The organism is Rhizobium sp. CF080 (assembly GCF_000282095.2).
Classification (GTDB): Bacteria; Pseudomonadota; Alphaproteobacteria; order Rhizobiales; family Rhizobiaceae; genus Neorhizobium.
In genome coordinates this window covers 170,770-228,440 of record NZ_AKKC02000002.1, presented here as the reverse complement: position 1 = coordinate 228,440, position 57,671 = coordinate 170,770, and the positions used below count along the sequence as shown (strand labels likewise).

The 57,671-nt window shown below is 61.4% G+C and carries 50 protein-coding genes, 2 tRNA genes and 1 riboswitch (1 of these 53 running past the window's edge); of the genes, 32 read left to right on the top strand and 20 right to left on the bottom strand.

All coding sequences use genetic code 11. The annotated features are described in order from the left end of the window. Window positions 1-37 precede the first annotated feature (37 nt). A complete protein-coding gene (locus PMI07_RS02260; RefSeq protein ID WP_007755306.1) occupies window positions 38-292 on the top strand; it encodes a DUF6074 family protein in 255 nt (84 codons plus the stop codon). Between the two features lie 62 nt (window positions 293-354). Here the strand turns inward: PMI07_RS02260 and PMI07_RS02255 are convergent. Both PMI07_RS02255 and PMI07_RS02250 read right to left on the bottom strand, forming a co-directional pair. Then, a tRNA-Thr gene (locus PMI07_RS02255) sits at window positions 355-430 on the bottom strand. Between the two features lie 129 nt (window positions 431-559). After that, entirely contained in the window at window positions 560-1,516 is a 957-nt protein-coding gene (locus PMI07_RS02250; RefSeq protein WP_007755309.1) for a nitronate monooxygenase family protein, read from the bottom strand. A gap of 248 nt (window positions 1,517-1,764) precedes the next feature. Here PMI07_RS02250 and PMI07_RS02245 point away from each other — a divergent pair, with 248 nt between their 5' ends. Continuing rightward, entirely contained in the window at window positions 1,765-3,000 is a 1,236-nt protein-coding gene (locus tag PMI07_RS02245) for a hypothetical protein (protein WP_024163497.1), read from the top strand. A gap of 3 nt (window positions 3,001-3,003) precedes the next feature. Here the strand turns inward: PMI07_RS02245 and ppk2 are convergent, their stop codons facing one another. Then, window positions 3,004-3,885, bottom strand: a complete 882-nt coding sequence (ppk2, locus tag PMI07_RS02240) for a polyphosphate kinase 2 (protein ID WP_007758758.1) — start codon at window positions 3,883-3,885, stop codon at window positions 3,004-3,006. A gap of 216 nt (window positions 3,886-4,101) precedes the next feature. Between ppk2 and phoR the strand changes: the two genes are divergently transcribed. The 7 genes from phoR to phoB all read left to right on the top strand — a co-directional run bounded on the left by phoR (window position 4,102) and on the right by phoB (window position 11,869). Then, window positions 4,102-5,349, top strand: coding sequence for a phosphate regulon sensor histidine kinase PhoR (gene phoR, locus PMI07_RS02235; protein WP_037085390.1), 1,248 nt, complete (start codon window positions 4,102-4,104; stop codon window positions 5,347-5,349). 194 nt (window positions 5,350-5,543) lie between these two features. After that, a complete protein-coding gene (locus PMI07_RS02230; RefSeq protein WP_007764315.1) occupies window positions 5,544-6,578 on the top strand; it encodes a substrate-binding domain-containing protein in 1,035 nt (344 codons plus the stop codon). Window positions 6,579-6,764: 186 nt separating this feature from the next. Beyond that, entirely contained in the window at window positions 6,765-8,249 is a 1,485-nt protein-coding gene (pstC, locus tag PMI07_RS02225; RefSeq protein ID WP_007764318.1) for a phosphate ABC transporter permease subunit PstC, read from the top strand. Then, entirely contained in the window at window positions 8,246-9,565 is a 1,320-nt protein-coding gene (gene pstA, locus PMI07_RS02220) for a phosphate ABC transporter permease PstA (RefSeq protein ID WP_007764320.1), read from the top strand. Before pstC ends, pstA begins: the two co-directional genes overlap by 4 nt. Window positions 9,566-9,578: 13 nt before the next feature. After that, a complete protein-coding gene (pstB, locus tag PMI07_RS02215) occupies window positions 9,579-10,394 on the top strand; it encodes a phosphate ABC transporter ATP-binding protein PstB (protein ID WP_007764322.1) in 816 nt (271 codons plus the stop codon). A 45-nt stretch (window positions 10,395-10,439) separates the two neighbouring features. Beyond that, window positions 10,440-11,153, top strand: coding sequence for a phosphate signaling complex protein PhoU (gene phoU / locus PMI07_RS02210; protein WP_007764324.1), 714 nt, complete (start codon window positions 10,440-10,442; stop codon window positions 11,151-11,153). Window positions 11,154-11,185: 32 nt separating this feature from the next. Further along, window positions 11,186-11,869, top strand: coding sequence for a phosphate regulon transcriptional regulator PhoB (gene phoB, locus PMI07_RS02205; RefSeq protein ID WP_024163495.1), 684 nt, complete (start codon window positions 11,186-11,188; stop codon window positions 11,867-11,869). A 10-nt stretch (window positions 11,870-11,879) separates the two neighbouring features. On the opposite strand, the gene PMI07_RS02200 is transcribed toward phoB, so the two are convergent. Together PMI07_RS02200 and PMI07_RS02195 are read right to left on the bottom strand one after the other, a co-directional pair. After that, on the bottom strand, window positions 11,880-12,317 hold the full coding sequence (locus tag PMI07_RS02200) for a PACE efflux transporter (RefSeq protein ID WP_007772234.1): 438 nt from the start codon (window positions 12,315-12,317) through the stop codon (window positions 11,880-11,882). 189 nt (window positions 12,318-12,506) lie between these two features. After that, the gene (locus PMI07_RS02195) at window positions 12,507-13,043 is read right to left on the bottom strand and encodes a GcrA family cell cycle regulator (protein ID WP_007772232.1); all 537 of its coding nucleotides are present in this window, start codon (window positions 13,041-13,043) and stop codon (window positions 12,507-12,509) included. A 405-nt stretch (window positions 13,044-13,448) separates the two neighbouring features. Here PMI07_RS02195 and PMI07_RS02190 point away from each other — a divergent pair, with 405 nt between their 5' ends. The 3 genes from PMI07_RS02190 (at window position 13,449) to PMI07_RS02180 (ending at window position 16,824) form a co-directional block, all read left to right on the top strand. Continuing rightward, a complete protein-coding gene (locus tag PMI07_RS02190) occupies window positions 13,449-14,645 on the top strand; it encodes an aspartate aminotransferase family protein (protein WP_007772230.1) in 1,197 nt (398 codons plus the stop codon). A gap of 54 nt (window positions 14,646-14,699) precedes the next feature. Continuing rightward, entirely contained in the window at window positions 14,700-15,617 is a 918-nt protein-coding gene (argF, locus tag PMI07_RS02185; protein WP_007772228.1) for an ornithine carbamoyltransferase, read from the top strand. Between the two features lie 217 nt (window positions 15,618-15,834). Continuing rightward, entirely contained in the window at window positions 15,835-16,824 is a 990-nt protein-coding gene (locus tag PMI07_RS02180; RefSeq protein ID WP_024163494.1) for an Hsp33 family molecular chaperone, read from the top strand. 38 nt (window positions 16,825-16,862) lie between these two features. Here PMI07_RS02180 and apaG read toward each other — a convergent pair whose 3' ends face one another. Both apaG and PMI07_RS02170 read right to left on the bottom strand, forming a co-directional pair. Then, window positions 16,863-17,255: a Co2+/Mg2+ efflux protein ApaG gene (gene apaG, locus PMI07_RS02175; RefSeq protein WP_007755249.1), complete on the bottom strand. Its 393-nt coding sequence runs from the start codon at window positions 17,253-17,255 to the stop codon at window positions 16,863-16,865. Window positions 17,256-17,415: 160 nt separating this feature from the next. Then, a complete protein-coding gene (locus PMI07_RS02170) occupies window positions 17,416-18,600 on the bottom strand; it encodes an O-succinylhomoserine sulfhydrylase (protein WP_007755246.1) in 1,185 nt (394 codons plus the stop codon). Between the two features lie 44 nt (window positions 18,601-18,644). Then, a riboswitch (SAM riboswitch) is annotated at window positions 18,645-18,723 on the bottom strand. Window positions 18,724-18,796: 73 nt separating this feature from the next. Here PMI07_RS02170 and PMI07_RS02165 point away from each other — a divergent pair. The 3 genes from PMI07_RS02165 to PMI07_RS02155 all read left to right on the top strand — a co-directional run bounded on the left by PMI07_RS02165 (window position 18,797) and on the right by PMI07_RS02155 (window position 21,598). Then, window positions 18,797-19,891 carry a 2'-deoxycytidine 5'-triphosphate deaminase gene (locus PMI07_RS02165; RefSeq protein ID WP_007755243.1) on the top strand — a complete coding sequence of 365 codons (1,095 nt, stop codon included), beginning with the start codon at window positions 18,797-18,799 and terminating at the stop codon, window positions 19,889-19,891. Between the two features lie 53 nt (window positions 19,892-19,944). After that, a tRNA-Gly gene (locus PMI07_RS02160) sits at window positions 19,945-20,018 on the top strand. Between the two features lie 170 nt (window positions 20,019-20,188). Next, window positions 20,189-21,598 (top strand): aspartate aminotransferase family protein, encoded by a 1,410-nt coding sequence (locus tag PMI07_RS02155; RefSeq protein WP_007755240.1) that lies wholly within the window; start codon window positions 20,189-20,191, stop codon window positions 21,596-21,598. Window positions 21,599-21,694: 96 nt separating this feature from the next. Here PMI07_RS02155 and PMI07_RS02150 read toward each other — a convergent pair whose 3' ends face one another. From PMI07_RS02150 to PMI07_RS02110, 9 genes are all read right to left on the bottom strand, one after another. After that, complete coding sequence (locus PMI07_RS02150; RefSeq protein ID WP_007755237.1) at window positions 21,695-23,425, bottom strand: ABC transporter substrate-binding protein; 1,731 nt, start codon at window positions 23,423-23,425, stop codon at window positions 21,695-21,697. 74 nt (window positions 23,426-23,499) lie between these two features. After that, window positions 23,500-23,781 (bottom strand): DUF2160 domain-containing protein, encoded by a 282-nt coding sequence (locus PMI07_RS02145; protein WP_007755235.1) that lies wholly within the window; start codon window positions 23,779-23,781, stop codon window positions 23,500-23,502. A 17-nt stretch (window positions 23,782-23,798) separates the two neighbouring features. Beyond that, the gene (locus PMI07_RS02140) at window positions 23,799-24,626 is read right to left on the bottom strand and encodes a carbohydrate ABC transporter permease (RefSeq protein WP_007755232.1); all 828 of its coding nucleotides are present in this window, start codon (window positions 24,624-24,626) and stop codon (window positions 23,799-23,801) included. A 16-nt stretch (window positions 24,627-24,642) separates the two neighbouring features. Then, the gene (locus tag PMI07_RS02135) at window positions 24,643-25,509 is read right to left on the bottom strand and encodes a sugar ABC transporter permease (protein WP_007755229.1); all 867 of its coding nucleotides are present in this window, start codon (window positions 25,507-25,509) and stop codon (window positions 24,643-24,645) included. A 3-nt stretch (window positions 25,510-25,512) separates the two neighbouring features. Then, entirely contained in the window at window positions 25,513-26,583 is a 1,071-nt protein-coding gene (locus PMI07_RS02130; protein WP_007755227.1) for an ABC transporter ATP-binding protein, read from the bottom strand. Between the two features lie 11 nt (window positions 26,584-26,594). After that, window positions 26,595-27,662 carry an ABC transporter ATP-binding protein gene (locus PMI07_RS02125; protein WP_007755226.1) on the bottom strand — a complete coding sequence of 356 codons (1,068 nt, stop codon included), beginning with the start codon at window positions 27,660-27,662 and terminating at the stop codon, window positions 26,595-26,597. Window positions 27,663-27,702: 40 nt separating this feature from the next. Then, the gene (glpD, locus tag PMI07_RS02120) at window positions 27,703-29,217 is read right to left on the bottom strand and encodes a glycerol-3-phosphate dehydrogenase (RefSeq protein ID WP_007755224.1); all 1,515 of its coding nucleotides are present in this window, start codon (window positions 29,215-29,217) and stop codon (window positions 27,703-27,705) included. A 101-nt stretch (window positions 29,218-29,318) separates the two neighbouring features. Further along, complete coding sequence (locus PMI07_RS02115) at window positions 29,319-30,101, bottom strand: DeoR/GlpR family DNA-binding transcription regulator (protein WP_007755222.1); 783 nt, start codon at window positions 30,099-30,101, stop codon at window positions 29,319-29,321. A gap of 105 nt (window positions 30,102-30,206) precedes the next feature. Next, a complete protein-coding gene (locus PMI07_RS02110; protein WP_007755220.1) occupies window positions 30,207-31,085 on the bottom strand; it encodes an aldo/keto reductase family oxidoreductase in 879 nt (292 codons plus the stop codon). 95 nt (window positions 31,086-31,180) lie between these two features. Here PMI07_RS02110 and PMI07_RS02105 point away from each other — a divergent pair, with 95 nt between their 5' ends. Next, window positions 31,181-32,089 carry a LysR family transcriptional regulator gene (locus tag PMI07_RS02105; protein ID WP_007755216.1) on the top strand — a complete coding sequence of 303 codons (909 nt, stop codon included), beginning with the start codon at window positions 31,181-31,183 and terminating at the stop codon, window positions 32,087-32,089. A gap of 300 nt (window positions 32,090-32,389) precedes the next feature. Continuing rightward, entirely contained in the window at window positions 32,390-34,513 is a 2,124-nt protein-coding gene (locus PMI07_RS02100) for an EAL domain-containing protein (RefSeq protein WP_007755212.1), read from the top strand. Window positions 34,514-34,536: 23 nt separating this feature from the next. Here PMI07_RS02100 and PMI07_RS33455 read toward each other — a convergent pair whose 3' ends face one another. Next, window positions 34,537-36,159, bottom strand: a complete 1,623-nt coding sequence (locus PMI07_RS33455; protein WP_007755210.1) for an ATP-binding protein — start codon at window positions 36,157-36,159, stop codon at window positions 34,537-34,539. 169 nt (window positions 36,160-36,328) lie between these two features. Continuing rightward, entirely contained in the window at window positions 36,329-37,231 is a 903-nt protein-coding gene (locus PMI07_RS33885; protein ID WP_007755207.1) for a LysR family transcriptional regulator, read from the bottom strand. A 147-nt stretch (window positions 37,232-37,378) separates the two neighbouring features. On the opposite strand from PMI07_RS33885, the gene PMI07_RS02085 reads away from it, so the two are divergent. The 8 genes from PMI07_RS02085 (at window position 37,379) to PMI07_RS02050 (ending at window position 48,227) form a co-directional block, all read left to right on the top strand. Beyond that, entirely contained in the window at window positions 37,379-39,424 is a 2,046-nt protein-coding gene (locus tag PMI07_RS02085) for a hydantoinase/oxoprolinase family protein (protein WP_007755204.1), read from the top strand. Beyond that, a complete protein-coding gene (locus tag PMI07_RS02080) occupies window positions 39,424-41,034 on the top strand; it encodes a hydantoinase B/oxoprolinase family protein (RefSeq protein ID WP_007755201.1) in 1,611 nt (536 codons plus the stop codon). Before PMI07_RS02085 ends, PMI07_RS02080 begins: the two co-directional genes overlap by 1 nt. 23 nt (window positions 41,035-41,057) lie before the next feature. Further along, window positions 41,058-42,104 carry an SIS domain-containing protein gene (locus PMI07_RS02075; RefSeq protein ID WP_007755198.1) on the top strand — a complete coding sequence of 349 codons (1,047 nt, stop codon included), beginning with the start codon at window positions 41,058-41,060 and terminating at the stop codon, window positions 42,102-42,104. A gap of 124 nt (window positions 42,105-42,228) precedes the next feature. Then, a complete protein-coding gene (locus tag PMI07_RS02070; protein WP_051484073.1) occupies window positions 42,229-43,122 on the top strand; it encodes a fructoselysine 6-kinase in 894 nt (297 codons plus the stop codon). Between the two features lie 11 nt (window positions 43,123-43,133). Next, on the top strand, window positions 43,134-44,837 hold the full coding sequence (locus PMI07_RS02065; protein WP_007755194.1) for an ABC transporter ATP-binding protein: 1,704 nt from the start codon (window positions 43,134-43,136) through the stop codon (window positions 44,835-44,837). Next, the gene (locus tag PMI07_RS02060; RefSeq protein WP_007755192.1) at window positions 44,834-45,808 is read left to right on the top strand and encodes an ABC transporter permease; all 975 of its coding nucleotides are present in this window, start codon (window positions 44,834-44,836) and stop codon (window positions 45,806-45,808) included. Before PMI07_RS02065 ends, PMI07_RS02060 begins: the two co-directional genes overlap by 4 nt. Further along, on the top strand, window positions 45,805-46,644 hold the full coding sequence (locus tag PMI07_RS02055) for an ABC transporter permease (protein WP_007755190.1): 840 nt from the start codon (window positions 45,805-45,807) through the stop codon (window positions 46,642-46,644). Before PMI07_RS02060 ends, PMI07_RS02055 begins: the two co-directional genes overlap by 4 nt. 50 nt (window positions 46,645-46,694) lie before the next feature. Then, entirely contained in the window at window positions 46,695-48,227 is a 1,533-nt protein-coding gene (locus PMI07_RS02050; protein WP_037085045.1) for an ABC transporter substrate-binding protein, read from the top strand. Window positions 48,228-48,333: 106 nt separating this feature from the next. Here the strand turns inward: PMI07_RS02050 and PMI07_RS02045 are convergent, their stop codons facing one another. Next, window positions 48,334-49,215 (bottom strand): LysR substrate-binding domain-containing protein, encoded by an 882-nt coding sequence (locus tag PMI07_RS02045; RefSeq protein WP_007755186.1) that lies wholly within the window; start codon window positions 49,213-49,215, stop codon window positions 48,334-48,336. Between the two features lie 135 nt (window positions 49,216-49,350). On the opposite strand from PMI07_RS02045, the gene PMI07_RS02040 reads away from it, so the two are divergent. The 7 genes from PMI07_RS02040 to PMI07_RS02010 are packed head-to-tail and all read left to right on the top strand — an operon-like array spanning window position 49,351 to window position 57,501. Next, window positions 49,351-50,901, top strand: a complete 1,551-nt coding sequence (locus PMI07_RS02040; protein WP_007755184.1) for an ABC transporter substrate-binding protein — start codon at window positions 49,351-49,353, stop codon at window positions 50,899-50,901. A gap of 21 nt (window positions 50,902-50,922) precedes the next feature. Then, window positions 50,923-51,804, top strand: coding sequence for a dihydrodipicolinate synthase family protein (locus PMI07_RS02035; RefSeq protein WP_007755181.1), 882 nt, complete (start codon window positions 50,923-50,925; stop codon window positions 51,802-51,804). A 39-nt stretch (window positions 51,805-51,843) separates the two neighbouring features. Continuing rightward, window positions 51,844-52,803 (top strand): nucleoside hydrolase, encoded by a 960-nt coding sequence (locus PMI07_RS02030; RefSeq protein WP_007755178.1) that lies wholly within the window; start codon window positions 51,844-51,846, stop codon window positions 52,801-52,803. Continuing rightward, complete coding sequence (locus PMI07_RS02025) at window positions 52,800-53,774, top strand: nucleoside hydrolase (RefSeq protein WP_007755175.1); 975 nt, start codon at window positions 52,800-52,802, stop codon at window positions 53,772-53,774. The genes PMI07_RS02030 and PMI07_RS02025 overlap by 4 nt, the downstream gene beginning before the upstream one ends. Window positions 53,775-53,779: 5 nt before the next feature. Continuing rightward, entirely contained in the window at window positions 53,780-54,754 is a 975-nt protein-coding gene (locus PMI07_RS02020; protein ID WP_007755173.1) for an ABC transporter permease, read from the top strand. After that, window positions 54,754-55,692 (top strand): ABC transporter permease, encoded by a 939-nt coding sequence (locus PMI07_RS02015; RefSeq protein WP_007755169.1) that lies wholly within the window; start codon window positions 54,754-54,756, stop codon window positions 55,690-55,692. Before PMI07_RS02020 ends, PMI07_RS02015 begins: the two co-directional genes overlap by 1 nt. A 3-nt stretch (window positions 55,693-55,695) precedes the next feature. After that, window positions 55,696-57,501 (top strand): ABC transporter ATP-binding protein, encoded by a 1,806-nt coding sequence (locus PMI07_RS02010; RefSeq protein ID WP_007755166.1) that lies wholly within the window; start codon window positions 55,696-55,698, stop codon window positions 57,499-57,501. Window positions 57,502-57,591: 90 nt separating this feature from the next. Here the strand turns inward: PMI07_RS02010 and PMI07_RS02005 are convergent, their stop codons facing one another. Next, window positions 57,592-57,671 carry the end of a hypothetical protein gene (locus PMI07_RS02005; protein ID WP_245277081.1) on the bottom strand. 610 nt of this gene lie beyond the right edge of the window, so 80 of the gene's 690 nt are visible here — the last part of the coding sequence; the start codon falls outside the window, past its right edge; the stop codon is at window positions 57,592-57,594.

Genomic DNA, 57,671 nt, shown 5'->3' with positions numbered 1-57,671 from the left:
AATTCCCGGGCGATTCGCCCGACAGTGCGGAGACTACATGACACTGCTGCAATTCCCGGCCGATCGGCGCGCCGCTGACGTTAAACGCTGCGCCGAGGCGCTTCTGCGGCTTCACGGCGAAGAAGCAAACCGTTTCTGGCGATCGGAGATGGCTGGCTTTGCGCAGGCTCTCAGAGCCCAGGGCGTTGCAGACGAGGAAATTTCCCGTCAGGCAGGCCTGTTCATGCATGCAGTCCAGATGCAGCTGCAAGGCATTTGCATTGACGACGGGACGAACCTGGCCGCAGGTTGATCCGCTCCTGCGCTGACCCAGCGAATGTCGGCGGCGCGGTCTGTCCAAATGCGGATGATAAGTGGTGCCGCTTGCAGGACTCGAACCTGCGACCCCATCATTACGAATGATGTGCTCTACCACCTGAGCTAAAGCGGCACGGGCAGCGAACGGCCGAGCCGGGCTGCGAGTGATGCGGCTGATACAGGCAATGACCTGCGATTTCAAGCCGGCTTTTGGGCTTCTCGACGATTTTCCTCAAAAGACGGTTATTATCCGCCTGTTAGTTCAAATCGCGAGGCGCTCGCGGGCCGCCCGATATTCGCTTTCCAGCCGGTCGACGAGCTCTGCGACCGGAACCACCGCCTTGACGGCGCCGACACCCTGGCCCGCCCCCCAGATCTCCTTCCAGGCCTTTGGCCCGCTGACCGCCTGGTCGAAATCCATCTTGGACGGATCGGCGACCGGAAGCGCATCCGGGTCCATGCCGGTGGCGGTGATCGAGCCCTTGAGATAGTTGCCGTGAATGCCGGTGAAATAGTTGGAGTAGACGACGTCGGCGGCGTTCGAATCGACGATCATCTGCTTGTAACCGTCGACGGCGCGCGCCTCCTTTGTCGCGATGAAGGGCGAGCCGATATAGGCCATGTCGGCGCCCATGGCCTGAGCCGCAAGGATGCCGCCCCCGGTGGCGATCGCGCCGGCAAGCAGCAGCGGCCCGTCGAACCACTCGCGGATTTCCTGCACCAGCGCGAAGGGCGAAAGCGTCCCGGCATGCCCGCCGGCCCCGGCGGCGACGGCGATCAGCCCGTCGGCGCCCTTGCGGATCGCCGAATTGGCATGGCGGTTGTTGATGATGTCGTGCAGCACGATGCCGCCATAGGAATGCACGGCGGCATTCACCTCCGGCACCGCCCCGAGCGAGGAGATGACGATCGGCACTTTATACTTCACGCACATCATCAGGTCGTGCTCCAGCCGCTTGTTGGAGGTATGGACGATCTGGTTGACGGCAAAGGGCGCGGCGGGCCTGTCCGGGTTGGCGGCATCATAGGCGGCGAGATCCTCGGTGATCATCGCCAGCCATTCGTCGAGCTGGCTTTCCGGCCGCGCATTGAGAGCGGGGAAGGCACCGACGACGCCGGCCTTGCATTGCGCCAGCGTCAGTTCCGGATGGGAAATGATGAACAGCGGCGATGCGACCACGGGCAGGCGGAGCCTGTCCTTGAGGACTGCTGGAAGCATGGATCAAAAACCTCCCGATTGACCTTTACGCAAACGTAAATTCGTCTACCAGATAGCAGGAGCCGCGAAAAGCCGGTGGAAAGATTTTCGCAGCGGAACTTCGCGGCGCCCGGCAAAGGCTGCGGACATATCCTGTCCTTATTTTTGGCCATGGTGCAGGCGAAGGCGGTGCTTGCAGTTCCGCAGCGGAGAGGTTACCGAAACGTAAACTTCCGCGCAGTGGGAATGAGTATGAAGAAGGACCGGCAGTGAGCGGTTTGGAAACGGCCATCAGGAACGCACTGGATCGCTCGAACCGGGCGGACCGGGAGATCAGGGCACGTATTTATCAGTCGGCGCGCCAGGCGCTGGACGCCGGCCTTCGCAAGCAGGGCGTCAGCGATCGGCTGATCATCATGCAGCAGCATGAACTCCTGGAGCGGAAGATCCACGAGATCGAGATGGCGGAGGTGCAGCGGCTGGCCGAACCGGGGCCGGAACCCGCCGTTGAGCTCGACTCGGAGCTGCCATACGCCGCAGAATCCATGGCCGTGGAGTCTCCGGTCATGGAGGCTCGCCCTCGGCCGGAAATGCCGCAACGGTCGGCTTCGCCGCCGCCTGTAGCGCCGCCCATCGATACTGTTCCAGGCGAGACGCGCTCCAACGCTCCGGCTGCTGCTGCGGCGATGTCTTCCGGAGATCTCGGCAGCGTCAGCCCCGCGCGCGGCGAGCGGATCGAAGCCCAGCAATTCGAACCGGCGCCTCAGGCAAAGGCGGCAAAGCCGGGCAAGACGAACAAGGGCGCCCGGCCGTCATCCGATAGCGGACTGGACGTCCCCCCGGAGCGCGCTGCCAAGCCGCGCAAGCGTCGCGGTTTCCTGTCGCATCTGCTCACCTGGATCATCACCCTTGGCGTGGTCGGTGGCGCCTGCTGGTGGTTCTACCAATCAGGTCTGGTGCAGTCGATCATCGAGGAAGCGATGAAGTCGGCCGACCGCTCGGTCGCCGGCCAGGGAGCGGGAGCCCCCGTCGCCTTCGATCCGCGCCGCGGTTTCTCGGATGAATGGGTGGAGATCTTCGTGCCCTCCAAGGCGGCGGAAATGAAAGCCGGGGGCCAGGCGAAAGTCGAGGCGGTCGCTGCCTCGGAAGGACAGGCCGTCCGTATCGTATCGGCGACGTCAGGCGAGGGCGGCGATGTTTCGGTCGACGTGCCGCCGGAAGTGCTCCGCGAAATGGCCGGCAAGAGCTCGACGGTGGCGCTGACCCTGCAGTCGGGGCAGAACAATTCGGTGCAGCTGTCGGTGCGCTGCGATTTCGGAAGTCTCGGCAGCTGCAGCCGTCATCGCTTTACGGCAACGCAGGAGAAGCTGGAAGCGCTCTTCCGGGTGACCTTCGAACGGTCGCTCGCCCCCAACCGGCCAGGCCGCCTGGTCTTCAACAGCGGCATCGACGGTGCCGACCGGGCAGTGCTGCTCTATTCGGTTCGCATCCTGCCCGGTCAATGAGTTCTATTTCAGGAATTTCGGGCCGAAACCGAAGATCTTGTCGTCGATTTCGCCGATGGCGTCCTTGTCCTTCCCCTCGTAGTCCAGCGACAGCAGGATATGGCGGATGACGTTGAGGCGGGCGCGGCGCTTGTCGTTGGCCCGAACGACAACCCACGGCGTCTCCTTGTTGTGGGTCTTTTCCAGCATCGCGTCGCGCTTCTCGGTGTAGTCGTCCCACTTGTTGAACGCGGCAATATCCATCGGCGACAGTTTCCAGATCTTGAGCGGATCATGCCGCCGGTCGTGGAAACGCTTGAGCTGCATCTCGCGGCCGATATCCAGCCAGAACTTGAAGAAGATGATGCCTTCGTCGGAGATCGTGTCCTCGAACCGCGGAACCGCCTTCATGAAATCCTTGTATTGCTCCGGCGTGCAGAACCCCATCACGGGTTCGACCCCGGCGCGGTTGTACCAGGAGCGGTCGAAGAGCACGATCTCCCCGGATGTCGGGAAATGCGAGATGTAGCGCTGGAAATACCATTGCCCGGCTTCTGTCTCAGTCGGCTTGTTGAGGGCCACCACACGCGCCGAACGCGGGTTGAGATAGGCGTTGATCGAAAAGATCGTCCCGCCCTTGCCGGCCGCGTCGCGCCCCTCAAAGAGGGCCATCATCCGCTTGCCGGTCGCTTTCAGCCAGAACTGCACCTTGACGAGCTCGACCTGCAGCTTTTCGAGCTGTTTTGCGTATTTGTCCTTGTCCAGCTTGTCGTCGTGGGGATATCCGCCTGAGCCGAGCGCGTGTTCCTCGATCCAGCCCGGCAGTTCCGGGTCGTCGATATCGAACCGCTTGAGCTTGCCGTTGATGTCGATAGTGACTGCCCGGCTTTCGGTTTCATCCGCCATGATGGTGCTTCCTCTGATCAATCCGCCGCGCTGGGCGGTATCCGATATGTAACGCAGGTTCGAAATTCCGCTACTATGTGGCTAGCGCCTATTTTTGCGATACCCCATCGGAAGCGATGTATATCTGTCATGCAAGGGATATATGAGCGCGTGTTCAACCTGTGAAAGCTGCGAGTGGGATCTGTGGAGTCGGTACTGGAGAAATGGCGTCGGGGTCTGGGTACGCTCGCTGCGAGAGCCCGCCAGGAACGACCTCTGTTGCTGCTTCTGACCCTTCTGGCCGTGATCGCGTTTCTGATCGGAATGGATTGGGTGGGTGTGCTGGTGGGCTGGCTGCTCCTGGTTCTGGTCGTCGTCGGGCGCAAGCCTGCCGTCCTTCCGGCGCCCGCTCCGGAGGTTGTTGAGGACGAGGAGCCGGGCTTCCAGCCGTTGCCTCAGGTGGCGGCGACGCTCGGTGCGCTGGAGATCCCGGCTTTCGTTCTGGGCCAGGACATCACGGTTCTCTTCCAGAACAAGGCGGCCGAAAGAGCTTTCGGCACCATGCCTGTCGGATCGCATCTTTCGGCACGGCTGCGTTCGCCGGGCATTCTCGACATGGTGCGCGAGACAATCGCCACCGACGAGCCGAACCAGATCGAGCATTCCGAGCGGCTGCCCTCCGAGCGCGTCTATACCCTGCGCATCGCTCCCATCGATCTCGGCCAGGCGGCGCCGCATCGCTCGGAAGAGGCGCCGCAAAAACTTTATCTTCTGTCCTTCCGGGACATTTCGGAACTACGCCGCATCGACCGGATGCGCTCGGATTTCGTGGCCAATGCCAGCCATGAGTTGCGCACCCCGCTTGCGTCGCTGAGAGGGTTCATCGAGACCCTGCAGGGACCGGCGCGCTCCGATCCTGCCGCGCATGAACGGTTCCTGGCGATCATGTTCGACCAGGCGACGCGCATGAGCCGTCTTGTCGACGACCTCATGTCGCTGTCGCGCCTGGAGCTCAAATCCCATATCGCTCCGGACCAGACGATCGACCTGAAGCCGCTGATCGGCCATGTGCGGGATGCGCTGGTGCCGCTCGCCGACGACCTCGGGGTGGAGATCCGCACGCATCTGCCCGAAGGTAAGGTGGAAGTGCTGGGCGATCGCGACGAGCTTGTTCAGGTTTTCGAAAACCTGATCGAGAACGCCTGCAAATACGGCCAGGAAGGCAAGGTCGTGGATGTCTATCTCAGGAACGGCCCGTCCGATCCGGTCGAAGTCACGGTCGTCGACCAGGGGCCGGGCATTCCGGCCGAGCACGTTCCGCGGCTGACCGAGCGCTTTTACCGTGTCAGCGTGGCCGACAGTCGTTCCAAGAAGGGGACGGGTCTCGGCCTTGCAATTGTCAAGCACATCCTCACCCGCCACAGAGCGCGTCTGATCGTGAAGTCGGAAGTCGGCAAGGGAAGTGAGTTCACCGTCAGATTTTGACATAAAGCCCTCTCATTGCAAAGCTGTGCATGAGATTTTTGATTATATATCAATGGCTTGATATGTCACAAATGTTTCATCGAATTGACATAAAAGAGAGAGGCTAAGGCGGCTAAGACAAGCGGGCCGAGCGTTGGCGAGAGCGAGAGCCAGCGCCGTCCGCATTCACACAAGCCCATGACGGGAGATTCCTCATGAACATCCTCAAACTTTCAGCAGCTGCCCTGGTGGCCTCCGTTGCGTTTGCCGGCGCTGCCGCCGCACGCGACCAGGTCCAGGTTGCCGGATCCTCCACCGTTCTTCCCTATGCGAAGATCGTTGCCGAATCTTTCGGTGAAGCCTTCCCGAAGTTCAAGACCCCGGTCGTTGAGTCCGGCGGCACCGGCGCTGGCCTCAAGGAATTCTGCAAGGGCGTTGGCGAAGCTACGATCGACATTGCAAACGCTTCCCGCCCGATCAACAAGTCTGAAGCCGAAGCCTGCAAGGCGGCCGGCGTCACCGACATCCAGGAAATCCGCATCGGTTACGACGGTATCGTTTTCGCGACTGCCAGCAGCAACGGCGACATGAAGCTCGAGCCGAAGGACCTCTACAAGGCTCTCGCTGCTCAGGTTGTTGTTGACGGCAAGCTCGTCGCCAACCCCTACACGAACTGGTCGGACATCAACCCGACCCTTCCGAAGGGCCCGATCGCTGCCTACATCCCGGGCGAAAAGCACGGCACCCGCGAAGTGTTCGAACTGAACGTTCTCGACGCAGGCTGCAAGGATGCTGGCGCCAAGGAAGTGATCGCTGCCGCTATCGCTGACAAGGCTGCCCAGGCCAAGGCTTGCGTTGCCGTTCGCAAGGACGGCGTTGCTGTCGACATCGACGGCGACTACACCGAGACGCTCGCTCGCATCGCTGCCAACAAGACCGGCGTCGGCGTATTCGGTCTGGCTTTCTACGAAAACAACGCCGACAAGCTGAAGGTCGCCACCATGCGCGGCATCAAGCCGACCTCGGCCACCATCGCTGACGGCACCTACCCGGTTTCCCGCCCGCTGTTCTTCTACGTCAAGAAGGCTCACCTGGGCGTGGTCCCGGGCCTCAAGGAATACGTCGAGTTCTTCACCTCTGACGACATGGTTGGCCCTGAGTCGCCGCTCGTCGAGTACGGCCTCGTTGCTGCTCCGGAAGCACAGCGCGTGCAGGTCCGCAAGGACTTCGCCGCTGGCAAGACCATGTAATTGAAAGACCGGCGCCGCTTCATAAGCGGCGCCGTTTTTCTTCTGACCGGTTTTTTGCATCGGTGGGAATCGTCGGTTTTGCGGCGATTGTGTTGCGCAAGGCGCGACGGCGAATGCGATCGGTTCCGATGAACGGAGCTGGGCGGTGATGGGTTGCCGCCGAAGGCGGTACGCCGGGGGATTATGATGAACACATCACTCATATTGTTGATTTTGGCGATAATCGGCATAGCCGGTTACGTTGTCGGTGCCCGCTATTCGATGGCACTGGTCGGAGGAATTTCCTCCAAACTTCATTCGCGGCCTGGTTATTACGGCTCCTTTGTCGCCGTTTGGGCGATTGTGCCGGCCGTTGTCATTCTTTTTGTCTGGCTGGTGGCCAGCCCGATGTATATCAGTTCCTCCGTGCGCGGTGCGTTTCCCGAAGACGTGAAAGCCCAGTCTCAGGCCGAGCAGGGCCTGAGCTATGGCATGATCAGCTCGATTGCCCGCGGCATGAACGCGCTGACTCGGGAAGAGATTGCGCGGGTTGAAAACAATCCGGTCGAGCTGCGCACCGCCCTTGGCGCCAAGGGTGTTCCGCTTGCCGGCGACCCGAAGCCCTTCATGGTCAAGGCCGCTGCCGATCTGAACACGATGACCTTCGTCAGCCGCATGCTCATGACGATCGTCGTGCTGGCGGCTTCCATCGGCGGCGCATTCTCCGCCTATCGCCAGATTGCGCCGCGCTTCCGCGCCCGCAACCGGGTGGAAAAGGTCATCCTGGGCAGTCTCGTCGTTGCGTCTTCGATCGCCATCCTGACCACGGTCGGCATCGTCGCCTCGATGCTCACCGAAGCGGCTCACTTCTTCGCGGCTGTTCCGGCCTGGGAGTTCTTCTTCGGCACGGTCTGGGATCCGCGTTTTGCCGCGGCCGGTTCTGGCGGCTCCGAAGGCCAGTTCGGCCTCATTCCGCTGCTGCTCGGCACGCTCTATATCGGTTTCGTCGCAATGCTCTTTGCGGTTCCGATCGGCCTCTTTTCGGCAATCTACATGTCGGAATACGCCTCGCCGCAGGTCCGCTCGGTCGCCAAGCCGCTGCTCGAAGTGCTTGCCGGCATTCCGACCATCGTCTACGGCTTCTTCGCCTTGACGACCGTCGGCCCCTTCCTGCGCGATATCTCTTCGCAGCTGAACGGCCTCGTCACCGGCGACTATGCCAACTTCATTCAGGCGCAGAGCGTTCTGACGGCCGGTTTCGTCATGGGCATCATGCTGATCCCCTACGTCTCCTCGCTGTCGGACGATATCATCACCGCAGTGCCGCGTGCCCTGCGTGACGGCTCGCTCGGCCTCGGCGCCACCCGTTCGGAAACCATCAAGAAGGTTGTCCTGCCGGCGGCTCTGCCTGGCATCGTCGGCGCGCTTCTGATGACCGCGTCGCGCGCCGTCGGCGAAACCATGATCGTCGTGCTTGCGGCCGGTGTCGCCGCCCGCCTGCAGATCAATCCCTTCGAGCCGATGACGACCGTGACCGTCAAGATCGTCAACCAGCTGACGGGCGACCTCGAGTTCACCTCGCCGCAGACCCTGGTTGCCTTCGCGCTGGGCATCACGCTGTTCGCCATCACGCTTTGCCTCAACATCTACGCGCTTTATATCGTGCGCAAATACCGGGAGCAGTACGAATGACCGATGTGGTTTCTCCCGCCGCCGGCATCCCCAAGGCCAAGTCCATCCGTCGCGATATCGGCATCAAGGGCCGTTACGCCGCCGAACGTCGCTTCCGCGCCTATGGCATCGCCGCGCTTTCCTTCGGCATCATCTTCCTGATGCTTCTCCTCTGGTCGGTGGTATCCAAGGGTTACACCGCCTTCCAGCAGACCATGATCACCATGCCGGTCGAGTTCTCGCAGCAGATCATCGACCCGCAGAACGAACGTGCCACCAATCCGCAGAAGCTGATGACGGCGAACTATCCGGTCGTCGCCCGCAACGCGCTCGCCAAGCTGCTCAACGCCAGCGTGGACGACCGTGTCGCTGCCCGTGCGATCGGCCAGATGCTGTCGGATGGCGTCCGTGTTCAGCTGCGTGACCTGGTCGTCGCCAATCCGGCGATCATCGGTACGACGCAGACGGTAAGATTGCTCGCTTCCGGCGATATCGACTCTGCCTACAAGGGCCAGATCGACCTCACCGTCAGCCAGGAGAACCGCAAGATCAACGACCAGCAGCTCGGCTGGATGAAGCAGCTCTCCGATAGCGGCGCGCTTGCCAAGCACTTCAATGGCGGCATCTTCGTCAACGGCGCATCGAGCCGTCCGGAAGCCGCCGGCGTTGGCGTCGCCCTGATCGGCTCGTTCTACATGATGCTGATCGTGCTCGTCCTGGCGCTGCCGATCGGCGTCGCGGCCTCGATCTATCTTGAGGAATTCGCCCCGAAGAACAAGTTCACCGACCTGATCGAGGTGAACATCAACAACCTCGCGGCCGTTCCCTCGATCGTCTACGGTCTGCTCGGCTTGGCGGTCTTCGTCAATTTCATGGGCCTGCCCCGTTCCGCCTCCTTGGTCGGCGGTCTTGTGCTCACCCTGATGACCCTGCCGACGATCATCATCGCGACCCGTGCAGCATTGAAGGCTGTGCCGCCTTCGATCCGCGCAGCGGCCCTCGGGCTGGGCGCATCCAAGATGCAGACGATCTTCCACCATGTCCTGCCGCTTGCCATGCCCGGCATCCTGACTGGTACGATCATCGGTCTCGCCCACGCACTCGGCGAAACCGCTCCGCTGCTTTTGATCGGCATGGTGGCGTTCGTCGCCAACTATCCGACGACGCCGCTCGATCCTTCGACGGCGCTGCCGGTACAGATCTACATGTGGGCGAACGAAGCGGAGCGCGCGTTCGTCGAGCGTACCTCGGGAGCAATCATCATCCTGCTCCTGTTCCTCATCCTAATGAATGTTGGCGCAATTCTCTTGCGGCGTCGCTTCGAGCGGCGTTGGTAGAAGGAGTATGACAATGAATATGATGTCAGAATCAGCAGTTGAAAAGGCGCTGGACCAAAAGATGAGCGATGCTTCCCACAAGATGATCGGCAAGGACGTTTCGGTGTATTACGGCGAGAAGCGTGCGCTTTTCGACGTGAACCTCAACGTTCGCGAAAACACTGTGACAGCTCTCATCGGTCCTTCCGGTTGCGGCAAGTCCACCTTCCTGCGTTGCCTCAACCGTATGAACGACACGATCGAGCACTGCCGCGTCACCGGCAAGATCACCCTCGACACGGACGATATCTACGACCAGGCGATCGACGTCGTGGAACTTCGCGCCCGTGTTGGCATGGTCTTCCAGAAGCCGAACCCGTTCCCGAAGACCATCTACGAGAACATTTCCTACGGTCCGCGCATCCACGGTCTTTCCAAGAACAAGGCCGACATGGACCAGATCGTCGAGGCGAGCCTGCAGCGCGCCGGCCTCTGGGGTGAAGTCAAGGATCGCCTGCATGAATCCGGCACCGGTCTCTCCGGCGGTCAGCAGCAGCGTCTGTGCATTGCCCGCGCGATCGCCGTGTCGCCGGAAGTCATCCTGATGGACGAACCCTGTTCGGCTCTCGACCCGATCGCGACCGCCAAGGTTGAAGAACTCATCCACGAGTTGCGTGCCAACTACACGATCGTCATCGTGACGCACTCGATGCAGCAGGCCGCCCGCGTGTCGCAGCGCACCGCCATGTTCCATCTCGGCCAGCTCGTCGAGGAGAACGATACTGACAAGATGTTCACCAACCCCGACGACCAGCGCACACAGGATTACATCATGGGCCGTTTCGGCTGATCCAGCCGACTGTGCCGCCTGAAAATCAATTTTGAGGACTAGAAGATGGCATCGACCCATATCCTGTCGGCTTATGACGACGAACTGAAATACCTGAGCCGCCGCATTTCCGAAATGGGCGGCCTCGCCGAGCAGATGTGCTCGGACGCCGTGCGGGCGCTGGTCAACTCCGACGCCGCACTCGCGCAGAAGGTCATCTCCGATGACGTGATCCTCGATCACGCCGAGCGCGAGATCGGCGACAAGGCGATCATCACGATCGCCCGCCGCCAGCCCGTGGCAGCCGACCTTCGCGAGATCGTCGGTTCGCTGCGCATCGCCTCCGATCTGGAGCGCGTCGGCGACCTTGGCAAGAACACCGCCAAGCGCGTCATCGCGGTTCAGGGCACCGGCGTTCCGCGCAAGCTCGCCCGCGGCCTCGAACATCTCTCCGATCTCGCCCTCGTGCAGCTCAAGGACGTCCTCGACGTCTATGCGACGCGTTCGGCGGAAAAGGCCGAGGCGATCCGCATCCGCGACGAGGAAATCGACGCAATGTACACCTCGCTGTTCCGCGAACTCCTCACCTATATGATGGAGGATCCGCGCAACATCACCACCTGCACGCACCTCCTGTTCTGCGCCAAGAACATCGAGCGTATCGGCGACCACGCCACCAACATCGCCGAGACCATCTACTACATGACGACAGGCGCCCAGCCGGAAGGCGATCGTCCGAAGGACGACTCGTCGAACACGCTCGGCGCGATCACCGAATAATGATGATGGAATGCTGACGGAGCAGAGCTGAAATGCTGCCTAAAATCGCGGTGGTGGAGGACGAAGAAGCACTCAGCGTGCTTCTTCGCTACAATCTCGAAGCGGAAGGTTATGAGGTCGAGACGATCTTGCGGGGGGATGAAGCCGAGATCCGGCTTCAGGAGCGTACGCCGGATCTTCTGATACTCGACTGGATGCTGCCCGGTGTTTCCGGCATCGAACTCTGCCGCCGGCTGCGCATGCGCTCGGAAACGGAGCGCCTGCCGATCATCATGCTGACGGCCCGCGGCGAGGAGAGCGAACGTGTTCGCGGCCTCGCCACCGGTGCCGACGACTATGTGGTGAAGCCGTTCTCGACGCCGGAACTGATGGCCCGCGTCAAGGCGATGCTCCGCCGTGCCCGCCCCGAAGTGCTCTCCAGCGTGCTCCGCTGCGGCGATATCGAACTCGACCGGGAAACCCATCGCGTTCACCGCAAGAGCCGCGAAGTGCGCCTGGGCCCGACCGAATTCCGCCTTCTGGAATTCCTGATGGCCTCGCCCGGCCGCGTCTTTTCGCGTTCGCAGCTTCTGGACGGCGTCTGGGGTCACGACATCTATGTCGACGAGCGTACCGTCGACGTGCATGTCGGGCGCCTCAGGAAGGCGCTCAACTTCTCCAACATGCAGGATGTCATCCGCACCGTCCGCGGCGCGGGTTACTCGATGGAATCCTGAGGAGGCGGCTTTAAGCCGCCTCGGTCTGCCGTTGCCATTCCGGCAGCGGGAAGATCCGGTCATAGGCCCAGTTGAATACGAAGGCATAGACCACGTAAAAGACCGCGAACGAGACATCCATCGTCAGCGCATGGATGAGGCTGATGTCGAGATACCAGGCGATCAGCGGCAGAAGCGCGATCAGCAGACCAAGCTCGAACAGCACCGCATGCGCTACGCGTATCGCGGTGTTTTTCTGCGTGCCGCCGGTGAAGCGCTGCATCAGGTGATCGAAGCCGAGATTGTAGAGATAGTTCCATCCGGTGGCGATCGTCGCGCTGCCGATGCCGACCACACCGATATCGGCGGCTGGCATGCCGAAGGCCAAAGAGCCGAGCGGTGTGATGAGAGCGAGCCCGATCAGTTCGAAGCTGATGGCATGGCGGATACGGTCGCGTGTCGAGCGCATGATGACCTCCTGGGGTGCTTTCCGGGCCGTCCCGGAGTTTCTGCCCGAATGGGGGAGGTCGTCCTCGCTGTCTCCAAAATAGGCGGGTTGTGGCTCTGGAGCAAGGCTCTACCGGCATACCTGCCATGCGCAACAAAAAAGCGGGCCTTAAGCCCGCCTTCGATCTTGCCCTCGTGTCGGCGCGGCCGCTCAGACCCGAGCTGCAACCTTGCGGCGCTCGTTGACCGGCTGGTAAGCGAGCTTTGCGTGATAACCGCAATAGGGCGAGGCATCCGGGGATTCACAGCCGCAGAAGTGGAAGTCTTCCTTGAGCGGATCACCGACCGGCCACTTGCAGGTGCGCTCGGTAAGTTCGGTCAATGCGAGGCGACGGGAAATCGGCACCACCACGTTGGAGGCGGGACGATATTCCATCTCCTGATAGGGTTCGATCTCGACTTCTTCCTTCACCATCGTCGCGCCGACGGCCCGAGTAACGGTCCGGGTCGTGACGCGCGATGCATAGTTCGGAGCCCGCGGCGCCGATGTCGTACGCTTGGCCGCCGATGCACGGCCGGTTGCTACCGTGCCGCCGGCTTTCGCCCGGCCTGGCAGGCTGAGACGATGCACCTTGCCGATCACGGCATTTCGGCTTACGCCTCCGAGTTGTGCTGCGATCTGGCTGGCACTCAGGCCCTCCGACCACAATCTTTTGAGCTTCTCGACACGCTCGTCTGTCCAGTTCATGCCCGTTCTCCGCCTTTGAACGTTGCTGGCATGCAGAATCCTTCCACCTTTGCTGCGAAATCATTTCGCAGCACCCACTATATCTATGCTTGAGGTGACTAGTTCCGCCGCATGCAGTCTAGTAATTGATCTTTAACCTAGTGTGAGGCTGACTCCGTGGCAAGAGTCGGAAGAATCTGCGGGAATCGATTTCGTGGTTTTCCCCAACTTGCTGTCACGGAGAGTCATTTTTGTCACATAAGCCGGCGCCTGCCACTTGGCGGCCCAAACTCGCCTAAAATGCCGAGCTTTGTTGACATTGAGGGCCTAAACCCCGATAGTGCCTCCGCCGCCCAGTGGGCGGCATTTTTGATTTTTCCGGCCCGTTTTGTGGGCCTTTTGACTGCCTAGAGGAGTGATGTCGCCATGGCTGAAGCCGCGCTTTTCGACACGTTTGCCCGGGCTCCGCTGCGCTTCGAGCGCGGCGAGGGCGTATGGCTTGTGACGGAAAGTGGAGAGCGATATCTCGACTTTGGTTCCGGCATCGCCGTCAATTCGCTCGGTTATGCCCACCCGCATCTCGTCGGCGCGCTGAAGGCGCAGGCCGACAAGGTCTGGCACACGTCCAACCTTTTCGAACAGCCGGGCCAGGAGACGCTATCGCGTCGTCTCGCCGACAACTCTTTCGCGGACAAGGTGTTCTTCACCAATTCCGGCGCCGAGGCGCTGGAATGCGCCATAAAGACGGCGCGCCGCTATCAGTTCGTGAAAGGCCATCCGGAGCGCTTCCACATCGTCACCTTCGAAGGTGCCTTCCATGGCCGTACCCTTGCGACCATCGCAGCCGGCGGCCAGGCGAAATATCTCGAAGGTTTCGGGCCGAAGGTCGAAGGTTTCGACCAGGTACCGTTCGGCGACATGGACGCCCTGAAGGCTGCGATAACCGAAAAGACGGCAGCGATCCTCATCGAGCCGATCCAGGGCGAAGGCGGTATCCGGCCGGTTCCGAAGGAATTCTTGGCTGCGCTGCGCCAGATCTGCGACGACAATGGTCTGCTCCTGATCTTCGACGAGGTCCAGACCGGCGTCGGCCGTACCGGCAAGCTGTTCGCTTATGAATGGACGGGCGTGACGCCGGACATCATGGCGCTCGCCAAGGGTATCGGCGGCGGTTTCCCGCTCGGCGCCTGCCTTGCGACCGCGGAAGCAGCCTCGGGCATGACGGCCGGCACTCACGGCACGACCTATGGCGGCAATCCGCTGGCCATGGCGGTCGGCAATGCGGTGCTCGACGTGATCCTGGGTGACGGTTTCCTTGAAAACGTCCGCGACATCGCCCTTGTTTTGCGCCAGGGGCTCGCCAGCCTCAAGGACCGTTTCCCAAATGTCATCGAGGACATCCGTGGCGAAGGCCTGCTGCTCGGCATGAAGGCGAAAGTGCCCGCGGGTGATCTGGTTGCCGCCATGCGCGGCGAACATATGCTTGCCGTTCCGGCCGGCGACAACGTGGTGCGTCTCCTGCCACCGCTCACAGTGACGGCGGAGGAAGCGCGCGAAGGGCTTGCCCGCATCGAGAAGGCGGCGGAAGAGCTTTCCGCATCCGAGATGAAGAAATCGGCCTGAGCGGGCAAAAAGGGGGACGCCGTTGTAGGTTTCCCTCTTCACAGGGAACATCAAATGGCATCTCCGAAGCATTTTCTCGATCTCTCCGTCGTTTCCTCGGCAGACCTCAGGGCGATCCTCGACGACGCGAAGATCCGTAAGCAGGCCACCAAGGCGGGCACGGCGGAAAAGCCGCTCGCTGGCAAGATGCTGGCGATGATCTTCGAAAAACCCTCCACCCGCACCCGCGTCTCCTTCGATGTCGGCATGCGCCAGCTCGGCGGCGAGACGCTGTTCCTGTCGGGCACCGAAATGCAGCTCGGCCGCGCCGAGACGATCGGCGACACTGCAAAGGTTCTGTCGCGTTATGTCGATGCCATCATGATCCGCACCACGGACCATGCCCGCATGCTGGAACTTGCCGAGCACGCGACAGTGCCGGTCATCAACGCGCTGACGGACGACACGCATCCCTGCCAGATCATGGCGGACATCATGACCTACGAGGAGCATCGCGGCCCGATCGCCGGCAAGACGATCGCCTGGACCGGCGACGGCAACAACGTCCTGCATTCCTTCGTGGAGGGTGCCGCGCGTTTCGGCTACCGCATGAACATGGCCGTGCCGATGGGCTCCGAGCCGCACGACAAGTTCCTCAACTGGGCGCGCAACAATGGCGGCAACATCATGCTCTGCCATGACGCCGAGCGCGCGGTCGCCGGCGCCGATTGCGTCGTCACCGATACCTGGGTCTCCATGAACCAGGAGCACAAGGCGCGCGGCCACAACGTCTTCCAGCCCTTCCAGGTCAATGCGGACCTGATGAAGCGGGCCGACAAGGAGGCGGTGTTCATGCACTGCCTGCCAGCCCATCGCGGCGAGGAAGTGACCGACGAGGTGATTGACGGTCCGCAGTCGGTCGTCTTCGACGAAGCCGAAAATCGCCTGCACGCGCAGAAATCCATTCTCGCCTGGTGCTTCGGCGCCGTCTGAGCGCCAACGTCCCTGGTGCGCGGACGCGGAGAACCGGCGGCGGCGATCGAGCCTTGATTTCCGCCCCGCAATCCCCCATCTCTCGGCTTTCAACAATACGCCGTCCTCTGGACTGGCGTTCCAACACACATCGTCGACGTCTTTTCCTCCGGCCGGCGGTTCCGCTCGGGCTGGCGCTTGTGTAAAGGTTTTTGGGTCGGCGCGAAGGAGTGAAGTCATGGCGGAAGCGACTGTGGAACTCAACGAACTCGACTTTGCCGGAGACGACCGGGTTGTTCCCTTCCAGGTGGAGGGTCTCGACGTGCGCGGCCGTGCGGTCCAGCTCGGCCCCCTGTTAAACTCCATCCTCGGCCGTCACGAATATCCCGGGCCGGTCGCGCGGCTGCTTGCCGAAGCGATCGTGCTGACGGCCCTGCTCGGCACCTCGCTGAAATTCGACGGCAAGTTCACGGTGCAGACCAAGGGCGACGGCCCCGTCGATCTCCTGGTTGCGGATTTCTCGACGCCCGACAGTCTTCGCGCCTATGCCCGTTACGATGAGGAAGCCCTGGCTACGGCGGTCCGGGAAGGCAGGACCTCGCCGGCCGAACTTCTCGGTCAGGGCGTGCTGGCCTTCACCATTGACCAGGGCCGCGGCATGCAGCCCTATCAGGGCATCGTGCCGCTCGACGGCTCCTCGCTCGAGGAGATCGCCGGCGTCTATTTCCGCCAGTCGGAACAGATCCCGACCAAGGTTCGCCTCGGCGTCGCCGAGCTCTTCGATCGCGATGCCGACGGCAAGCCGCGCCACAACTGGCGGGCCGGCGGGCTGGTCGCGCAGTTCCTGCCGCAGGCGCCCGAGCGCATGCGCCAGCCGGACCTGCATGGCGGCGATGGCGATGAGCGCGATATCGATTTGGCCTCTGACGATGCCTGGGCCGAAGCCCGCACGCTCGTGGAGACGATCGACACCGACGAACTGACCGACCCGCAGGTCGCGATAGAGCGGCTGCTGTTCCGCCTCTTCCACGAGCGCGGCGTCCGGGTCTACACACCGCACCCGGTATTCGATCGCTGCAGCTGCTCGCGCGACAAGATCAAGGGCGTTCTCTCGGGCTTCAGCGCCGAGGAGATCGAGGCAAGCGAGGAAGATGGCGAGATTGCCGTCACCTGCGAATTCTGCTCGACCACCTATCGCTACAAGACGGACGAATTTGCAGCGGCCTAACCAAAGAAATCCGTTCGTAAGGTCGATGCAGGTGCGGTCTAGTTGAGGATGCGCATCAGGCCCGGTGAATCCAGCGAGAAGGCCGGAATCGTCACCTCGAAGGTTTCGCCGTCATCGGTCTGCATGTCGTAATGGCCGAACATCAGGCCGGATGGTGTGTCCAGCGGACAGCCGGAGGAATATTCGTAACTGTCGCCGGGCTTCAGCCGCGGCTGCTCGCCGACGACCCCCGGCCCGTCCACTTCATCGACGATGCCGTTCTGGTCGGTAATGTGCCAGTAGCGATGCACGAGCTGCACGGTAAGCGTCGAATGGTTCTCGATGACGATGCGATATCCCCACACATAGCGGCTCTCTTCCGGGTTGGATTGCTCCTCCAGATAGTAGGGCTCGACGGCGACATCTATATCTCTTGTCCGGGCGCGATACATGCGACACCTCAACAACGCTCACTGCTTCGATATTGTACAGGGGGACCGCAAGGTCAAGAATTCTCGCGGTTTGAACGGCCGAGTGTGAGCATTTGTTGAAGTTAAGGATAACCGGGATGGTGAATTTCGTGGCCTATCCACCATCCCGGAAAACAAAGGCTTACATGCCTGCCTTGGACAGCGCCTGGGCGAAATCCTCGATCAGGTCATCGGTATCCTCGATGCCGGCCGACAGGCGCACTGTGCCGGGCGAGATGCCGAGTTCGGCACGGGCCTCATCCGTCAGGTTCTTGTGCGTCGTGGTCGCCGGATGGGTGATCAGGCTCTTGGCGTCGCCGAGATTGTTGGAGATCCGGACGATCTCCAGCGCGTTCTGCAGCTTGAAGGCCGCCTCCTTGCCGCCCTTCAGCTCGAAGCAGACCAGCGTCGAGCCGGCCTTCATCTGCCGGGCGATGATATCGGCCTGAGGATGGTCCTTGCGTCCGGGATAGATGACCCGCGCGACTTGGCTCTGCTCGGCGAGGAAGTCGGCGATCTTAGAGGCACTTTCCGTCTGCTGCTTGACGCGCAGCGGCAGGGTCTCGATGCCCTTCAGCAGCGTCCAGGCGTTGAACGGCGACATCGCCGGGCCGGTATGGCGGAAATAGTCGTGCAGGTTCTCGTCGATCCAGGCCTTGTCGGACAGCACGACGCCGCCGAGGCAGCGGCCCTGGCCGTCGATATGCTTGGTCGCCGAATAGACGACGATATGGGCGCCGAGCTCCAGCGGCTTCTGGAAGAGCGGCGTGGCGAACACGTTGTCGACCACGACCTTGGCGCCGATCTGGTTGGCGAGCTTGGCGACGCCGGCAATGTCGACCACTTCAAGCGTCGGGTTGGTCGGGCTTTCCAGGAAGAACACCTTGGTCTTCGGGGTGATCGCCTTTTCCCAGTTTTCCAGGAAGCGGCCATCGACCAGCGTGCATTCGATGCCGTATTTCGGAGCGAGCGTCTCGACCACCCAGCGGCAGGAGCCGAACAGGGCGCGGGCCGCGACGATATGGTCGCCGGCCTTCAGCTGGCAGAGGATCGCGGCGGTGACGGCGGCCATGCCGGATGCGGTGGCGCGGGCGTCCTCGGCGCCTTCCAGCATGCACATGCGCTTTTCGAACATGTCGTTGGTGGGGCTGCCGTAACGGGCGTAGATGAAACCGTCGGTCTCGCCCTTGAAGCGGGCTTCCGCCGCTTCGGACGTATCATAAACGAACCCTTGCGTCAGGAAGATCGCTTCCGAGGTTTCGCCATATTGCGAGCGCAACGTGCCGCCGTGTACGAGCTGAGTTGCCGGGCGCCATTTGTTAGTCATGCGTGTTCCCCATTCAGAACAAAAAAACCGGTCGCATAAGCAGACCGGTTTCGCACCCGGTCTTTTTAGCCACTTATTTAACGTGGCTGCAAGCCGACCGGCCAAATCACCACGGGATAAGAGTGGCATAGCGCCACGCCCCGCTTGCGTCAATGGCTCGCATTTGGTTTTGTCGCCTCGAAAACTTGAGAGAGACATGATGGCTCGCGAAACAGGAATTTTGGCGGACCGCGCAATCGCGGCGCTTTTCGACAGTGGACGGCTGATCTCCGAGCGCGAGCTCGATCTGGACCAGATCCAGCCTGCAAGCCTCGACCTGCGCCTCGGCGCCAAGGCTTTTCGCGTCCGCGCCAGCTTCATGCCGGGCCCGACGAGCCTCGTCTCCGACAAGCTCGATCGCCTCAAGCTGCACGTGATCGACCTCTCGGAAGCCGCCGTGCTCGAAACCGGCTGCGTCTACATCGTGCCGCTGATGGAACGGCTCGACCTGCCGGCCAACATGTCTGCTTCCGCCAATCCGAAAAGCTCCACCGGCCGGCTTGATATCTTTACCCGCGTCATTACCGATTACGCACAGGAGTTCGACAAGATTCCTGCAGGGTACTCCGGTCCGCTCTACCTTGAAATCTCGCCGCGTACTTTCCCGATCGTCGTGCGCCGCGGTTCGCGTCTGTCGCAGATCCGCTTCCGCGTCGGCAACGCGCTGCTTGGCGAGCCGGACCTTCTGCAACTCCATAACGACGAAACCCTGGTCGCATCCGCCAAGCCGAATGTCTCGGGTGGCGGCATCGCCCTGTCGATCGACCTGTCCGGCGATAGCGTCGGCCTGATCGGCTATCGCGGCAAGCACCATACGGCCGTCGTCGATGTCGACAAGAAGGCCCAACACGACATCTTCGACTTCTGGGAGCCGCTTTACAGCCGCGGCCGCAACGAACTGATCCTCGATCCCGACGAGTTTTATATCCTTGTCTCCCGCGAGGCGGTGCATGTGCCGCCGCTGTATGCAGCCGAGATGACGCCCTTCGATCCGCTGGTTGGCGAGTTCCGCGTCCATTATGCCGGTTTCTTCGATCCGGGCTTCGGCCATGAGGCGGCGGGCGGACGCGGAAGCCGTGCGGTGCTCGAGGTGCGTAGCCACGAAGTGCCCTTCATCCTCGAAGACGGCCAGATCGTCGGCCGTCTGGTCTATGAACATATGCTGGAAAAACCCGAAGGCATGTACGGCGCCGGCCTCGGCTCTAATTACCAGGCCCAGGGCCTGAAACTGTCCAAGCATTTTCGCGTCTGACACCACCTCCGGCTTGACAGGCGATGCCGTCTGTTGGAAGTCTGCGGACCGACGCGGGTGTAGCTCAATGGTAGAGCAGCAGCTTCCCAAGCTGAATACGAGGGTTCGATTCCCTTCACCCGCTCCAGCTACCCGTCTGCCTGAACGCGACAGTCATTGCCTCCATCATTTGATGATGGAGCTTGGGGTTAGGGAACTGCCCATATTATGGTAAGCTGCCGCAGAGAGTTCCAATAATTAGAACCAGCATGCACCACGAGCCGCCATCGCGATCGCGATGATAGGGAGGCACCGTCCATGGCTGAGGGCATAGACACGCTTTTCGCGCAGGCAGCGCGCCTGGCCGCCGACTACCGCCAGGCCGAGCCTCGGCTCCACCGCCCGCAATTGCAGTACCAGGAATGCCTGGCGACGCTCGCCGAAGATCTCCAGGAGGAAACTTTGGCGATGGAGAACGTTCTTCGACATCTCGTGGAAAAGGCAGAGCCGGGGCTCCACCGAATGACCGGGCCGAGTTTCTTCGGCTGGGTGATCGGCGGCTCGCATCCGATGGGCGTGGCGGCCGATTTCCTCACGAGCGCCTGGGGGCAGAATGCCGGCAATCATACCGCGTCTCCGGCAGCCGCGTCTTTCGAGAAGGTCGCAGCCACGTGGCTCTTGGATGTTCTGGGCCTACCTGCGCAATCTTCCGTGGGCTTTGTGACGGGAGCGACTGTCGCCAACTTCAGCTGTCTGGCCGCCGCGAGAGGCGAAGTGCTTCGCCGCGCCGGCTGGAATGTCGATGCAGACGGGCTTTTCGGTGCGCCGCCGATTACCGTTGTCATCGGTGACGATGCCCACACCACCGTTTTCTCGGCCTTGCAATTCCTGGGACTTGGGCATGACCGCGTCGTCAGGGTAGCGACCGATCCGCAGGGGCGTATCCTTGCCAGGCATTTCGAGGAAGCGGTCAATAAAGCCGAGGGCCCCATGATCGCCATCCTTCAGGCGGGACAGCTCAATACAGGGGCCTTTGATCCGTTCACCGAGCTTGTCCCGGTCGCCAGGAGCAGGGATGCCTGGGTGCATGTGGATGGCGCATTTGGCCTGTGGGCAAAGGCTTCACCGTCGACGCGGCACCTTTGTCCCGGAGTGGAGCTGGCCGATAGCTGGGCCACCGACGGCCACAAGTGGCTCCAGACCCCCTATGACAGCGGCTATGCGATCGTGAGGGACGAAGTGACCCACCGCCGTGCCATGACGATCGCTGCCAGTTACCTTCCCATTGCGGCGGAAGGGGAGCGAGATCCATCGCACTACGTGCCGGAGCTTTCAAGACGAGCACGCGGTTTTGCGACCTGGGCAATGATGAAGCATCTCGGCCGAAACGGCATCGCCCGTCTCGTCGAAGGTTGCTGCTCCTCGGCGCGGATCATTGCCGAACATCTGTCGCGCGAACCGGGGATCGAGATCCTGAACGACGTCGACCTGAATCAGGTGATCTGCCGCTTCGGCTCGGATCTCTCGACCACCGATGCCAACGAGATGACGAGAAGAACCATTGCGCGGTTGCAGCGCGAGGGAACGATCTTCGTGACTGGAGCCAAGTGGAGAGGGATCGATGTTATGCGAATCTCCGTAAGCAACTACCGCACTGACGCGAACACGGCCATGCTGGCCGCGGAGACGGTGTCGGCAGCGTTCCGGAAGGAACGGTTGGCCAGCTGAGCTGCGGCAGGCGGTCTATTCGGGCTCAAGAGGCGTCGGCGACGGCGACCCGGCAGTCGGTGGCCGCCGGGCGCCTTGAGCGCCCGGCGAACCGGCTTACTTCTTGGCGTCAGCCCAGCTCTTTACGAGCTCGTCGTAGTTGACGGTGACGGGCTTTTCCTTCTCGTTGGCGACCTTGAGCTGGGGAGCGAGGTTGCCCTTGGCGACCGCGTCCTTGTTCCAGTATGCGAGATCGCGTTCCTCGGCGAGCGCCGGTCCCATGTCGCCCTGGACCTTGGCACGTTCCAGGCGCTGCAGGACCTTTTCCTGCTCTGAGCAAAGCGAGTCCATGGCGGCCTGAGCCGTCTTGGCGCCCGAGGAGGCATCGCCGATCGCCTGCCACCAGAGCTGCGCGAGCTTCGGATAGTCAGGAACGTTCGTGCCGGTCGGCGACCACTGGACGCGGGCCGGTGAACGATAGAACTCGATCAGGCCGCCGAGTTTCGGTGCGCGGTCCGTGAAGCTCTTGTGCCGGATGGTGCTCTCGCGGATCAAGGTCAGGCCGACATGGCTCTTCTTGACGTCCACCGTCTTCGAGGTGACGAACTGGGCATAGAGCCAGGCCGCCTTGGCGCGGTTGGTGGGCGTGGACTTCATCAGCGTCCAGGAGCCGACGTCCTGGTAACCGAGCTTCATGCCGTCCTTCCAGTAGACCCCATGTGGAGACGGTGCGAAACGCCATTTTGGCGTACCGTCCTGGTTCATGACAGGCAGGCCGGCCTTCACCATGTCGGCGGTGAAAGCCGTGTACATGAACATCTGCTGGGCGATTTCGCCTTGAGCCGGCACCGGTCCGGATTCCGAGAAGGTCATGCCCTGGGCGGCGGCCGGCGCATAGGCCTTCATCCAGTCGAGATATTTCTGGATAGAATAGACGGCCGCCGGGCCATTGGTGTCGCCGCCGCGCGCGACGCAGGAGCCGACCGGACGGGATTTCTCATCGACCTTGATGCCCCATTCGTCGACAGGCAGGCCGTTCGGCAGGCCCTTGTCGCCGTTGCCGGCCATGGACAGCCACGCGTCGGTGAATCGCCAGCCGAGCGAGGGGTCCTTCTTGCCGTAGTCCATGTGGCCATAGACCTTCTTGCCGCCGACGTCGCGGCCGGTGAAGAAGGCGGCAATGTCCTCATAGGCAGACCAGTTCACCGGAACACCGAGATCGTAGCCGTATTTTGCCTTGAAATCGGCCTTGTTCTTCTCGTCGTTGAACCAGTCGTAACGGAACCAGTAGAGGTTGGCGAACTGCTGGTCCGGCAGCTGGTAGAGCTTCTTGTCCGGTGCTGTCGTGAACTTGAGGCCGATGAAGTCCTGAAGATCGAGGCCGGGATTGGTGACGTCCTTGCCTTCGCCCGCCATCCAGTCGGTGAGCGAACGGGCCTGCTGATAACGCCAATGGGTGCCGATCAGGTCGGAGTCGTTGACATAGCCGTCATAGATGTTTTCGCCCGATTGCATCTGGGTCTGTAGTTTTTCGACGACGTCGCCTTCGCCGATCAGGTCATGGCTGACCTTGATGCCGGTGATGGCAGCAAAGGCCGGCGCCAGGACCTTCGATTCGTATTCATGCGTGGTGATCGTTTCGGAGACGACCTTGATATCCAGTCCGGCAAGCGGTTTTGCCGCATCGATGAACCATTGCATCTCCTTTTCCTGCTCGGCGCGGGAAAGGGTCGAGAGTTCGCCGACTTCCTTATCCAGGAATTGCTTTGCCTCCTCCATGCCGGCATAGGCGGAACCGGTCAGAGCCAGCAGCACCGCTGCCGTCGTTGTCATAAGATGCCGTCGCATTTTATCCTCCCAGAGTTTTGCGATTGCAATTTCGTACCGAGTGGCGGTTCTCCCGCCACCTTTTCAGCTTGCCTTCACACGAAGCGGAAGACGCCGATTGCGTAGACCACTGCGAGGGCAAGAGCCCACCACAGGTTAGGGCCGATAAGCCCGAGCCATGCGAGATGAATGAATGCGGCGCCGAGCAGCGAGATGAAGAGCCTATCTCCCCGCGTCGTCTCGAAACGCAGGATGCCGACCCTGGGCGAACCGCCGGGCGCGAAATATTCCCAGATGCTCATGCCGATGAGCAGGGCGAGGATCGTCAGAAAGAACAGGGCCGTGGGAAGCGTCCATGCCATCCATGAAAAGTTCATGCGTTGGTTCCTCCTTGTCAGACCCGGCCGAGGGCAAAGCCCTTGGCGATGTAGTTTCGGACGAAATAGATGACGAGCGCGCCGGGAACGATGGTCAGCACGCCGGCGGCGGCCAGTACGCCCCAGTCCATGCCGGAGGCGGAAACGGTACGGGTCATGATCGCCGAAATGGGCTTGGCGTCGGTCGTTGTCAGCGTGCGGGCGAGCAGCAGTTCCACCCAGGAAAACATGAAGCAGAAGAAGGCCGCGACCCCGATGCCCGAGGCGATCAGCGGCATAAAGATCTTCACGAAGAACCGCGGGAACGAGTAGCCGTCGATATAGGCGGTCTCGTCGATTTCCTTCGGTACGCCCGACATGAAGCCTTCCAGGATCCAGACGGCAAGCGGCACGTTGAACAGGCAGTGGGCGAGAGCGACCGCGATATGCGTGTCGATGAGACCGAAGGCCGAATAGAGCTGGAAGAAGGGCAGGGCGAAGACGGCGGGCGGCGCCATCCGGTTGGTGAGCAGCCAGAAGAACAGGTGCTTGTCGCCGAGGAACCTATAGCGCGAAAAGGCATAGGCAGCCGGCAGTGCTGCCAGCACCGAAATCAAGGTGTTCAGCACCACATAGATGATGGAGTTGATATAGCCGTTGTACCAGGAAGGATCGGTGAAGATCACCATGTAGTTCCTGAGCGTCGGGTTCTGCGGCCAGAGCGAGAAGGCTCCGGTGATCTCGGAATTCTCCTTGAAGCTCATGTTGACGAGCCAGTAGATCGGCAGCAGCAGGAAGATGATGTAGATCGTCGAAACCAGCCAGGAGAGGTTGCCCGCAGGCTTGTATTTGATTGTCTTCGCCATGGTTTTCCTCCCTCCTTCAATTGTCTGCATCGCTGCTGGTCATCACGGTGTAGAAGATCCATGACAGCAGCAGGATGATCAGGAAGTAGACGATCGACATGGCGGCGGCCGGCCCAAGGTCGAACTGGCCGACGGCCGTCTTGACGAGATCGATCGACAGGAAGGTCGTGGAGTTTCCCGGGCCCCCGCCCGTGACCACGAAAGGCTCCGTATAGATCATGAAACTATCCATGAAGCGCAGGAGGACGGCGATAAGCAGCACCCGCTTCATCTTCGGCAGCTGGATGTAGCGGAAGACCGACCACCTCGAGGCCCCATCTATCTTGGCCGCCTGGTAATAGGCATCCGGAATGGAGACGAGACCGGCGTAGCACAACAGCACGACGAGGCTCGTCCAGTGCCAGACATCCATGACGACGACGGTGATCCATGCATCCAGAGGATCGCGCACATAGTTGTAATCGATGCCGAGCGCCGCCAGCGTGTGGCCGAGGAGGCCAATGTCGACCCGCCCGAAGACCTGCCAGATCGTGCCGACGACATTCCACGGGATAAGAAGCGGAAGGGCCATCAGGACCAGGCAGACCGGCACGCCGAGACCCTTCTTCGGCATGTTCAGCGCAATGAAGATGCCGAGCGGGATTTCAAGCGCAAGAATGATGAAGGAGAAAAGCAGATTGCGCTGCAGGGCCTCCCAGAAGCGGGCAGAATGCAGGATATCGTCGAACCAGTCGGTGCCGGCCCAGAAGAACGCGTTGTTGCCAAACGTATCCTGGACGGAATAGTTCACGACGGTCATCAGCGGGATGACCGCCGAAAAGGCGACGAGCAAAAGCACGGGAAGCACCAGAAACCAGGCCTTGTTGTTCCACGTCTTTTCCATGGTTCAGGCCTCCCTGCCGACGCGCCATGAGTTGGCATAGATATTCAGCGCACCGGGATCGAAAGTGACCCGGGGCTCTGCCGGGAACTCGATATCCTCGGAAGCGACGATCGCGATCTGCTGCCCCGCGAGGTTGGCGCGAACGATCTTCCGCCGGCCGATATCCTCGACACGTGTCACCGTTATCGCCATGCCTTCCCGACCGATGCGAATGAATTCCGGTCGAATGCCAAGCTCGACCTTGTCTCCCGCGGCAATCTTTGGTGCATGGTCGAGGGCAATCGTCTCGCTCCCGAGCGTGATCGTGCTGCCATGGACCTCGGCAGGCATCACGTTCATGCCGGGGGAGCCGATGAAATAGCCGACGAATGTATGGCTCGGTCTCTCGAAGAGTTCGGCCGGCGTTCCGATCTGAACGATCTGCCCGTCGTACATGACGACCACCTTGTCGGCGAAGGTGAGCGCCTCCGTCTGGTCGTGGGTCACATAGACCATGGTGAAGCCGAATTGCTTGTGGAAGCGCTTCAGCTGGGAGCGGAGCACCCATTTCATATGCGGATCGATGACCGTCAGAGGCTCATCGAAGAGGATCGCGTTGACGTCGTTGCGGACGAGACCTCTCCCGAGCGAGATCTTCTGCTTCTGATCGGCCGTGAGCCGCTGGGCCTTGCGGTTCGACCAGTCGGAGAGGTCGATGATCTCCAGCATCTCGCGGACGCGGCGATCGACATCCGGTTCCGCGATGCCTCTGTTGCGCAAGGGAAATGCCAGATTGTCGTAGACCGTCATCGTGTCGTAGATGACCGGAAACTGGAAAACCTGGGCAATGTTGCGTTCCTGCGTGGAAAGGTTGGTGACGTCTTTTCCATCGAAGAGGATACGCCCGTGGGACGGCTGCAGCAGGCCGGAAATGATGTTCAGCAAGGTCGTCTTGCCGCAGCCGGAGGGGCCGAGCAGGGCATAGGCGCCGCCGTCGGCCCATTCGTGGTCCACCTCGCGCAGCGCGTAGGCCGCGTCGGATTTCGGGTTGGGGCCGTAGGCGTGGCGGATGTGATCGAGCGTGATGCGTGCCATGTCCGCCTCCTTCAAGCCGCCGCGATGGCGCGGCCGTCTGTTCCGAAAGCCATCAGATGACGGGTATCCAGGAAGAGCTCGATTTCCGTATCCGGGTCGATGTCGTGGATGCCGGGGGCAAGCATGACCCAGCGCACACCGTTGTAGTGCATATGCACGAAGCTCTCGGAGCCCGTGATTTCCGAGATCTGCGTTTGAGCCTTGAGCCTCGCTGCATTGCCTGTCTGTGCCGTGAGCCCCAGGTGATGGGGGTGAAAGGCGATCGTCACCCGGCCGTCCGGCACGCCGGACAGATGCGACGGCACGGCAAGGCTGTCTGTTCCCTGGTACTGGAATGAGCCGCCGGATTTGACCACATCGATGAAGTTGAGCGGCGGGTCGGCAAATGTCTTAGCCGTCACCAGGTCTGCCGGGCGACGATAGACCTCGATCGTCGGACCGAATTGGGTGATCCGTCCTTCCGAAAGCGTCGCCGTATTCCCGCCGAGCAGCAGGGCTTCGGACGGTTCGGTCGTCGCATAAACGAAGATGGCGCCGGATTGCGCAAAGATCTTCGGCAGTTCCTCGCGCAGTTCCTCGCGAAGCTTGTAGTCGAGATTGGCAAGCGGCTCGTCCATCAGCACGAGGCTCGCATTCTTGACGAGTGCGCGGGCGAGTGCCGTGCGCTGCTGCTGTCCGCCGGAAAGATTGAGCGGCGTCCGATCGAGATAGGGCGTCAATCTCAGCAGTTCCGCAGCCTTGCGGACTTCGCGATCAATTGTCGTCGCGTCCTTGCCGGCGATCCGCATCGGCGAGGCGATGTTTTCGTAGACGGTCAGAGCCGGATAGTTGATGAACTGCTGGTAGACCATCGCGACATTGCGTTTTTGCACCGCAACTCCGGTGACGTCGGCGCCGTCGAAATACACCGAGCCGCCGGTGGGACGGTCGAGCCCGGCCATCAATCGCATAAGCGACGTCTTGCCCGCGAGCGTCGGGCCGAGCAATACGTTCAGTGAGCCGCGATCCAGTGCAAGATTGGTCGGATGAATATGATATTCACCCCCCACCATCTTGGCGACGTTGCGCATTTCCAGCATTCGGGTTCCCGTGCCTCCTCACACCGGGAACACATGCCGCTTATCCGGCCATTTTTGCCGGTATAGCGGCCATGTACTCCTCCAGATATTCTTTTTCCTTTTCACTCAGACGCAAACCGTCCTTGGTTCTCCGCCAGAGCACATCCTCCGCGCTCATGGCCCATTCACGGTCAACAAGATATTTGACTTCGGCCTCGTAGAGATCACCGCCGAAATGATGACCAAGATCCTCCGTCCTGGCGGCACTGTCGAGGATCATCACGGAGCGGGTTCCGTACCGACGCACCAGGCGCCGCGCATGCCTTTCCTCCAGAAACGGATAGCGGGCCTTGAGCTTTCGCACTTCTTCCTCGTAACCCTGGGCTGCAAAATCGCCGCCGGGCAGGTGGCTCTTCGCCGTCCAGGGCTGGCCCTTTGCCCCGATCGCTTCGGCGATCTTCTCCAGCGCGTGTTCCGAAAGCCGGCGATAGGTGGTCAGCTTGCCGCCGAAAACGTTGAGCACAGGCGCGTCCTGCGTGTAATCGAGCTTCAGCACGTAGTCGCGGGTTGCTTCCTGCGCCTTCGAGGCGCCGTCGTCAAAGAGCGGGCGAACCGCCGAATAGGTCCAGACGATGTCTGCCGGTCTCACCGGCTCTCGAAAATACTCGCTCGCCGCATTGCAGAGATAGGTCGTCTCCTCTTCGGAGATTTTCACATTCTTCGGATCGCCGGAATAATCCCGGTCGGTCGTTCCGATAAGGGTGAAGTCGTTTTCGTAAGGGATCGCGAAAATGATGCGATTGTCCCGGTTCTGAAAGAAATAGGCCCGGGGTCCCTCGAACTTCCTTTTCACGACGATATGGCTGCCCTGGACCAAGCGGACATGGCGGGCGTCATTGTTGCCCAGCGCCTCGCGGATCACCTGGTCCACCCATGGGCCTGCGGCATTCACCAGCATGCGGGCCTGATAGGTCTCGGCCCTGCCGGTGCGGGCATCGAGCGTGCCGATCACCCACACACCGTTCTCCCGACGGGCGGAAACAACCCGGGTGCGGGGCAGGATCAAAGCGCCGCGATCGGCTGCATCCCGGGCGTTCAACACGACCATCCTGGCGTCGTCGACCCAGCCGTCGGAATATTCGAATGCCTTGGTAAAAAGCGGCTTCAGAGGCTTTCCGGCCGGGTCGGTGCGCATGTCGAGCACGGCGGTCGGCGGCAGCAGCTTTCGGCCGCCAAGATGGTCGTAGAGAAACAGGCCGAGGCGGATCAGCCACGCCGGGCGGATTCCACCCTTGTGGTATGGCAGGACGAAACGCAGCGGCCAGATGATGTGCGGCGCCATGGCCCAGAGGGTTTCGCGTTCCATCAGCGATTCCCGCACGAGCCTGAATTCGTAATGTTCGAGGTAGCGCAGACCACCGTGGATGAGTTTGGTGGCGCCTGAGGAGGTGCCCGAAGCAAAATCGTCCATCTCCGCGAGTGCAACGGAATAACCGCGCCCAGCCGCATCGCGTGCAATGCCGCAGCCGTTGATACCGCCGCCGATCACGAAAATGTCGTGGATTTCCTCGCCCATCATTTCCCTCGCTGAACCGAAACGGACAGCAACCCACAGATGTTGTGAACCTGAAAATGATTAAATCGAAAACATTCCGAATGTCAAACGAAACTCAAACGTTATGAATTTACGCCCTCGTCTTTCGAAGTTTCCACGAGCGCAACGCCGTTCTGGACGCATACATCTCGGATCGACGGCGAAGGACAGTGGTCGGTGATAAAGGTCTGGACCTGCGAAATCTGGCCGATACGCACGGGAGCAGTGCGCTCGAACTTCGTTGAGTCGGCGACGAGGATCACATGTCTGGCATTGGCGATGATCGCCTGCGCGACTTTCACTTCGCGAAAGTCATAATCGAGAAGGGCGCCATCCGGGTCGATCGCCGAAACACCGATAATCGCATAGTCGACCTTGAACTGGCGGATGAAATCGACCGCGGCTTCGCCTACGATCCCACCGTCCGACTGGCGAACGACGCCGCCGGCGATGACAACCTCGATTTCGTCGAGAAGGCGCAACCTGTTGGCGACGTTGATGTTATTGGTGATCACCATCAGTTCGCGATGATTGACAAGCGCTTCGCTGACCGCCTCGGTGGTGGTGCCGATATTGATGAAGAGCGACGCGTTGTCCGGAATAAGGTTGGCGGCGGCGACGCCGATCGCCTGCTTTTCCGCAGCGGCGATCTGTCGGCGTGCGTCATAGCGGACATTCTCGTTACTGCGGGGAAGGGTGGCGCCGCCATGGATTCGCGTGAGAATTTGCTTGTCGCATAGATCATTGAGATCCTTGCGGATCGTCTGTGAGGTTACCGAGAACTGCGCCGCCAGGTCATCGACGAGCACTCGGCCCGCCGATTTGGCAAACTCGACAATCTTCGTCTGGCGGTCCGTAATAAACATCCGACCCCTCCGTTCGCTTTTCTTTCACTTTTAGCGAAAGCGCGCGTGAAGGCAAAGGGCGCGAACCGATTTTTCGGGGTCGGATGCAAGTTCTGCCTGAAGTGCTCAGGCGGCGCGGATATTTGCGACGTTTTCCAGCTCCGTCATCACAGCATCCGACAGCTGCAATTCGGCCGCGGCGAGATTTTCACGCAGGTGGGCCACGGACGAGGTCCCTGGGATGAGCAGAATATTCGGTGCGCGACGCAGCAGCCAGGCGAGTGCGACCTGCATCGGGGTCGCGCCCAGGCGCTGGGCAACGTCCGATAGGGTCGATGACTGCAGCGGGCTGAAACCGCCGAGCGGGAAGAACGGCACATAGGCGGTGCCATCGCGGGCGAGATCGTCGATCATGGCATCGTCCTGCCGGTGAGCGAGATTATACTGGTTCTGTACGCAGACAATCTTGGCGATCCGCTTGCCCTCGGCAACCTGCGCCGGAGTCACGTTGCTGAGCCCGATATGGCGAACAAGGCCATTGCGCTGCAGTTCGGCGAGAGCCGTCAGAGGCTCTTCGATCGATCCTTCGGCCGGGCCGTGTACATCGAACATGATGCGCAGATTGACGACGTCCATGGCGTCGAGGTCCAGATTGCGCAGGTTGTCGTGAACGGCCTGTCCCAGTTGTTCGGCTGAAAATGCCGGATTCCATGAACCGTCAGTGCCGCGCATGGCGCCGATCTTGGTAACGATCACCAGGTCATCGGGGTATGGATGAAGTGCTTCGCGGATGATCTGGTTGGTCACGTGCGGACCATAAAAGTCGCTGGTGTCGATATGGTTGACCCCGGCCTCGACCGCCTCGCGCAGTACCGCCACTGCTGCATCGCGATCCTTCGGCGGGCCGAAGACGCCCTTGCCTGCAAGCTGCATGGCGCCGTAGCCAAGCCGCTTCACATTGCGGTCACCGAGGATGAATGTGCCTGCCTGGTCTATATTCGACATGGGATATCTCCTTTTCAAGATGGTATGGATATAGACGTTGAGGGCCGGCACGAAAATTAGCTACAGTCGGCACAGGCTGTGCGGAATCGCGAACAATGAAAATCGATCTGGGTGATCTGAACGCTTTCGTGGCGGTGGCGCGCGCCGGCGGGTTTCGCGAGGGTGCACGGGCCACGGGCAGCAGCGCATCCGGACTGAGCGAGGCGGTGCGGCGTGTCGAGGCGCAACTCGGCGTCAGGCTGCTCAATCGCACCACCCGCAGCGTGGTGCCGACGGAAGCAGGCGCCGGCCTGCTGGCTCGGTTGACCCCGGCGCTGAGCGAGGTCGACGCTGCACTCGACGTGGTCAACGGGTTTCGCGACAAGCCCGCGGGTTCGTTGCGTCTCAATGTGCCGGTCAGCGCCGCCCGGCTGGTACTCCCGGCGATTGTCCCGTCGTTCCTCGCGGCTTATCCCGACATCCGGCTTGAGATCCTTGCCAACGACAGTTTCGTCGACGTGCTGGCTGCAGGATGCGATGCCGGCATCCGTTATGATGAGCGGTTGGAGCAGGACATGATCGCGGTGCCGATCGGTCCCCGCGTGCAGCGTTTCGCGACTGCGGCGTCCCCCGCATACCTCGATCGCCATGGCCGTCCCGATCATCCCCGGGACCTGCTTGCGCACGCCTGTCTTCTCAAGCGTTTTGCAAGCGGTGCGATGACGCTTTGGGAATTTGAGCGCGACGGCGAAGTGGTACGGATCGACCCGCGTGGCCCGTTGACCGTGCAGGTGGGCGCAGCAACCGATCTTGCCGTGGCTACGGCGATTGCCGGCACCGGGATCATATCGCTGTTCGAGGACTGGCTGCGGCCCCATCTCGACAGCGGCGCCCTGGAGCCGGTGCTTGAGCCATGGTGGCCGCAATTTTCAGGCCCATTTCTCTATTATCCCGGGCGTCGGCTCGTGCCAGCGCCGCTGCGGGCCTTCATCGATTTCGTCAAAACGGCATCCAGCCAAGAGTGACGCGCGCGAGAGTCGGCCTCGTGCTTCGCTGGGCGTTCCCTCATATCGAATGTCCGTCCCTCCGCCGAATTTCTGAGAGACCGCTCCTCAGTTCAGCTTGACCTCCCAACCACCGAGGAATTCCTCCGAGGGCTTCAGCCTGATTCGAAAGCGAACGGCCGTGTCGAAATCTTAACCACTCGTTGACTCAGTGCTTTAGTGATTTTTAATATTCGCACGTGCTATTGGATGCATGCAGCGCAATGCGGACATGACGTCTTCTGCAGCCTTTGGGCCCAATCAACAAAGCTGGAATCCGTCATGCTCGCACGCCGACCGAAGGAGAGCCGTGAAGGCAACTCCGTTTTCATCGCCACCTCGCTGCTCCTGCTTGTCGCTGTGATCCTGGGCGCGATAGGTGCTCATGTCGTTGATCGCATGCGCAGTTCCGCGAACGCGCTCGATGACAACAGAGCCATTCTGGCGGCCGAGGCGGCGGCCTCCTCGTTCAAGGAGAAACTTGCCGCAACCGTGCGGGACAACGCTGTCTGGGATGAGGCCTACAAGGCGATAACGCAGGGCGACCGCGAGGGCTGGGTTTATGAGAACTGGGGCAAGACCAGCGAGGACTACGCCCTCTATGACGGGATAGCGCTGACGGCCCCGGCAGGCGGTAGCAGCATCGCCTATTTCAAAGCCGACATAATAGATGCCAACGAATATCTCGGGGCGAAATTTCAGGCGCAAACGGAAGCCGCTGCTCGGCCCGGCATGGACCCCGTCGTCAACTTCTTCAGAAGCGGCGATGATATCATCGCGGTGGCATCGGAAGCGGTTCAGCCATTTGGATCACAGGTGCAGGACCCGGGCTACTATGTCCTCAGCTTCTTCAAGACTCTGACCTCTGAAGTCGTGGCCGCAATGGCCAAAGAACATCAGCTACCAAAACTCCACATAACCCACAGTGCCGGGGGCGATCTTTTGAATTTGCCGCTCCTGGATGTCGATAGGGTTGAGGTCGCACGTTTGGCGTGGCCGAGTGCCGCGCCGGGAAATGCGATTTTTGATGAAGTGCGCCCCTTTATCGCCGCGGCGGTCGCAATCCTTGGCGTCTATTTGGTTGGCGTCCTGTTTGCAGGCTGGTCGGAAACGCGTCGCTTGAGGAGCTTGGCGGATCGCGCCCGACAAGAAGCCACGCACGACAGTCTCAGCGGTCTTTTGAACAGGCTCGGTCTCATCGAAAGACTGGACCGGTTCATGCAGGCCAACAAGAGCCAGATGCTGGTCCTGCACCTTATCGATCTCGACGGCTTCAAAGCCGTCAACGATGCCTGGGGGCACGCGATCGGGGATCGGCTGATCAGGCTGGTGGCGGAAGCCCTGCGCGATATTCATACCGACGTAGCTGGTGTCGCCCGGTTGGGCGGTGATGAATTCGCCCTGATTCAGCTTGGCTCGGCAAACCTCGCCGAGCTTGACAATCAACTTCTTGAACGTCTCAAAAAGCCGTTTCTCATCGAAGGCCGCACTATCGAAATCGGCGCAAGCATTGGTGTTGCATCCCGTGACGACGCACAGGATGCGCATGAACTTCTCCGTCGGGCAGATATGGCCCTTTATGAAGCCAAGGAAACGGGCAGGGGATGTGCTGTCACCTATCATCCGGATCTTGATCGCCGGCGTGAGAAGATAGCGGTTTTGGAAAGCGAGCTTCGGCGAGCCCTTCAGAACGATGAGATCCAGCCGGTTTTCCAGCCTTTGGCTTCAGCCGCTTCGGGCGAGATCACAGGCGTGGAGGCACTGGCAAGATGGAGGCGCGCCGAAGGAGCAATCGGCCCGGATGCGTTCATACCTCTGGCGGAGAAATGTGGATTGATCGATATCCTGGGCCTCCAGATGCTTCGCAAGTCCATCGTTGCGTCGGAGGCGTGGTGTCCACTCTCCTTGTCGGTCAATGTTTCTCCGATCCAGCTATGCAATCCCAATTTTGCGGGGGATGTGCTCGCAGTTCTGAAAGAGGAGGCCTTTGATCCTTCCCGCCTGACGCTGGAGATCACCGAAGCGGTTCTGATGTCGAACCCCGAGCAGGCACGACGCTCCATCACTGCCTTGAAATCGGCAGGCATCCGGTTTGCCCTGGATGATTTTGGCTCCGGTTATGCCAGTATCGGCACGCTCCGCGAGTTCGGCTTCGACCGGATGAAGATCGATCGTTCCCTGATTCAAGCCATGGATGACGGCAGCACCGGCCGGAACGTCCTGACGGCCACGATCTCGTTGGCAAAGGCCCTCGGGATTCCAGTCACGGCTGAAGGCATCGAATCCACCGATCAGGCGGACGCTCTTCGAGTTGCCGGTTGCGATCAGCTGCAAGGTTACCTGGTGGGCAGGCCCATGGGGCGAGACGAGCTTGTGTCCTGGCTGGCTTCATCGATTGCCGCATGAGGATTTTCTTGTGACACGGCCCCTTAAGCCGACTGCTGTTGTCTGATTTCGTCGAACGGCAGCTCGACTGTGAAGGTCGTACCCTGTCCCAGGATGCTCTGGACTGAGATCGATCCCCCATGCAACTCGACAATTTCCTTCACGATATTGAGGCCGATCCCCGTTCCCGCGATTCCGGTGGCGCTACGGGCGCGAAAGTAGGGCTCGAACAGTTTCGGCAGGTCGTCTGCATCCATGCCGATGCCGGAGTCGGTGACGCTGACCAGAACCCGCCTCCCGTCTTTCCATCCGCTGATACGGATTTTGGAGCCGGCGGGTGAATACTTTACCGCATTTGACAGCAGGTTGGAGAAAACCCGCTCTATTGCGGCCCTGTCGATCATCTGCAGCGCTGGAAGCGCTTCGAGATCATGGCTGATCGTGTGGCTCTTGCTGATCTCAGCTCGGCTTGCGACGCATTGGCGAAGGATAGCACCGAGCGAACTGGCCTCCTTGTTGATTGCAATGGTCCCTGTCTCCAGCCGCCCCGCCGCGAGGATGCTTTCCATCAGTTCGACCATCCGGGCGACGGCGCCCTTGATCTGCAGAGCCTTGCCCTCCAGGAATTGCGGAGTGACGGCCGTCTTTGTCCGCGTGAGCCGTTGGGCTGCTCCGTCGATCACCGCCAAAGGCGTCCTGAATTCGTGCGAGATCATCCCCACGAAGCGGCGCTGCAGCGCATTGATCCCCCGTTCATGCTGGAGAAGGCGGTCCAGCTCGATGTTCTTTTCCTGAACTTCCGCCGTCCTGGCCAGAACGATCTTCTCGAGCTCGTCCCGATGTTGGCGCAGTCTGCGCTCGCTCGATTGGAGCGCTTTCAGGGCAAGCTGGCGGTCGTGGACGTCCTCGAGGAGGCCATACCAGCGGACGACCCCGCCGTTGACGTCGAGACGGGGCGCCGCACGGTTCCGATACCATCGGTACCGCCCTTTTGCAGTCCCGATCCTGTAGATCATGTCGAATGGAGCGCCGGTCTTGACTGCGGTCTCCCATTTCTCGACCACCTCGGGCAGGTCCTTCGGGTGTAAGGTCTTCTCCCACCCGCGCCCCAGCGCTTCCCCGACCTCTCGTCCGGAAGCGTTCTGCCAGCCTGGGCCGACTTCGATGACGTTCCCTTCCGCGTCAGCCAACCACGGTATTTGGGGATGCAGTTCGACAAGGGAGCGATAGTGTTCCTCACTTGCCCGTAGGACCTGTTCGGCGTGACGAAGTTTGGTAATGTCGGAAATGACGACAACGACGACCGGTTTCTTTCCGCCGGGCACTGGTACGAAAGACCGCCGCTTGTGCGTGAAAAGCGTCCGGGTCGAACCATCCGGCCCGGTGACCTCCTCCTCGAACCGCCGTTCCTCGCCGGTCGCCAGCACTTCTGCATCCACCTTCTGGATTCGTTCGGCTTCCTCCGCAGGCAGGAAGTCGTGGTCTGTGCAGCCAAGCACGTCATCGAGATTCACGCCAAACATCTCGCAGGCCTTGCTGTTGAGGAACAGGAAGCGCGACTCTTCATCCTTGATGATCGTAGGTCCTGGCGCGCCCTCGAACAGGTCCTCCAGAAGTGTGCGGTGAGGTGTTTGCAGGTCAGAGCCGATGGCGGAGTGATGGTTCATTTTGCTGGCGCCCCACTGTACTCGCACAATTTGATGGATGCCTAATGTACAATCGGAGCGTTACCGAATACTGAAACCGATGGTAGTGTTTTGTCCTACAAGAAATCGGAGAAGACCTGCGATTTGAAGCGGGCGCGGGCGAGGATCGAGAGTACGATTGCTCTCAGGCCTATCCCGGCCCCTGCTCCAGCACCTCCTTCAACGTTCCGACAAATGTCTGCGCCGCAAGCGACAAAGGGCGGCGTTTCGGAATGATCATGCCAACAGAAACCGGAATTCGCGGTTCGAACTGGCGCACGGCGATGTGGTCGAATTCGTTGGCATCCCAAACCGAGAAATGGTCGACAAGCGCCACGCCGCGTCCCCGTTCCACAAGGCGGCGGATAAGCTGGCTCTGGTTCGAGATCAGGTAGTTCGAAGGACGCACGCCCTCGTCGGAAAGCGATCGGAAGATCGCGGCTCCGAAAGGCACCGACCTCGGATATGTCACGAAGGGCTGGTCGGCGATGTCGCTCGCCAGAATAATCCTATGCTTCGCGAGCATATGGTCCGGCGGCATGATGCAGACCATGGACGAGGTCTTGAGCGTCTGCGTCATCAGGTCGGACTCGTGTTCGGGATGGTGCACGAGGCCGAAATCGTAGTTCCCGCGGCTGACATAGGAGTGGATCTTGTCGGAATCGAGCAGGTCCACCTGGACCTGGATTCCGGGATAGAGATTGTTGAAGCGTTCGACCGCCATCGGGATAAGAGCCGTGCTGAACGCCGACAATATGCCGATGTTGACGTAGCCCTGCGTCATGGCCGTGAGGTCGAGCGACAGATTTTCGAAGACTGTCAGCTCATCCATCAGGCGCGCCGCATGGGCGAAAAGCAGCTCCGCTTCCGGCGTTGGACGCAGCCGGCCGGCACTACGTTCGAAGAGTTTTACACCTGCGAAATCCTCCAGCTGTTTCAGGGATTTGCTGGCATTCGGCTGGGTGGTGTGCAGCACAAGGGCCGCTTCCGTCACCGAGCCGGTCTTCATGAAGGCCGCAAGTGTGTCGAGATGCCTGAGCTTGATCCGTCGCATATGTCGCACTCCACGAACATTCCATTTTGGCATGGAAAGCTTGAATAATTGAATTTTACAAACTTGAGGAGTCAATTTTAGATGTCGCTCATGACAGGCAAGGCGTCGGCGTGAAGCCGGTACCACAGCGCAAAAGACCAGAGCATCATGGGCAATATCAGGGTCGGCATCGATGTCGGCGGAACCTTTACAGATTTCACGGTCCTCGATGACGAGACCGGAAACATGCGCCATTTCAAGGTGTCCTCGACGCCTCACGATCCGTCCGAGGCGATCGAGACCGGCATTGCCGGCTTTGCCGAGCGGGGCCTCCAGGCCACCGACGTGGTCCATTTCGGTCATGGCACGACGGTCGCGACCAACATGGTCATCGAACGGCGCGGCGGAAAGACCGGCCTCCTGACCACCGAAGGTTTCCGCGACGTACTCGAGATCGGTCGCCAGACCCGTCCCGACCTGTTCGACATGAGCGTTCGAAAGCCGGACCCGCTGGTTGTCCGTCCGCTTCGCCTCGAAGTGACGGAGCGCCTCGGCCCGGCGGGCGAAGTCATCATACCCCTCGACGAAGCGGGCGTCGAAGCCGCCGCGGAACGCTTCAAACAAGAGGGCGTAGAGGCCGTCGCGATCGGCTTCCTGCATTCCTACAGCAACCCGGCGCACGAGCGGCGCGCCGGAGAAATCATCCGCAAGCGCCTGCCCGGCGTTTTCATCTCGCTGTCGAGCGACGTCCTGCCCGAGTTCCGGGAATACGAGCGCATCTCGACCACGGTGATGAACGCCTACCTGATGCCGCGCATGGACGGTTATCTCGATCGCTTCATGACGCGATCGCGCAAGGCGGGTATCGAGGCCAAGCCCTATACGATCCATTCCAATGGTGGCCTGATGTCCACCGAGACGGCGCGCAACTACCCCGTCCGGACCTGCCTTTCCGGCCCTGCTGCCGGTGTTGTCGGTGCGTCCCTCGTGGGCAAGGCGGCGTCCTTCCCCGACATCGTCACCTATGATGTCGGCGGCACCTCCACCGACGTCGCCCTGATCGCCAACGGCAAGCCGGCCTATTCCACCGACCGCGATGTGGCCGGTTATTCGATCCGTTGCCCGATGGTCGACGTCAACGTCATTGGCGCCGGCGGCGGCTCGATCGCTTGGCTCGATGATGCCGGCGGCCTGAAGGTCGGCCCGCAGAGCGCGGCAGCCGTGCCCGGGCCTGCCGCCTACGGCAAGGGCGGAACGGATGCGACCATCTCAGATGCCAATATCGTGTTGCAGCGGCTCAACCCGATCGCGCTTCTCGATGGGGCCATGCCCGTCGATCGGGAGGCGGCCCTCAAGGCCGTCGGCGCCGTCGCCGAAAAGATCGGTCGCTCCGTCGAGGATACGGCCTGGGGCATCATCCGCATCGCCGTCGCCAACATGGCGCGCGCCATCCGGGCGGTATCGATGGACAAGGGGCATGATCTCAAATCCTTCGCGCTGATGGCTTTCGGTGGCGCCGGCCCCCTCCATTCCTCGCTGGTGGCTGCGGAAACCGGCCTTAACACGGTCATCATTCCGGAATCCCCCGGCACGATGTGCGCCCGCGGTGTGCTTCTGTCCGACGTGACGCGCGATTTCGTTTCCACGCAGATCAAGCGGGTTCAGGGCGAAAGCTGGCTCGACATCCGCTCCGCCCTTGAAGGTCTGGAAGTCCAGGCACGCGAATGGCTCGAAGCGGAAACGATCCCGGATGAGAAGCGTGCGCTCCAGCATATCGCCGAAGCTCGCTATGCCGGCCAGAACCATGAAATCCGCGTCGAGGGCATTCTCTCCACTGCGGAAGACTTCAATGCCCGTTTCGCCGAAGCCCATCGCGTCGTCTATGGTTATGCGCTGAACGACCATCCGGTCGAGATTGTCAACCTGCGCGTCCAGGCGATCGGTCATGCGGGCCGGCCGCTCCAGACGGTACCGGGCGTTGCCGGCACCATGAAGGACGCCATCGTCGGAGAGCGCGAGGTCTATATCGATCCGCAGACCGGATGGCGGACCGTGCCGGTCTACAAGCGCGCTTCGATGCCGCAGAACGAGAGGTTCTCCGGACCCGCGATCATCGAGGAACTGACCTCCACGACCTACGTGCTTCCCGGCCAGTCGGGCGTCGTCGACGCCTACGGCAACATCATCCTCAGCTTTGTGAAGGACCGTGCGTGATGCAGCAGCACGTCAGACAGCCGCGCGAATTCGACGCCATCGAGATGGAGGTCTACTCCAACCGGTTCATGTCGATCACCGACGAGATGGGACTGAGCCTCGTGCGCTCGTCCTTCTCGACCAATATCAAGGAACGCAAGGACTGCTCGGTCGGTCTTTTCGACGGTGGTGGCCGGCTGATCGTGCAGGCGTCCCATATTCCGGTCCACCTCGGTTCGCTGCAGGGCGGCGTCGCGGCGGTTCTGGAAAACTACAAGCTTGAGGACATCAGGCCGGGCGATGCCTTCATCTGCAACGATCCGTATCTCGCCGGCGGCTCGCACACGCCGGACATCTCGATCCTGACACCTGTTTTCTACGAAGGCCGGCTCTGCTTCTTCGCCGCCAACCTCGGTCATCATTCGGATGTCGGCGGCGGCGTTCCCGGCTCCTGCGATCCCAGCCAGACGAGCATCTTTGCGGAAGGCCTGCGCATCCCCGTGCTGAAGATCGCCCGCGAAGGGGTTCTGGACGAGCAGATCGTCAAGCTCATCAGCACCAACAGCCGCGATCCGCTGGAGCGTATTCTCGACCTCAAGGTGCAGATCGCTACCAACGAGATCGGTCAGCGGAAACTCGTGACGCTTGCGGACCAGTTCGGGATAGCGACTGTCGAGAAGGCGATCGATGACCTGATCGCCTATTCGGAAAGCCGTCTGCGCAAGCGTATCAGCGATCTTCCCGATGGCGTCTACAGGGGCGAAGCCTTCATCGACGGCGACGGCGTCGGTTACGAGCCCTGCCGCATCGAGGTGGCGATCAAGGTCAAGGGCGACGGCATCACCTTCGATTTCACCGGCACCGATCCTCAGGCGCGAGGTGCGGTCAACATTCCCAAGACCGCCCTCGACGCCACCTGCTACTACACGATCAAGGCGCTGCTCGATCCGGCGCTGCCGCCGAACGAGGGCATGGCACTTCCCGTGACGATCGTTGCGGAAGAGGGCACGCTGGTGCGTCCGAAATTCCCGGCTGCCGTGGGCATCCGCTCGACCAGCTGCCAGCGTGTCGTCCGCGCCATTTTCCAGGCCTTTGCCGATGTGCTGCCGAGGGAGAAGGTCTTTGCCTCCTCGGCCGACATGAACGCGACGATGATCTTTTTCGGTCCGCACAAGACGCGCGAAGGCAATTTCGTCTACCTCGAAACCGTCGGTGGCGGTGCGGGTGCAAGCCTTGACCACGACGGCATGAACGGCATTCAGGTGCATATCACCAACACCTCGAACCTGCCGGCCGAAGCGCTCGAAATCGAATATCCGCTGATGGTGCGCCGCTATGCGCTCGCCACCGGCTCGGGTGGTGAAGGCCAGACGACGGGCGGCATGGGCATTGTCCGCGAAGTGGTCGCAATGACGGATGGCGTTCGGGCGAACGCATCCTGCGAAGGCCTCCGGACGCCGGCAGACGGTGTCTTCGGCGGCGGCCAGGGCGAGGTTGCCCGGCTGAAATTCGCGAATGCCGACGGGACGGTCAAGGAATACGACATCTCGATCACCAACATCCTGATGAACCGCGGGGACAGCCTGTTCCTGCAAACGCCGGGCGGCGGTGGCTTCGGCCGCGCTTCCTGAATTCCCTTTGGAGAATGAATAACATGGCTCTCGAAAACCTGACGCCGAGCGACGAACAGATCAAGTCCGCTCCGAACCCGAACTACCTGGAAGGCGACTATCTGAAGGGCGTCCTGGAGATGACCTTCCGTGACGGCAACCCGGTTGCCGAAAAGCTGGTCGATGAAATCTTCTCTTCGCGCCAGATCGACTCCATCTATCTGGTCGGTGCCGGCGGCTCGAACTCCTATATCGAGCCGGTCAAATACATCCTCGACAAATATTGCGACCTCAGGATCGAGCGCATCAACTCGACGGAACTCGAAACGCGCCGTCCGAAGCCCGTCAATGAAAAGGCCGTCGTGCTCCTCACGTCCCATAACGGTGAGACCGAAGACACGGTCGTCGCCGCCCGCTGGGCCAAGACGACCGGCGCCGTCACCGTGGCGCTGACCTCGGGTCACGACAGCGGCCTTGCGAAGATCTGCGACTACCTGCTGCCCTACAGCAAGGAGTTGCCGGGCATGCCGAAGACGATGATCGCCTATCTCTTCGCCGCCCATTTCCTGAAGCGCCTCGGCAACCCGGTGGGCGCCCAGCTCATCGCCGATCTGGAAGCGATGCCGGCCAAGCTGCACGACATCAAGAATGCCGAGCGCGAGCGCGGCATGGAACTCGCCCGCCGCTACAAGGACGAGAACATATACTATGTTCTTTCGAGCGGCATTCTGTCGGCGCTGAACTACCAGTATTCGATCTGCATCTTCAACGAGATGCTGTGGCTCGACGCGTCCGACATCCATTCGGGCGAATTCCGCCACGGCCCGTTTGAGGTCGCCGATCCGGAGATGGCCTACGTCTTCCTGATGGACAACGGCGAGAACCGCAAGATCGACCAGCGAGCGCTAAAGTTCACCCGCCGCGTCACGGACAAGATCATCACCTTTGATGCCGGCCGCTACGAGGACGTCTCGCCGCTGCTGTCTCCCTTCGTGATTGGCGTCACCTGGTACTGGTTCGCGCATACGCTCTCGGTTCTGCGCGAGCATCCGCTCAGCGTGCGCCGCTACATGTGGAAAGTCGACTACTGATGACGAAGACGTCCGCCCACATCGCCTTCAATCCCGGCGCGAGAGTTTCGCGCCGGGTCGGGCTGCGCGATCGGCGGATGTCCCACCCGTCTCGGCACCGCACGACAGGGAAGGCGGTCGGGGAATGATGACGCCGGACAAGACATATTCGGGCCTCAGGGTCCTCGGACTGGGCGACAACGTCGTCGACCGTTACCTGCATGCGGGCAAGATGTACCCGGGCGGCAATGCGCTCAATTTTTCGGCCTACGCCAAGATGCTCGGCGCGGATGCGGCTTTTCTCGGTACGTTCGGTACGGATACCGCCGGACGCCATGTGCGCTCCACGCTGGAAGAGCTTGCCATTCCGACATCGCTCTGCCGGATTGTCGAAGGCGAGAACGGCCATGCGGATGTGCGCGTCGTTGATGGAAACCGCGAATTCGTCTTTTCCAACAAGGGCGGCGTCGCGCGCGAAAATCCCTTCACGCCAGACCAGGCCGATCTAGACTATATTGCCGGTTTCCGCCTCGTGCACACGAGCTGCTACAGCCATCTCAATCCGCATCTGGCGGCATTGAAGGGCGCGAGCGCCCTGCTTTCCTATGACTTTTCCTATCGCTGGCAGGTGGACGATCTGATCGGACCCGTAACGCCGCATCTTGATTTTGCAGCGCTTTCGGCGGGCGACGTCGGTCGTGAACGCGGTCTTGCTGTCCTGCGCGAAGCCGTTTCCAACGGTTGCAGCCTGGCCTTGGCGACCTTCGGACCGGAAGGCGCCACGGCCTATAACGGCGAAGACTTCGTTTCGGTCATGCCAAAGCCTGCCAATGTCGTCGATACGCTCGGCGCCGGCGATGCGTTCATTACAGCGACACTCCTTTCACTGCTCGCGGCAGGCTGGACGCGCGGCAGCCGGCCTTCGGCGGACGCCATCGCTATCGCCATGGAAAAGGGCAGCAAGTTTGCAGCCGAAATCTGCGGGATCGACGGTGCGTTCGGCTATGCCGCTCCCATCCCCACCAACGAACACGTCTGAGAGGAGGTCGGATGCTCGAAGTCAGAAACCTCTCGATCGCTTTCAAGACCAATACCGGGCTGAAGTCGGCCGTGCGCAATATCGATTTCACCATCCGGCCGGGCGAAATCCTCGGGCTCGTCGGTGAAAGCGGCAGCGGCAAGACCATCACCTCGCTCGGTGTGATGGGGCTCCTGCCGCCGAACGCGGTGGTCACCGGCGGCGAGGTTCTGGTGGACGGCATCGACATCCTGAAGCTGCCGCCGGCGGAACTGCGCAAGCTGCGCGGCAGCCATATCGCTATGATCTTCCAGGATCCGATAGCGTCGCTCGATCCGATCTTCACCTGCGGCGACCAGATCATCGAGGCCATCCTCCTGCATGACCCCATCGGCCGCGCGAATGCGCGCCGGAAGGCTCGCGACCTGCTGGAAAAGGTCCTGATCCCCGATCCCGATCGCGCCATGCGGGCTTATCCGCACGAGCTGTCCGGCGGTCAGTGCCAGCGCATCATGATCGCCATGGCGGTCGCCTGCCGGCCACGCATCATCATCGCCGACGAGCCGACCACCGCGCTCGACGTCACCGTGCAAAAGCAGGTGCTCGACCTGCTCCGCGAATTGAACGGGGAAGTTGGCGCGGCGATCCTGCTGATAACCCACGATCTCGGCGTCATTTACGAAGTCGCCGATCGCGTCGTGGTCATGTATGCCGGCGACAAGATGGAGGAGGCGACGACCGCGGATCTCTTCGCCGCCCCCCGAAACGACTACTCCAGGGCGCTGATCGATTCCATGCCGTCGCTTGGCCGCGATGCCGAACGGCTGCCGGTGATCGAGCGCGATTCATCGGGCAAGGTGCGCAGCGTCCGGCCGGAACCGCGCCCCCGCCCCGCGTCCTCGGGACCCATTCCGGCAGCGGGCGATCGTCCGCTTCTCGAAATCCGCGATCTCTGCAAGTCCTACTGGGTCAAGCCTTCGCCTCTCGCCATGCCGGTCGAGATGCGTGCCGTCGATCGCGTCAGCCTGTCGATCGCGCCGCGCACGACGCTCGGTCTCGTCGGCGAATCCGGCTGCGGCAAGAGCACGCTCTCCCGTGCAGTCATACGGCTCTACAAGCCCGACTCGGGCCAGATTTTCTTTAAGGGCAAGGATATTGCGGGGCTCTCGGAAAAGGAGATGCGGCCGTTCCGGCGCGAGATCGCCATGGTCTTCCAGAACCCCTACGGTTCGCTCAACCCGCGCCAGACGGTCGCCCAGATCGTCGAGGCACCGATGGTGATCTTCGCGGACGGTGACGCATCGAAGCGTCAGGGGCGGATACGGTCGCTGCTTGAAGCCGTTGGCCTGCCCGCCACGGCGGCGCAGAAATATCCGCATGAATTCTCCGGCGGGCAGCGGCAAAGAATTGCCATCGCGCGTGCGCTTGCCCTCAACCCGTCGCTTGTCATCTGCGACGAAGCGGTCTCCGCGCTCGACGTCTCCGTCCAGGCCCAGGTGCTGAACCTGCTCAAGGACCTGCAGGCGGAGTTCGACCTGACCTATCTCTTCATCTCCCATGATCTCTCCGTGGTCGAGCATGTCAGCGACACCGTCGCGGTCATGCAGAAGGGCAGGATCGTCGAATACGGACCTGCCGCGGAGATCTTCGGCAATCCTAAAGAGCCCTATACCCGCATTTTGCTGGATGCCGTGCCGACCGTCGGTTCGCTGCGCGGCGGAAAGGAGGGCGCATGAACGCCTCGATCGGGGCTCTGCTCCTTGCCGCGCGAAAGCTCCTGACGGCCTTAGTCCAGCTTCTGGTGGTCGCTACACTGATCTTCTCCGTCATGTACATCATGCCGGGCGATCCCGTGCTCCTGCTCCTCGGTGCCGACAGCAATCCGTCGCCGGAGGCAATCGCCTCGATGCGCAGCCAGCTCGGCCTCGACCAGCCGGTGGTGTCCCAATATTTCGTCTGGCTCTGGAACGCGCTGCATCTCGATTTCGGCAAGTCGCTGACCAACGGTTATCCGGTCGCCAACTACGTGATGCAGAACCTGCCGCGCACACTCGAGCTCGCATTTGCGGCGATCGTCATTGCAACGCTCATCGGCGTTCCGCTCGGCATTGCGGCCGCACTCAAGCGGGGCAGCATGCGCGATACGGTGCTGACCTCGCTCGCGACGATCGGCATATCGGTGCCGGTCTATATCATGGGCACGCTGCTGGTGCTGTTCTTCAGCCTGAAGCTCGGCTGGCTTCCGGCAAGCGGCTACACGGATATCTCGCGCAACGCGCTGGAGCATTTCCGCAAGCTGGCCTTGCCGGCGCTGGCTCTGGGCTTCGGTCTGGCCGCGTCGATCGCCCGGATGACGCGCTCCTCCATGCTGGAAATCCTCGGCCGCGATTTCGTCCGCGCGCTGCGTGCCAAAGGCATGTCCGAACGGCGGATCATTTGGCAGCACGTCCTGCGCAATGCCGCGATCCCGATCGTCACGATCATCGGCCTGCAGCTCGGTAACCTCATGGGCGGCACGGTTCTCGTCGAAGCCATGTTCAACTGGCCGGGCCTCAGCACGCTTCTCGTTGGCGCCGTATCGGCGCGTAACTATCCTCTGGTCCAGGGGGCGATGCTGGCCATCGCGGCGGCGTTCATCCTGATCAACCTGGTGGTGGAGCTGCTCTACAGCCTGCTCGACCCGCGCATACGGAGGAAACGCTCGTGATCCCCGAGGCAATTCTCCGCGCGACCCGCAACCAGCCGTCCTTCCTTGCCAGCATCGTGCTGCTCGTCGCGGTGGTCTTCATCGGCGTCTTCGGCAGCTGGCTTGCTCCGCAGGATCCGTTCCTGCTCAATCCGCAGACGGTCAATCAGGGCAGTTCCACGGCCCACTTTCTGGGCACCGACGAATTCGGCCGCGATCTGCTGAGCCGCCTGCTGATCGGGGTTCAGCCGACCTTGCTGGTGGCGATCGGCGCGACCGTGATCGCCGGAGTTCTCGGAACCATGATCGGCATCGCGGGCGCTTATGGCCGGCCGCTGATCGCATTCCTGATCATGCGCAGCGTGGATATCATGCTGAGCTTCCCGCCCATCCTTCTGGCTCTCCTGGCGGTCGGATTCTGGGAAAGCGGAATCTTCAGCCTCGCCGTCGTTATCGGCGTTCTCTACGTCCCGCATTTCGCCCGCGTCGCGCACGCCGCCACGCTGCAGGTCTCGCGGATGGAGTTCATGGAGGCCGAACATGCGATGGGCGCGTCAGCCCGCCGCGTCGTTTTCACCGCCATCCTGCCGAACATCCTGTCGCCGCTGGTCGTGCAGGCAACGTTGACGGTCGCGGCCGCCATCCTTCTGGAATCCGGCCTGAGCTTCCTCGGCCTCGGCATCGTGCCGCCGGAGCCGTCCTGGGGCCAGATGATCGGAACCGCGCGCGGCTATCTCGGCCAGAACCCGATGTACGTGATCTGGCCATCTCTTCTTCTCGCCTTGACGGTGCTTGCCATCAACGTGGTGGGCGACCGGCTGCGCGACATTCTCGATCCACGACTCAGGGAGGAGTAACGGACATGGCAATTTCTCATCAACAAACAGAAGCAAAAAAGGGGTACAGCATGAAAAGGAAGATCTTCGGGCTCGTCTTGGCCCTGGCATCGAGCGTCTTCGCTCATCAAGCGCTGGCGGATGGCGGCACGCTCTATTTCGGTATTTCCGGCGAGCCGTCGACGCTTGAAAGCACCATCAATGCGGGCACGCCGGCGCGCACCATCCGGCTTGCGATCCATCGCGGCCTCTTCAACTACGGCGCCGACGGCAAGCTCTCGCTGGAGCTCGCCGAGAGCTACAACGTCGCTCCGGATGCGCTCAACTATACGTTCAAGCTGCGCGACGCGAAGTTCCATGACGGTTCTCCGGTCACGTCGGCGGACGTCAAGGCGTCCATCGAGCGCATGACCGCCAAGGACAGCAAGGCGACCTACCGGAACGAACTCGGCGTCATCCAGTCGATCGAGACGCCGGACGCCAAGACCGTGAAGCTGGTGCTTTCCAAGCCGTTCGTGCCGTTGGTGCATTACCTGGCGCTTCCGGAATCGGCGATCATCCCGGCCGCCTGGATCAAGGCGCATGGTACGGACCCGAATGCGGCGCCCGTCGGTGCCGGCCCCTTCAAGTTCGCCACCTGGGAGCGCGGCCGCGAGCTGACCGTCGAAAAGTTCGACGGCTACTACAAAAAGGGCAAGCCGCATCTCGATGACGTGCACTACGTCTTCTACGGCGACGAAAACACCCGCGTGAACGCGCTGAAGTCCGGCGACGTCGATATCATCGACTACGTTCCGTGGAAGGATGCCGGTTCGATCGAAGGCAGCTCGGACCTGAAGCTGGCAAGCACCACCGGCCCGTTCATGATGCTGCAGTTCAACACCAAGTTCGAGCCCTTCTCGAAGCCGGAAGTGCGGCAGGCGATTTCCTACGCAATCGACCGTGCGACCGTCATCAACACCGCCTTCAACGGCCGCGGGACCCCACTGTTCGGCATCGCAATCCCGGAAGGCTACATGGGGTATTCGAAGGAAAAGGCGAACTTCTTCAAGTACGACATCGCGAAAGCCAAGGAACTGCTCGCCAAGGCAGGCTATCCGGACGGTTTCGAAGCCCGGCTGCTCGCCACCTCGCAATACGGCTTCCACAACAACACCGCTATCGCCGTCCAGGCCGAGCTTGCCAAGATCGGCATCAAGGCGAAGCTCGATCTCCCCGACTGGTCCGGCCGTATCGCCAAGAACAATGCGGGTGACTACGACTTCCTGGTTGCCGGCACGGCCGGAGATATCGCCGACCCCGACTGGCTCAGCAACTTCTTCTACGGCGGCCAGCAGCTGGTGCGGCTCAACAACTCCGCCTACTTCAACGACCCGGTCATCAACGATCTCCTGGACAAGGGACGCGTCACGCTCGATGCCGGCGAGCGCGAAAAGATCTACGGCCAGTTCGTGGATCGCGCCCTCGAACAGTCGCCGTTCGTCTATCTGATGTGGCGCGACCAGAGTTTTGGCCTCAACAAGAAGGTCAAGGGCTTCACCAATATCCCGGGCTTCCTGACCTTTCAGTCCGGCATAACCGTCGAGAATGTCGAAGTGGAATGATCCGGAGAACGGTCGTTCTCAGATCCTATCGATAGCGTCAGGAGCGGGATGTCGAATCCCGCTCCTTTCTGTTTTAGGTCTTCGAAGCGCTGATAGATAGCGGTGGCTACTGACCCATCAATTCGCCCATCCGCCTCACGATGTCGTCCAGCACGGCAATGCGCTGCCCGCCCGACGGACGAATGGCGAAATAGGAGACTTCGATCCTCGGCTCGAACGGAATGGCGATGATGTCGGCGCCGGCGGAGCGAAGGCTCGTATGGTCGACGATGCCGACACCCATTCCCGATGCCGCGAAATAGCAGCAGTTCAGCATCGAGGTTTCCATGGTGCTGATCGGTTGATGGTCTTCATTCGAAAAGGCGCGGTCCAGCGCCAGCCTCAGCGGTGAATTGCGGCCCGGGATCAGGACACGCTCGTCCAGAAGGTCGGCAGGCGTGATGACCTTGCGAGACGCCAGCCGATGGCCCGGCGCCATGGCGGCGACCGCATGCGAACCGTGCAGCAGGATCGCGTTCTTGTCCGCCATGCGCGGCGAGCCGAAGACGAAGCCGAGATCGTAGCGGTTTTTCTCGACCATGTCCCAGATATGCCGGCTGTTTTCGACATCGATCACCAAGGGGATGTCCAGACGGTTGCCGACGACGTCGATGATCGCCTGGTGCAGGTAGGGCCGGACCAGCGAAGTGACGCTGGCGATCCTCAGCACGATGTTCTTGTGCCGGCGGATATCGTCCGCGGCCTGGGCAATTTGGTCGAGGCCGAGATAAAGCCGCTCGACCTCCCGGAAGAGCTGCGTCGCCTCGGCTGTCGGCATGAGCCGGGTCCCGACCCGTTCGAACAGCCTGATTTCGAGGATTTCCTCCAGGTCACGGATGAGGCGGCTGACGGCAGGCTGCGTGACGTTCATAACCTCGGCGGCGGCGGTGATGCCACCCGTCATCATCACGCTTCTGAAGGCTTCGACCTGTCGTGGCTTCAATCGCATGCGCTGTGCCCTCCCATAACATTAGGACATGAATGGAACACCAAATGCAATTTTTCTTTTCTGGGCAGAGGCTCTAATGGCATGTCTAATCCGCAGGGAGAGCGCGGATTTCGGAAACACCGGAGGAGCTCCATCATGAAATTCCTTACGATCGCAGCCGCATTGGCAGCGTCAGTCTTTGCCGTACCGTTCGCAGCCCATGCGAAGGACCTGACCGTTGGCCTGGCCGCCTCGACCACGTCCATGGATCCGCAGTTCTATGTCGTCGGCCCGAACAGCGCCATGGCGCGCAACCTCTTCGATGGCCTTGTCAATCAGGACGCCAAGCAGCAGATCCAGCCGGCACTCGCCGCATCCTGGAAGACGATCGATGATACGACCTGGGAGTTCAAGCTGCGGCCGAACGTCAAGTTCCACGACGGCAGCGACTTCACGGCTGAAGACGTCGTCGCCAGCATCAAGCGCGTGCCGCTCGCCTCGAAGAATAGCCCAAGCTCGTTCGCAGCCTATGTAAAGGCGATCACCGACGTTACCGCCGTCGATCCGCTCACGGTCCGTATCAAGACGGACGGCCCGACGCCGCTGCTTCTGAACAACCTCAGCCGCATCGCCATCCTGCCGGCCGAGATGGAAAAGACGACCACCGAAGACATGAACTCGGGCAAGGGCGTCATCGGCACCGGTCCGTTCAAATTCGTCTCCTGGACGCCGGACGACAACGTTGTCGTCGCGCGCAACGACGGCTATTGGGGCGAGAAGGCGGCTTGGGACAAGGTGACGTTCCGGGTGTTCAAGAACAGCAGCGCCCGTGTCGCCGCCATGCTTTCCGGCGACGTCGACATGATCGAGAGCATCCCGACTGCCGACACGCGCAAGCTCCAGGCGTCCGACAAGCTCAAGGTCGTCAATGTGGCGGGTAACCGCATCATGTATCTTCACATGGACCAGGGCCGCGAGGAATCGCCTTTCGCCAAGGGGCCGGACGGCAAGAACCCGCTGCTGAAGCCGGACGTGCGCCGTGCGCTTTCTCTTTCGATCAACCGTGAGGCGCTCGTCGATCGCATCATGGACGGCCAGGGCGTGCCGGCTGGACAGGTCGTTCCGGAAGGTTATTTCGGCTATGATCCGGCCATCAAGGTCGATGCCTACGACCCGAACAAGGCCAAGGAACTGCTGGCCAAGGCCGGTTACCCGGACGGTTTCTCGTTGACCTTCCACGCATCGAACGACCGTTATCCGAACGACTCCAAGGTCGCACAGGCGATTGGCCAGTTCTTCAGCCGCATCGGCATCAAGACGGAAGTCGTGACGCTGCCGGGCAGCGTCTACTTCACGCGCGCTTCCAATCTGGAGTTCAGCTTCATCATGGGTGGTGCCGCTGTCGAAACCGGCGAAGCCTCCGGCGTGCTCGGCCCGATCCTCGAGACCTATGGCGAGAAGGCAGGGCAGGGCAATCGTGGCCGCTACTCCAATCCGGAGTTCGACAAGGCGCTGAGCGAAGCCCGCGGCACGCTCGACGATACCAAGCGCGAGGCGCTCCTGAAGAAGGCGACCGAGATCGCCATGACGGATCTCGGTGTCATCCCGGTCTTTTACCTCGCCAACACCTGGGCTCTCAAGAACGGCCTTTCCTATGAAGGCCGGTCGGACGCCTACACGCTTCCCTACTATGTGAAGCCGAACTGATCCGGAAAGCGGTGATCCATCATGTCTTTCAGCGGTGTTTTCCCCTACCTTGTTTCGCCGATCGATCAGTCGGGTGCGGTGATGGAAGGCGTGCTGACTGATCTGGTGGATCACCTGATCGACGCGGGCGTCCATGGCCTGACGCCGCTCGGCAGCACTGGTGAATTTGCCTATCTCTCCCAAGAGCAGCGGCGTCACGTCGTCGACACGGTAATCTCGGCCAATCGCAGCCGGGTGCCCGTTGTCGCCGGCGTGGCGTCTACGTCGACCAGCGATGCGGTTGCTCAGACGGAATACATGGTCGAGGCCGGGGCCGACGGAATATTGGCTATTCTCGAAGCCTATTTCCCGATCAGCGACGAGGGCGTCGAAGCCTATTTTACGGCTATCGCCAAGGCAGCGAAGGGCCGGCCGGTCGTTCTCTACACCAATCCTCAGTTCCAGCGTTCCGATCTCACGCTCCCGGTCATCGAGCGTCTGAGCCATGTCGAGAACATCCGTTACATCAAGGATGCCTCGACCAATACCGGGCGCCTCCTCTCCATCATCGAGCGGACCCGCGGCCGGATGGAGGTGTTCGCCGCCTCCGCGCATATTCCGGTCTGCGTGATGATGATCGGTGGGGTTGGCTGGATGGCCGGTCCCGCCTGCATCGTGCCGCGCCAGAGCATTGCCCTTTACGAAGCGGCGAAGGCGGGGGACTGGGCAAAGGCAATGGAATTGCAGCGTCTGCTTTGGCGCGTCAACGAGATCTTCGCGAAATATTCGATCGCCGCCTGCATCAAGACGGCGCTCGAGCTTCAGGGCTTTCCGGTTGGCGCGCCGATGGCGCCGCAGGTGCCGCTCGGTGAGGCGGCTCGTGCCGAGATCGGTGCGGTTCTGCGTGATGTGGGTGCGCTCTGAGCGCCGGCATACGACTGACAATTCAAGGGCAAATTCGAAATGACTCCAATTCCGATCATCGTGGATTGCGATCCGGGGATAGACGACACGATCGCGCTTCTGACGGCTTTCGTTTCACCGGAACTCGACATCCTCGGCATCACGCCCGTCTGCGGTAACCAGCCGCTCGAACGCACGGTGCGCAATGCCCTGCAGATCTGCGAACTGGGCCGGAGAACGGATATTCCGGTCTATGCCGGCTGCTTCCGGCCGATGCTGCGCGAGCCGATCTATGGCCAGTTCCACGGCAAGACCGGGCTGGGCAATACGGTGCTGCCGGAACCGGTGAAGACGGTCGAGCCCAAGTCGGCAGTCGATTTCCTGATCGACACCCTGACCGCCGCAGCTCTGGAAAAAAAACGGATCACTGTCTGTTGCCTCGGTCCGATGACCAATCTCGCTGTGGCGCTGCGGATGAACCCGCAGGTCGCCGAGGGCATCGAGCGTATCGTGATGATGGGCGGCGCCTATCGCGAGCCCGGCAACCGGACGATGACCGCGGAATTCAACGTGCTGGCCGATCCGCATGCCGCGCATGTCGTGTTTTCGAGCGGCATCCCGATCGTCGCGCTGGCACTCGATGCCACGCATCAGGTCATGCTGAAGCCGGAGCACGTCGCAGAGTTTTCGAACGTCAGCGGCCGGATCTCACAGACGCTTGCCGAACTCATGGCCTTCTGGGACCGTAACGACGTGCGGCGCTACGGCTCGCGCGGCGGCCCCCTCCATGATCCGCTGGTGATCGCTTACCTTCTGGCGCCGCATCTCTTTACGACCGAGCGCGCCCGGGTGTTCGTCGAGCACGAGAGCGAACTTTGCATGGGCCAGACCGTCGCCGACTGGTACGGCAAGAGCGGCCTCGAACCCAATGCGGATATCGTGACCAAAGTGGATGCGGAGGGCATTATCGCCTTGTTCCTCGATCGCCTTTCGCGTTACGCCGAAAAGGCCGTGGCATGAACCGCCAACGGGTCATCATCGATGCGGACCCTGGCTTGGATGACGCGGCGGCCATCCTCATGGCGCTGGCATCGCCGGAGATCGACGTGCTCGGCCTGTCGATCGTGGCGGGAAATGTTCCCTTGCAGGATACGGTGGCGAACGCCTGCAGGATCGTCGGCGTCTCCGGCCGCACCGATGTGCCCGTCTACGCGGGCGCGGCCGGTCCGTTGGTCCGGGAGCAGGTGCTCGGAAAATATGCGAGGATCGGCGCGTTCAGCGATGACCTCGTCGCCCGCGGCGGCATTGAGCCGTCGGAAGAACATGCGGTGCGGTTCATCGTGAGATCGGCGCGCGAAGCGGCCGAGGCAGGCGAGCCGATCACCATTTGCGCCATCGGGCCGATGACCAATCTTGCGCTTGCTCTCATCCAGCATCCCGATGTGGCGCGCGGCATCCGGCAGATCGTATCCATGGGTGGTGCCTTCACCGCGCTCGGCCATCGCACCCCCTGGGCCGAGTTCAACGTGCTTGCGGACCCGCATGCGGCAGAGATCGTCTATCGTTCCGGCGTCCCGATCGTGGTGATGCCGCTCGACATGACCTTCCAGGCACTGTTCACCGAGGAACACTTCAAGAGCTTCGGCACTCGCGGCGGGGCCGCGGGCGGTGCGCTCTACAATCTCTTCTCGACCTTCGATCGCAGTGACATGGTGCGCTTCGGACGGCCGGGCGGGCCGATCCACGACGCGACGACGATCGCGTGGCTGATCAGGCCGGAGCTTTTCACCAGCCGCAAGGCAACCGTCGGTACGCAGGTCACCGGGCTCACGATGGGCTATACCTATGCCGACTTCTACCAAAAGATGGACCGCACCCCGAACGCCACCGTGGTGACCGATGTGGACGAGGCCGGGTTCATCAATCTGTTGATCGAACGCATTTCGCTTTATGGAAGCGCTGCGCCCGGTCCCAAAACGCCGGGAGGCTGAAATCTATGAGCGGTTATCTCTTAAGCCGGTCGATCCAGACGGTTCTGACGCTATTCGTGATGTCGGTTCTGGTTTTCGTGGGCCTTTATCTCGTCGGCAATCCGGTCGATGTGCTCCTGAGCTCCACGGCGACGCCGACCGAGCGCCTGCAGGTCATCCAGTCCTTCGGGCTCGATAAGCCTGTGTGGGAGCAATATTGGTTGTTCCTCACCCGCGCCTTGTCTGGCGACCTCGGCAATTCCTTCGTCTTCAACCAGCCGGCGCTGACGCTGATCCTCAAACGCATGCCGGCGACGCTCGAACTTGCCTTTGTGGCGCTCGTCCTCGGTCTCGTTTTCGGAATTCCGCTCGGCGTCTATGCGGGCCTGAAACCGAAGAGTCTGATCTCCAAATCGGTGATGACCTTCTCGATCCTTGGCTTCAGTCTGCCGACCTTCTGGATCGGCCTGGTGATGGTCATGCTGTTCAGCGTCCAGCTGGGATGGCTGCCGGCATCCGGGCGAGGGGAGACGGTGCCGGTTTTCGGCGTTCCCATCAGCCTTTTCACGCTGGATGGCCTGTCCCATCTTCTTCTGCCGGCGCTGAACCTGGCGCTGTTCAAGATTTCCCTCATCATCCGTCTCACGCGGGCGGGCGTGCTCGAAACAATGCAGCTCGATTTCGTCCGTTTCGCGCGTGCCAAGGGCCTGCCGGAACGCCGGATCGTCACCGTGCATGTGCTGAAGAACACGCTCATTCCCCTGATCACGGTCATCGGCCTCGAACTCGGTTCGCTGATCGCGTTCGCCGTCGTCACCGAAACGATCTTCGCCTGGCCGGGAATGGGCAAGCTCATCATCGACGCCATCGCCGTTCTCGATCGCCCGCTGATCCTCGCCTACCTGATGATCACCGTCGTGATGTTCAGCGTCATCAACCTCCTCGTCGATATCCTCTACTCGATCGTCGACCCGCGCGTTCGTCTTGAAGGGAATTCGTGATGAGCCAGGATACAAATGCCGCAAATTCGCTGCATGTCGGCAGCACCAACGATCAGGCGCGCCGCTCGCGCTCGCCTGCCCGTCAGATGCTTTCGGCCCTGCTGCACGACAAGCTGGCGCTTGTCGGCATCCTTCTGGTGCTGGTTTTCATTCTGGCGGCGGTGCTTGCGCCCCTGATCGCGCCGCAGAATCCGTATGATCTGTCGCAGCTCGATATCCTCGACGGGCGCCTGGCTCCCGGTTCGCAGAGCACGAACGGGATGGTCTACCTGATCGGCACCGACGACCAGGGCCGTGATCTCCTGAGCGCTATCCTTTACGGGCTGCGCACCAGTATCCTTGTCGGCATATCGAGTGCGGCGATCGCATTGGTGATCGGCGCCTCCCTCGGTCTCGTCAGCGCCTATGCCGGCGGCCGGCTGGATTCGTTCCTGATGCGCGTCGTCGACATCCAGCTCAGCTTTCCGGCGATCCTGATCGCCCTGATCTTCCTTGCCGTCCTGGGGCAGGGGGTCGACAAGATCATCCTGGCGCTGATCGTAACCCAATGGGCCTATTACGCCCGCACGATCCGCGGCTCGGCGCTGGTGGAGCGCAAGCGTGCCTACGTGGACGCGGCTCGATCCATGGCACTTCCCGACCGGCGCATCCTCTTCAGGCACATCCTGCCGAACTGCCTGCCGCCGCTGATCGTCGTCGCGACCATGCGCGTCGCCTATGCGATCATGCTGGAGGCGACGCTTTCCTTCCTCGGCATCGGCCTGCCGGTGACCGAGCCGTCGCTCGGCCTGCTGATCTCGAACGGGTTCGAATACCTGCTTTCCGGCGACTACTGGATCAGCTTCTTCCCCGGCCTGGTCCTTCTGCTGCTCATCGTCGGCATCAACCTGATCGGCGACAGCCTGCGCGACATTCTCAATCCCCGGCGGGAAGGCTGAGACATGACCCATCCGATCCTTTCGATTTCAAACCTCAACACATCGTTCCGCGTCGGCGGCGAATGGCGCAACGTCGTGCACGACGTCAGCTTCGACATCGGCGCGAAGGAGACCGTCGCGGTGGTCGGTGAATCCGGCTCCGGCAAGAGCGTCACGGCCATGTCGATCATGCGGCTTCTGTCGCCCGGCAACTCGCGCGTCACCGGTCGCATCGACTTCGAGGGCAGGAACCTGCTCGACCTGCCACTTGACGAAATGCAGTCCATCCGTGGCAACCGCATCGGCATGATCTTCCAGGAGCCGATGACCAGCCTCAATCCGGTCCTGAAAATCGGTCAGCAGATCACCGAAGTCCTCGTCCATCATCGTGGCATGTCGAATGCGCAGGCTGAGGCGGAAGCGGTCAGACTCCTGGAGAAAGTTCGCATTCCGTCGGCGAAGTCACGCCTCAATGAGTATCCCATGAACTTCTCCGGCGGCATGCGGCAGCGCGTCGTCATCGCCATCGCGCTCGCCTGCGATCCGAAACTCCTGATCGCCGACGAGCCGACGACGGCGCTGGACGTTACCATCCAGGCGCAGATCCTCGAACTCATCAAGGCCCTGCAGGAAGAAGAGGGCATGTCCGTCCTCTTCATCACCCACGACATGGGCGTGGTAGCGGAAATCTCCGACCGCACCGTGGTCATGTATCGGGGCGATGCTGTCGAGACCGGCACGACGCGCGAGATTTTCTCCGGCGCCAAACACCCCTATACGCGTGCGCTTCTCTCCGCCGTACCGCAGCTCGGTTCCATGACCGGGCTTGACCGGCCGCTGCGCTTCCCGGAGGTCGACATGGCGACAGGCGATATCCAGCCCCCCGAGCCCACGGTGGATACGGTGAGGCGCGATGCGGCACCGATCCTTAAGGTCAACGACCTGGTGACCCGGTTCGACATCAAGAAGGGCTTCCTGCGCAAGACAGTCGGCCGCATTCACGCCGTCGAAGGCGTTTCACTGCAGTTGCGGCAGGGCGAGACGCTTTCGCTCGTCGGAGAATCCGGCTGCGGCAAGTCCACGACCGGCCGTTCGATCATCCGGTTGACGGATGCGAAGTCCGGCACGATCGAGATCGACGGCAAAAACGTCCTGGGAGCCGGAAAATCCCAGCTGGCAGACATCCGCCGGGAAGCGCAGATGATCTTCCAGGATCCGTTCGAAAGCCTCAATCCGCGCATCCGCATCGGCAATGCGATCGCCGAGCCGATCGTCACCCATGGATTGGCCGATGCGGCTGAAGCGAAGGAACGGGTGGCCGAACTGCTCGAACGCGTCGGCCTCTCGGCATCGATGGCGGACCGTTTCCCGCACGAATTCTCCGGCGGCCAGCGGCAGCGCGTCTGCATCGCCCGCGCTCTTGCTCTCGAGCCGAAGCTGATCATCGCCGACGAGAGCGTGTCCGCGCTGGACGTGTCGGTCAAGGCGCAGGTCATCAACCTGATGCTCGACCTGCAGGAGAAATACGGGCTCGGCTATCTCTTCATCTCGCACGACATGGCGGTTGTGGAGCGGATCAGCCACCGGGTCGCGGTCATGTATCTGGGCGAGATCGTCGAGATCGGTTCGCGGCAGGCCGTCTTCGAGAATCCTCAGCACGACTACACGAAGCGCCTGATGGCGGCGGTGCCGATCGCCGATCCCTCCCGCCGCCAGACGCGCCGGATTTCCAACGACGAGATCAAGAGTCCGTTCCGGCCCGCGGACTACGTGCCGCCGAAGCGCTCCTATCAGCAGGCCGGCGAGGGTCATTTCTTCCAGGTTGCCTGATAATCGGGGCCATGCTGGAGCGTACCAACAGAGCGGGAGCGCCTAACGCCCATAACGCGCTCCGCAATCGCGGAGCGCCACGGTCGGAAACTACTCTTTGACCCAATATGAGGTCGTATTCTCGATGACTTTCTTGATCTTGCGGTTGTCTCTCCATTCCCTTCCGGTGT

Bases quoted from the DNA above. Each gene is read 5' to 3' on its own strand.
- PMI07_RS02105 (WP_007755216.1), top strand. From the start codon at position 31,181: ATGAAAATCGATCTGGGTGATCTGAACGCTTTCGTGGCGGTGGCGCGC.
- PMI07_RS02155 (WP_007755240.1), top strand. From the start codon at position 20,189: ATGGCTGAGGGCATAGACACGCTTTTCGCGCAGGCAGCGCGCCTGGCC.
- PMI07_RS02250 (WP_007755309.1), bottom strand. From the start codon at position 1,516: ATGCTTCCAGCAGTCCTCAAGGACAGGCTCCGCCTGCCCGTGGTCGCA.
- PMI07_RS02050 (WP_037085045.1), top strand. From the start codon at position 46,695: ATGAAAAGGAAGATCTTCGGGCTCGTCTTGGCCCTGGCATCGAGCGTC.
- PMI07_RS02075 (WP_007755198.1), top strand. From the start codon at position 41,058: ATGGCTCTCGAAAACCTGACGCCGAGCGACGAACAGATCAAGTCCGCT.
- pstB (WP_007764322.1), top strand. From the start codon at position 9,579: ATGAATATGATGTCAGAATCAGCAGTTGAAAAGGCGCTGGACCAAAAG.
- PMI07_RS02100 (WP_007755212.1), top strand. From the start codon at position 32,390: ATGCTCGCACGCCGACCGAAGGAGAGCCGTGAAGGCAACTCCGTTTTC.
- PMI07_RS02015 (WP_007755169.1), top strand. From the start codon at position 54,754: ATGAGCCAGGATACAAATGCCGCAAATTCGCTGCATGTCGGCAGCACC.
- PMI07_RS02130 (WP_007755227.1), bottom strand. From the start codon at position 26,583: ATGGCACGCATCACGCTCGATCACATCCGCCACGCCTACGGCCCCAAC.
- PMI07_RS02060 (WP_007755192.1), top strand. From the start codon at position 44,834: ATGAACGCCTCGATCGGGGCTCTGCTCCTTGCCGCGCGAAAGCTCCTG.
- PMI07_RS02125 (WP_007755226.1), bottom strand. From the start codon at position 27,662: ATGCTGGAAATGCGCAACGTCGCCAAGATGGTGGGGGGTGAATATCAT.
- PMI07_RS33885 (WP_007755207.1), bottom strand. From the start codon at position 37,231: ATGCGACGGATCAAGCTCAGGCATCTCGACACACTTGCGGCCTTCATG.
- PMI07_RS02230 (WP_007764315.1), top strand. From the start codon at position 5,544: ATGAACATCCTCAAACTTTCAGCAGCTGCCCTGGTGGCCTCCGTTGCG.
- PMI07_RS02260 (WP_007755306.1), top strand. From the start codon at position 38: ATGACACTGCTGCAATTCCCGGCCGATCGGCGCGCCGCTGACGTTAAA.
- PMI07_RS02145 (WP_007755235.1), bottom strand. From the start codon at position 23,781: ATGAACTTTTCATGGATGGCATGGACGCTTCCCACGGCCCTGTTCTTT.
- PMI07_RS02035 (WP_007755181.1), top strand. From the start codon at position 50,923: ATGTCTTTCAGCGGTGTTTTCCCCTACCTTGTTTCGCCGATCGATCAG.
- PMI07_RS02110 (WP_007755220.1), bottom strand. From the start codon at position 31,085: ATGTCGAATATAGACCAGGCAGGCACATTCATCCTCGGTGACCGCAAT.
- PMI07_RS02040 (WP_007755184.1), top strand. From the start codon at position 49,351: ATGAAATTCCTTACGATCGCAGCCGCATTGGCAGCGTCAGTCTTTGCC.
- PMI07_RS02085 (WP_007755204.1), top strand. From the start codon at position 37,379: ATGGGCAATATCAGGGTCGGCATCGATGTCGGCGGAACCTTTACAGAT.
- PMI07_RS02070 (WP_051484073.1), top strand. From the start codon at position 42,229: ATGATGACGCCGGACAAGACATATTCGGGCCTCAGGGTCCTCGGACTG.
- PMI07_RS02200 (WP_007772234.1), bottom strand. From the start codon at position 12,317: ATGCGCTCGACACGCGACCGTATCCGCCATGCCATCAGCTTCGAACTG.
- apaG (WP_007755249.1), bottom strand. From the start codon at position 17,255: ATGTATCGCGCCCGGACAAGAGATATAGATGTCGCCGTCGAGCCCTAC.
- PMI07_RS02190 (WP_007772230.1), top strand. From the start codon at position 13,449: ATGGCTGAAGCCGCGCTTTTCGACACGTTTGCCCGGGCTCCGCTGCGC.
- PMI07_RS02020 (WP_007755173.1), top strand. From the start codon at position 53,780: ATGAGCGGTTATCTCTTAAGCCGGTCGATCCAGACGGTTCTGACGCTA.
- ppk2 (WP_007758758.1), bottom strand. From the start codon at position 3,885: ATGGCGGATGAAACCGAAAGCCGGGCAGTCACTATCGACATCAACGGC.
- argF (WP_007772228.1), top strand. From the start codon at position 14,700: ATGGCATCTCCGAAGCATTTTCTCGATCTCTCCGTCGTTTCCTCGGCA.
- PMI07_RS02195 (WP_007772232.1), bottom strand. From the start codon at position 13,043: ATGAACTGGACAGACGAGCGTGTCGAGAAGCTCAAAAGATTGTGGTCG.
- PMI07_RS02115 (WP_007755222.1), bottom strand. From the start codon at position 30,101: ATGTTTATTACGGACCGCCAGACGAAGATTGTCGAGTTTGCCAAATCG.
- PMI07_RS02170 (WP_007755246.1), bottom strand. From the start codon at position 18,600: ATGACTAACAAATGGCGCCCGGCAACTCAGCTCGTACACGGCGGCACG.
- PMI07_RS33455 (WP_007755210.1), bottom strand. From the start codon at position 36,159: ATGAACCATCACTCCGCCATCGGCTCTGACCTGCAAACACCTCACCGC.
- glpD (WP_007755224.1), bottom strand. From the start codon at position 29,217: ATGGGCGAGGAAATCCACGACATTTTCGTGATCGGCGGCGGTATCAAC.
- PMI07_RS02140 (WP_007755232.1), bottom strand. From the start codon at position 24,626: ATGGCGAAGACAATCAAATACAAGCCTGCGGGCAACCTCTCCTGGCTG.
- PMI07_RS02150 (WP_007755237.1), bottom strand. From the start codon at position 23,425: ATGCGACGGCATCTTATGACAACGACGGCAGCGGTGCTGCTGGCTCTG.
- PMI07_RS02180 (WP_024163494.1), top strand. From the start codon at position 15,835: ATGGCGGAAGCGACTGTGGAACTCAACGAACTCGACTTTGCCGGAGAC.
- PMI07_RS02030 (WP_007755178.1), top strand. From the start codon at position 51,844: ATGACTCCAATTCCGATCATCGTGGATTGCGATCCGGGGATAGACGAC.
- PMI07_RS02045 (WP_007755186.1), bottom strand. From the start codon at position 49,215: ATGCGATTGAAGCCACGACAGGTCGAAGCCTTCAGAAGCGTGATGATG.
- phoU (WP_007764324.1), top strand. From the start codon at position 10,440: ATGGCATCGACCCATATCCTGTCGGCTTATGACGACGAACTGAAATAC.
- PMI07_RS02165 (WP_007755243.1), top strand. From the start codon at position 18,797: ATGATGGCTCGCGAAACAGGAATTTTGGCGGACCGCGCAATCGCGGCG.
- pstC (WP_007764318.1), top strand. From the start codon at position 6,765: ATGAACACATCACTCATATTGTTGATTTTGGCGATAATCGGCATAGCC.
- PMI07_RS02065 (WP_007755194.1), top strand. From the start codon at position 43,134: ATGCTCGAAGTCAGAAACCTCTCGATCGCTTTCAAGACCAATACCGGG.
- PMI07_RS02080 (WP_007755201.1), top strand. From the start codon at position 39,424: ATGCAGCAGCACGTCAGACAGCCGCGCGAATTCGACGCCATCGAGATG.
- PMI07_RS02025 (WP_007755175.1), top strand. From the start codon at position 52,800: ATGAACCGCCAACGGGTCATCATCGATGCGGACCCTGGCTTGGATGAC.
- phoB (WP_024163495.1), top strand. From the start codon at position 11,186: ATGCTGCCTAAAATCGCGGTGGTGGAGGACGAAGAAGCACTCAGCGTG.
- PMI07_RS02010 (WP_007755166.1), top strand. From the start codon at position 55,696: ATGACCCATCCGATCCTTTCGATTTCAAACCTCAACACATCGTTCCGC.
- PMI07_RS02135 (WP_007755229.1), bottom strand. From the start codon at position 25,509: ATGGAAAAGACGTGGAACAACAAGGCCTGGTTTCTGGTGCTTCCCGTG.
- pstA (WP_007764320.1), top strand. From the start codon at position 8,246: ATGACCGATGTGGTTTCTCCCGCCGCCGGCATCCCCAAGGCCAAGTCC.